At 70.3% G+C, this 55070-nt stretch carries 58 protein-coding genes, 1 tRNA gene and 1 pseudogene (1 of these 60 cut by a window edge); 35 read left to right on the top strand and 25 right to left on the bottom strand.

Annotated elements, in window-relative coordinates:
- Window positions 1-11 (bottom strand): annotated as a pseudogene (locus J2Z30_RS17030) (exodeoxyribonuclease III); its annotated part reaches 133 nt to the left of the window's first position; the annotation flags it as partial.
- A gap of 28 nt (window positions 12-39) precedes the next feature.
- On the opposite strand from J2Z30_RS17030, the gene J2Z30_RS17025 reads away from it, so the two are divergent.
- From J2Z30_RS17025 to J2Z30_RS50960, 10 genes are all read left to right on the top strand, one after another.
- Window positions 40-1626, top strand: coding sequence for a recombinase family protein (locus J2Z30_RS17025; RefSeq protein WP_044571076.1), 1587 nt, complete (start codon window positions 40-42; stop codon window positions 1624-1626).
- 104 nt (window positions 1627-1730) lie between these two features.
- Window positions 1731-1949, top strand: coding sequence for a hypothetical protein (locus J2Z30_RS17020; RefSeq protein WP_044571079.1), 219 nt, complete (start codon window positions 1731-1733; stop codon window positions 1947-1949).
- A gap of 1096 nt (window positions 1950-3045) precedes the next feature.
- Window positions 3046-3426 (top strand): hypothetical protein, encoded by a 381-nt coding sequence (locus tag J2Z30_RS17015; RefSeq protein ID WP_044571081.1) that lies wholly within the window; start codon window positions 3046-3048, stop codon window positions 3424-3426.
- Window positions 3427-3429: 3 nt separating this feature from the next.
- The gene (locus J2Z30_RS17010) at window positions 3430-3918 is read left to right on the top strand and encodes a hypothetical protein (RefSeq protein ID WP_044571085.1); all 489 of its coding nucleotides are present in this window, start codon (window positions 3430-3432) and stop codon (window positions 3916-3918) included.
- Between the two features lie 89 nt (window positions 3919-4007).
- Complete coding sequence (locus J2Z30_RS17005; RefSeq protein WP_209468715.1) at window positions 4008-4244, top strand: hypothetical protein; 237 nt, start codon at window positions 4008-4010, stop codon at window positions 4242-4244.
- 140 nt (window positions 4245-4384) lie between these two features.
- A complete protein-coding gene (locus J2Z30_RS17000; RefSeq protein ID WP_044571089.1) occupies window positions 4385-5182 on the top strand; it encodes a hypothetical protein in 798 nt (265 codons plus the stop codon).
- Window positions 5183-5253: 71 nt separating this feature from the next.
- Window positions 5254-5421: a hypothetical protein gene (locus J2Z30_RS16995; RefSeq protein ID WP_209468714.1), complete on the top strand. Its 168-nt coding sequence runs from the start codon at window positions 5254-5256 to the stop codon at window positions 5419-5421.
- Window positions 5422-5735: 314 nt separating this feature from the next.
- The gene (locus J2Z30_RS16990) at window positions 5736-6110 is read left to right on the top strand and encodes a phage terminase small subunit (RefSeq protein ID WP_245388059.1); all 375 of its coding nucleotides are present in this window, start codon (window positions 5736-5738) and stop codon (window positions 6108-6110) included.
- A gap of 23 nt (window positions 6111-6133) precedes the next feature.
- The gene (locus J2Z30_RS16985; protein ID WP_044571091.1) at window positions 6134-6415 is read left to right on the top strand and encodes a hypothetical protein; all 282 of its coding nucleotides are present in this window, start codon (window positions 6134-6136) and stop codon (window positions 6413-6415) included.
- Window positions 6412-6540, top strand: a complete 129-nt coding sequence (locus tag J2Z30_RS50960) for a hypothetical protein (protein ID WP_281062708.1) — start codon at window positions 6412-6414, stop codon at window positions 6538-6540. Before J2Z30_RS16985 ends, J2Z30_RS50960 begins: the two co-directional genes overlap by 4 nt.
- 251 nt (window positions 6541-6791) lie before the next feature.
- Here the strand turns inward: J2Z30_RS50960 and J2Z30_RS16980 are convergent, their stop codons facing one another.
- Both J2Z30_RS16980 and J2Z30_RS16975 read right to left on the bottom strand, forming a co-directional pair.
- Window positions 6792-6929, bottom strand: a complete 138-nt coding sequence (locus J2Z30_RS16980; RefSeq protein ID WP_209468713.1) for a hypothetical protein — start codon at window positions 6927-6929, stop codon at window positions 6792-6794.
- A gap of 80 nt (window positions 6930-7009) precedes the next feature.
- The gene (locus J2Z30_RS16975) at window positions 7010-7270 is read right to left on the bottom strand and encodes a hypothetical protein (RefSeq protein WP_044571093.1); all 261 of its coding nucleotides are present in this window, start codon (window positions 7268-7270) and stop codon (window positions 7010-7012) included.
- Between the two features lie 241 nt (window positions 7271-7511).
- Here J2Z30_RS16975 and J2Z30_RS16970 point away from each other — a divergent pair, with 241 nt between their 5' ends.
- Entirely contained in the window at window positions 7512-8435 is a 924-nt protein-coding gene (locus J2Z30_RS16970; protein WP_044581525.1) for an NsdA family TPR-like regulatory protein, read from the top strand.
- 170 nt (window positions 8436-8605) lie between these two features.
- On the opposite strand, the gene J2Z30_RS16965 is transcribed toward J2Z30_RS16970, so the two are convergent.
- Window positions 8606-9403 carry an exodeoxyribonuclease III gene (locus tag J2Z30_RS16965; protein WP_044581526.1) on the bottom strand — a complete coding sequence of 266 codons (798 nt, stop codon included), beginning with the start codon at window positions 9401-9403 and terminating at the stop codon, window positions 8606-8608.
- Window positions 9404-9466: 63 nt separating this feature from the next.
- Here J2Z30_RS16965 and J2Z30_RS16960 point away from each other — a divergent pair, with 63 nt between their 5' ends.
- Window positions 9467-10018 (top strand): GNAT family N-acetyltransferase, encoded by a 552-nt coding sequence (locus tag J2Z30_RS16960; protein WP_044571096.1) that lies wholly within the window; start codon window positions 9467-9469, stop codon window positions 10016-10018.
- A 62-nt stretch (window positions 10019-10080) separates the two neighbouring features.
- Here J2Z30_RS16960 and J2Z30_RS16955 read toward each other — a convergent pair whose 3' ends face one another.
- Window positions 10081-11247 carry a trypsin-like serine peptidase gene (locus J2Z30_RS16955; RefSeq protein ID WP_044571098.1) on the bottom strand — a complete coding sequence of 389 codons (1167 nt, stop codon included), beginning with the start codon at window positions 11245-11247 and terminating at the stop codon, window positions 10081-10083.
- 352 nt (window positions 11248-11599) lie between these two features.
- On the opposite strand from J2Z30_RS16955, the gene J2Z30_RS16950 reads away from it, so the two are divergent.
- Both J2Z30_RS16950 and J2Z30_RS16945 read left to right on the top strand, forming a co-directional pair.
- Window positions 11600-12097, top strand: coding sequence for a Dps family protein (locus tag J2Z30_RS16950; protein ID WP_044571100.1), 498 nt, complete (start codon window positions 11600-11602; stop codon window positions 12095-12097).
- A 113-nt stretch (window positions 12098-12210) separates the two neighbouring features.
- The gene (locus tag J2Z30_RS16945) at window positions 12211-13494 is read left to right on the top strand and encodes a serine/threonine-protein kinase (protein ID WP_052701407.1); all 1284 of its coding nucleotides are present in this window, start codon (window positions 12211-12213) and stop codon (window positions 13492-13494) included.
- A gap of 144 nt (window positions 13495-13638) precedes the next feature.
- Here the strand turns inward: J2Z30_RS16945 and J2Z30_RS16940 are convergent, their stop codons facing one another.
- The 9 genes from J2Z30_RS16940 to galU all read right to left on the bottom strand — a co-directional run bounded on the left by J2Z30_RS16940 (window position 13639) and on the right by galU (window position 21846).
- Complete coding sequence (locus J2Z30_RS16940; RefSeq protein WP_209468712.1) at window positions 13639-14946, bottom strand: hypothetical protein; 1308 nt, start codon at window positions 14944-14946, stop codon at window positions 13639-13641.
- Window positions 14947-15058: 112 nt separating this feature from the next.
- Entirely contained in the window at window positions 15059-15424 is a 366-nt protein-coding gene (locus tag J2Z30_RS16935) for a hypothetical protein (RefSeq protein ID WP_044571105.1), read from the bottom strand.
- Window positions 15425-16367: 943 nt separating this feature from the next.
- A tRNA-Ala gene (locus J2Z30_RS16930) sits at window positions 16368-16441 on the bottom strand.
- Window positions 16442-16516: 75 nt separating this feature from the next.
- Complete coding sequence (sepX, locus tag J2Z30_RS16925) at window positions 16517-17752, bottom strand: divisome protein SepX/GlpR (RefSeq protein WP_044581528.1); 1236 nt, start codon at window positions 17750-17752, stop codon at window positions 16517-16519.
- A 142-nt stretch (window positions 17753-17894) separates the two neighbouring features.
- Window positions 17895-18518 carry a GNAT family N-acetyltransferase gene (locus tag J2Z30_RS16920; protein ID WP_044571110.1) on the bottom strand — a complete coding sequence of 208 codons (624 nt, stop codon included), beginning with the start codon at window positions 18516-18518 and terminating at the stop codon, window positions 17895-17897.
- A complete protein-coding gene (locus tag J2Z30_RS16915) occupies window positions 18515-19075 on the bottom strand; it encodes a MogA/MoaB family molybdenum cofactor biosynthesis protein (RefSeq protein WP_044571113.1) in 561 nt (186 codons plus the stop codon). The genes J2Z30_RS16920 and J2Z30_RS16915 overlap by 4 nt, the downstream gene beginning before the upstream one ends.
- A complete protein-coding gene (gene moaC, locus J2Z30_RS16910) occupies window positions 19072-19554 on the bottom strand; it encodes a cyclic pyranopterin monophosphate synthase MoaC (protein ID WP_044571116.1) in 483 nt (160 codons plus the stop codon). The genes J2Z30_RS16915 and moaC overlap by 4 nt, the downstream gene beginning before the upstream one ends.
- A 65-nt stretch (window positions 19555-19619) precedes the next feature.
- Entirely contained in the window at window positions 19620-20939 is a 1320-nt protein-coding gene (gene glp, locus J2Z30_RS16905; protein ID WP_044571119.1) for a molybdotransferase-like divisome protein Glp, read from the bottom strand.
- A gap of 4 nt (window positions 20940-20943) precedes the next feature.
- The gene (gene galU / locus J2Z30_RS16900; protein WP_044571122.1) at window positions 20944-21846 is read right to left on the bottom strand and encodes a UTP--glucose-1-phosphate uridylyltransferase GalU; all 903 of its coding nucleotides are present in this window, start codon (window positions 21844-21846) and stop codon (window positions 20944-20946) included.
- Between the two features lie 85 nt (window positions 21847-21931).
- Here galU and J2Z30_RS16895 point away from each other — a divergent pair, with 85 nt between their 5' ends.
- Window positions 21932-22531: a 5-formyltetrahydrofolate cyclo-ligase gene (locus J2Z30_RS16895; RefSeq protein ID WP_044581529.1), complete on the top strand. Its 600-nt coding sequence runs from the start codon at window positions 21932-21934 to the stop codon at window positions 22529-22531.
- Between the two features lie 135 nt (window positions 22532-22666).
- On the opposite strand, the gene J2Z30_RS16890 is transcribed toward J2Z30_RS16895, so the two are convergent.
- A complete protein-coding gene (locus J2Z30_RS16890; protein ID WP_044571125.1) occupies window positions 22667-25435 on the bottom strand; it encodes a penicillin acylase family protein in 2769 nt (922 codons plus the stop codon).
- Between the two features lie 252 nt (window positions 25436-25687).
- Here J2Z30_RS16890 and J2Z30_RS16885 point away from each other — a divergent pair, with 252 nt between their 5' ends.
- From J2Z30_RS16885 to mscL, 5 genes are all read left to right on the top strand, one after another.
- Window positions 25688-27175, top strand: coding sequence for a potassium/proton antiporter (locus J2Z30_RS16885; protein ID WP_044571127.1), 1488 nt, complete (start codon window positions 25688-25690; stop codon window positions 27173-27175).
- 134 nt (window positions 27176-27309) lie between these two features.
- Window positions 27310-27672 carry an FmdB family zinc ribbon protein gene (locus J2Z30_RS16880; protein WP_044571129.1) on the top strand — a complete coding sequence of 121 codons (363 nt, stop codon included), beginning with the start codon at window positions 27310-27312 and terminating at the stop codon, window positions 27670-27672.
- Window positions 27673-27771: 99 nt separating this feature from the next.
- Window positions 27772-28617 (top strand): S-methyl-5'-thioadenosine phosphorylase, encoded by an 846-nt coding sequence (locus tag J2Z30_RS16875; RefSeq protein ID WP_044571131.1) that lies wholly within the window; start codon window positions 27772-27774, stop codon window positions 28615-28617.
- Window positions 28618-28766: 149 nt separating this feature from the next.
- Entirely contained in the window at window positions 28767-29438 is a 672-nt protein-coding gene (locus J2Z30_RS16870) for an RcpC/CpaB family pilus assembly protein (RefSeq protein WP_044571138.1), read from the top strand.
- A 132-nt stretch (window positions 29439-29570) separates the two neighbouring features.
- Complete coding sequence (gene mscL, locus J2Z30_RS16865) at window positions 29571-30038, top strand: large conductance mechanosensitive channel protein MscL (protein ID WP_107073523.1); 468 nt, start codon at window positions 29571-29573, stop codon at window positions 30036-30038.
- A 7-nt stretch (window positions 30039-30045) separates the two neighbouring features.
- Here mscL and J2Z30_RS16860 read toward each other — a convergent pair whose 3' ends face one another.
- On the bottom strand, window positions 30046-30234 hold the full coding sequence (locus J2Z30_RS16860; RefSeq protein ID WP_044571143.1) for a hypothetical protein: 189 nt from the start codon (window positions 30232-30234) through the stop codon (window positions 30046-30048).
- Between the two features lie 3 nt (window positions 30235-30237).
- Window positions 30238-30780 (bottom strand): AMP-binding protein, encoded by a 543-nt coding sequence (locus J2Z30_RS16855; RefSeq protein ID WP_308279943.1) that lies wholly within the window; start codon window positions 30778-30780, stop codon window positions 30238-30240.
- Window positions 30781-30982: 202 nt separating this feature from the next.
- On the opposite strand from J2Z30_RS16855, the gene J2Z30_RS16850 reads away from it, so the two are divergent.
- Together J2Z30_RS16850 and J2Z30_RS16845 are read left to right on the top strand one after the other, a co-directional pair.
- Window positions 30983-32125, top strand: coding sequence for a P1 family peptidase (locus tag J2Z30_RS16850; protein WP_044571146.1), 1143 nt, complete (start codon window positions 30983-30985; stop codon window positions 32123-32125).
- A 75-nt stretch (window positions 32126-32200) separates the two neighbouring features.
- A complete protein-coding gene (locus J2Z30_RS16845) occupies window positions 32201-33211 on the top strand; it encodes an FAD-dependent oxidoreductase (protein ID WP_209468710.1) in 1011 nt (336 codons plus the stop codon).
- 7 nt (window positions 33212-33218) lie between these two features.
- Here J2Z30_RS16845 and J2Z30_RS16840 read toward each other — a convergent pair whose 3' ends face one another.
- From J2Z30_RS16840 to J2Z30_RS16830, 3 genes are all read right to left on the bottom strand, one after another.
- The gene (locus J2Z30_RS16840) at window positions 33219-35333 is read right to left on the bottom strand and encodes a PTS fructose transporter subunit IIABC (RefSeq protein ID WP_044571148.1); all 2115 of its coding nucleotides are present in this window, start codon (window positions 35331-35333) and stop codon (window positions 33219-33221) included.
- A gap of 85 nt (window positions 35334-35418) precedes the next feature.
- Entirely contained in the window at window positions 35419-36363 is a 945-nt protein-coding gene (pfkB, locus tag J2Z30_RS16835; protein ID WP_044571155.1) for a 1-phosphofructokinase, read from the bottom strand.
- A complete protein-coding gene (locus J2Z30_RS16830) occupies window positions 36360-37121 on the bottom strand; it encodes a DeoR/GlpR family DNA-binding transcription regulator (RefSeq protein WP_044571157.1) in 762 nt (253 codons plus the stop codon). The genes pfkB and J2Z30_RS16830 overlap by 4 nt, the downstream gene beginning before the upstream one ends.
- Before the next feature lie 431 nt (window positions 37122-37552).
- Between J2Z30_RS16830 and J2Z30_RS16825 the strand changes: the two genes are divergently transcribed.
- Window positions 37553-38290, top strand: a complete 738-nt coding sequence (locus J2Z30_RS16825; RefSeq protein ID WP_044571159.1) for an SDR family NAD(P)-dependent oxidoreductase — start codon at window positions 37553-37555, stop codon at window positions 38288-38290.
- Window positions 38291-38459: 169 nt separating this feature from the next.
- Here J2Z30_RS16825 and J2Z30_RS16820 read toward each other — a convergent pair whose 3' ends face one another.
- Window positions 38460-39464 (bottom strand): sigma-70 family RNA polymerase sigma factor, encoded by a 1005-nt coding sequence (locus tag J2Z30_RS16820; RefSeq protein ID WP_044571164.1) that lies wholly within the window; start codon window positions 39462-39464, stop codon window positions 38460-38462.
- A gap of 373 nt (window positions 39465-39837) precedes the next feature.
- Here J2Z30_RS16820 and J2Z30_RS16815 point away from each other — a divergent pair, with 373 nt between their 5' ends.
- Window positions 39838-40266, top strand: a complete 429-nt coding sequence (locus J2Z30_RS16815) for a hypothetical protein (protein ID WP_052701408.1) — start codon at window positions 39838-39840, stop codon at window positions 40264-40266.
- A gap of 123 nt (window positions 40267-40389) precedes the next feature.
- Entirely contained in the window at window positions 40390-41505 is a 1116-nt protein-coding gene (locus J2Z30_RS16810) for a questin oxidase family protein (RefSeq protein ID WP_044571167.1), read from the top strand.
- A gap of 141 nt (window positions 41506-41646) precedes the next feature.
- On the opposite strand, the gene J2Z30_RS16805 is transcribed toward J2Z30_RS16810, so the two are convergent.
- On the bottom strand, window positions 41647-42429 hold the full coding sequence (locus J2Z30_RS16805; protein ID WP_044571170.1) for a dioxygenase family protein: 783 nt from the start codon (window positions 42427-42429) through the stop codon (window positions 41647-41649).
- Between the two features lie 127 nt (window positions 42430-42556).
- Here J2Z30_RS16805 and J2Z30_RS16800 point away from each other — a divergent pair, with 127 nt between their 5' ends.
- Window positions 42557-43057, top strand: coding sequence for a MarR family winged helix-turn-helix transcriptional regulator (locus J2Z30_RS16800; RefSeq protein ID WP_044581532.1), 501 nt, complete (start codon window positions 42557-42559; stop codon window positions 43055-43057).
- Between the two features lie 215 nt (window positions 43058-43272).
- Here J2Z30_RS16800 and J2Z30_RS16795 read toward each other — a convergent pair whose 3' ends face one another.
- Together J2Z30_RS16795 and J2Z30_RS16790 are read right to left on the bottom strand one after the other, a co-directional pair.
- On the bottom strand, window positions 43273-44781 hold the full coding sequence (locus J2Z30_RS16795; RefSeq protein WP_044571175.1) for an MFS transporter: 1509 nt from the start codon (window positions 44779-44781) through the stop codon (window positions 43273-43275).
- A 182-nt stretch (window positions 44782-44963) separates the two neighbouring features.
- Window positions 44964-45614, bottom strand: a complete 651-nt coding sequence (locus J2Z30_RS16790) for a TetR/AcrR family transcriptional regulator (protein WP_044571178.1) — start codon at window positions 45612-45614, stop codon at window positions 44964-44966.
- Window positions 45615-45963: 349 nt separating this feature from the next.
- Between J2Z30_RS16790 and J2Z30_RS16785 the strand changes: the two genes are divergently transcribed.
- Complete coding sequence (locus tag J2Z30_RS16785) at window positions 45964-47295, top strand: M6 family metalloprotease domain-containing protein (RefSeq protein WP_044571181.1); 1332 nt, start codon at window positions 45964-45966, stop codon at window positions 47293-47295.
- Here J2Z30_RS16785 and J2Z30_RS16780 read toward each other — a convergent pair.
- Entirely contained in the window at window positions 47261-47896 is a 636-nt protein-coding gene (locus J2Z30_RS16780) for a TetR family transcriptional regulator (RefSeq protein ID WP_044571184.1), read from the bottom strand. The genes J2Z30_RS16785 and J2Z30_RS16780 overlap by 35 nt on opposite strands.
- A gap of 150 nt (window positions 47897-48046) precedes the next feature.
- Here J2Z30_RS16780 and J2Z30_RS16775 point away from each other — a divergent pair, with 150 nt between their 5' ends.
- The 8 genes from J2Z30_RS16775 (at window position 48047) to J2Z30_RS16740 (ending at window position 55063) form a co-directional block, all read left to right on the top strand.
- Window positions 48047-48202, top strand: coding sequence for a hypothetical protein (locus J2Z30_RS16775; RefSeq protein WP_014054348.1), 156 nt, complete (start codon window positions 48047-48049; stop codon window positions 48200-48202).
- A 5-nt stretch (window positions 48203-48207) separates the two neighbouring features.
- On the top strand, window positions 48208-48486 hold the full coding sequence (locus J2Z30_RS16770) for a DUF4190 domain-containing protein (RefSeq protein ID WP_020868993.1): 279 nt from the start codon (window positions 48208-48210) through the stop codon (window positions 48484-48486).
- 100 nt (window positions 48487-48586) lie between these two features.
- Complete coding sequence (locus J2Z30_RS16765; protein WP_044581533.1) at window positions 48587-49648, top strand: Rieske 2Fe-2S domain-containing protein; 1062 nt, start codon at window positions 48587-48589, stop codon at window positions 49646-49648.
- Window positions 49645-50037, top strand: a complete 393-nt coding sequence (locus J2Z30_RS16760; RefSeq protein WP_209468726.1) for a hypothetical protein — start codon at window positions 49645-49647, stop codon at window positions 50035-50037. The genes J2Z30_RS16765 and J2Z30_RS16760 overlap by 4 nt, the downstream gene beginning before the upstream one ends.
- Window positions 50034-51047: a PDR/VanB family oxidoreductase gene (locus J2Z30_RS16755; protein WP_044571199.1), complete on the top strand. Its 1014-nt coding sequence runs from the start codon at window positions 50034-50036 to the stop codon at window positions 51045-51047. The genes J2Z30_RS16760 and J2Z30_RS16755 overlap by 4 nt, the downstream gene beginning before the upstream one ends.
- Window positions 51048-51198: 151 nt before the next feature.
- Window positions 51199-52224 carry an ABC transporter substrate-binding protein gene (locus J2Z30_RS16750; RefSeq protein ID WP_044571202.1) on the top strand — a complete coding sequence of 342 codons (1026 nt, stop codon included), beginning with the start codon at window positions 51199-51201 and terminating at the stop codon, window positions 52222-52224.
- A gap of 61 nt (window positions 52225-52285) precedes the next feature.
- Complete coding sequence (locus J2Z30_RS16745; RefSeq protein WP_044571205.1) at window positions 52286-53173, top strand: siderophore-interacting protein; 888 nt, start codon at window positions 52286-52288, stop codon at window positions 53171-53173.
- Between the two features lie 303 nt (window positions 53174-53476).
- Window positions 53477-55063 (top strand): pyridoxal phosphate-dependent decarboxylase family protein, encoded by a 1587-nt coding sequence (locus J2Z30_RS16740; RefSeq protein ID WP_044571209.1) that lies wholly within the window; start codon window positions 53477-53479, stop codon window positions 55061-55063.
- The last annotated feature ends 7 nt before the right edge of the window (window positions 55064-55070 follow it).

Raw genomic sequence — 55070 nt, 5'->3', positions numbered from 1 at the left:
CGCCATCCGGTCGAAACAGAGTTCAGTACGATCCCGACCATGACGAACCAACTTCGCGCGTTAAGCGCCATCCGGCTGTCTGTCAGAACTGACGAGACAACGTCACCAAGCCGTCAACGCGCTGCCAACTCCAACGAGGCTGCCCGCCGTGGAGCCGTCATCGTCGGTGAAGCTGAGGACCTGGACGTCTCAGCGACGAAGACGACGCCCTTCAACCGGCCGGAGCTGGGCGCCTGGCTGGCCCGCCCAGACGACTTCGACATGATCATCTGGTGGCGCATGGACCGCGCCGTCCGCTCGATGGCCGACATGGCGGAGCTGGGCCGCTGGGCAAAGGACCACGGGAAGCTCTTGGTCTTCGCTGAAGGTCCCGGCGGCTCCCCGCTCGAACTGGACATGCGCACCGTGTCGCCTGTGTCAGAGCTCATCATGATGATGCTGGCCTTCAGTGCGCAGATGGAGGCCCTGGCCATCAAGGAGCGCGTCACAGGCGCGCAGGCTGCCCTCCGCACGCAGGGCCGATACTCCGGGGGCTTGGCCCCATACGGGTACGAGAAGATCAAGAATCCCGACGGCGAAGGCTTCAAGCTGGCCCCCGACCCGGAGGCAGTGAAGGTTCTGTCCGGCATCATCCGGGACGTCCTGGACGGCCAGTCCCTGACCGCCGTAGCCATGGCGCTGAACGAAGACGGCGTGCCCGTACCCAGGGATTACCAGGCCATCAAGGCGGGCCGTGAGCCAGGCGGGACCAGGCGAGGCCACAAGATCGAGCGCTTCCGCTGGACTGCGGGCACCTTGTCGAAGGTCCTCCGGTCCTCTGCCCTGATGGGGTACCGCATCCACCAGGGAAAGCCTGTCCGGGACCGCGACGGAAACCCGGTCCTGATCGGAGAGCCTGTCTTGACGCGGGAAGAGTTCAGCGTCCTTCAGGACCACCTCTCCACGCTGACTCCTCAGAAGAACCGGACCCGCAAGGACACCCAGGCCGTGCTCCTGGGCGTCGCGAAGTGCCGTGGCTGTGGCGGGAACCTGTACCTGTCGAAGCGGGCCGGAGGCAGCGACTACAACTGCCGAGCGACGGCCCGGGGTGACCGCTGCCCCTCCCCCGCTGGCATCCGCGCTGACTGGCTGGAGAAGTACGTGGAGGAGGAACTTCTGGCCCGCATCGGCGGCATGCAGATGACGAAGGTCATCACGCACAAGGGGTACGACCCTACGCCGGAACTTCGGGAGGTGGAGGAGGAGCTGAGGGCCCTCTACGCGGACAAGGAAAGTCGCAAGTCCCGAACCGGGCGCATGATCTGGCAAGAGGAGGTCGACGCCCTGGAACGGCGCGCGGAGGCCCTGGAGGCAACGCCCCGGACGGAGGTCCGGACTGAGGTCGTGGAGACAGGCGAGACCTACGCCTCCTTCTGGGCCCGGCATGACGCTGCTGGCCGCCGTCAGCTCCTCCTCGACGCTGGCGCACGCGTGACCGTAGCGAAGGGCCGTTCAGGCGGAGGGGCTGAACGGCTGAACGGACCGGACCCGGCGCGACTGGCGTTCACGATCGGTATGCACGCGGACCCATACGCAGCGGCTCTGGAAGCCGTGGAAGAGGAAGAGCGAGCGTCCCGCTTCGCCTGAGCTGACGACAGCACCACGACAACATCCAGTAGGCGCCGGTCCGGACATCAACTTGCCGGAAGAGACCGGACCGGCGTCCGCCCTTGAGCGGAAGGTCCATCGTAATGTCCGAGTCCCGTACCCACCTCCAGGAACTGGCTGCGCTCCAGCGACAGACAAGCCTCCTTTGGGCCCAGATCCTGGGCGGCCAGGACACGCCCCGCCTTCGTGAACGCGTGATGCGCCTGGAGGCGGCCCAGGCCGCGCTCCTGTGGGAGGCGCCCCAGATGCTGGCCGCGTGCGGATCGTGCGGCCGAGTGCCGGAGGCGTTGCCCGCCGCGTGAAGGAGGCGCCGCCGCTGACGGCGGAGGAGTGACTGGGGGTCGGCCCGATGGGGTCCGGCCCCCTTCAGTCGTCTGGGAGCCGTACGGCCCGCTGAGAACCGTTCACGATGCGGCTGGGCCCCCAGCGCGCGACTCCTGGCGTCGGAGCGGGGCGCCTACGGCGGAGAGACCCCTGGCTCCTTTGGCGTGTCAGACCTCCAGACTTTAGAGGGCCCTGACCTGCATAGTTCATATTTTTTTGAATGAATCACCTAACAAATAACTCCTACGTGGCTTCTGTTCTTGGGGCTTAGCCAAGTAGGTGTTTCCACTCCAGCGATTCAAGAACAGCGCCCCGCGTCGGCCGTCTCCGCGGACCTCCGGCCAGCCTCTTCCCCAGACGCCGTACGCGCCTCCCTGACGGCCTCCAGCGCCCTCCTGGCTCTGGGTCTCGGACGCCCCGCCAGGGCCCCGTACGCGCCCGCCTAGGCCACTCCCGGCGGAGCCTGGCCGCCTCCGTCGTGAACGCCAGGCCCTCACCTGGCCCGCGTGACAGCGTCCGTGGCGCATGGCCGTCCGGCGCTGCGCTGACCCGCTGGCCTGGCCGGTCTGCATGCACGACCTGGGGTTACCGGCAGTGGGGGAGGTCCTCACCTGTAAGGGAGTGACGGGTACTCCCCTCCTCCCTTGCGGCTGTCCCTGCCAGGACCTCCCAGCCGCACACCTGACAACCGCTGGCGCGCAGCGGTATACGAAGCAGCGCGCAACTGGCCCCGGTCGCACGGGTCCGCGTCTCCGAACCCTGGCAGGGGGAGACAGCGGGCTGTGCGGCTGGGGCCTTCTTCATGCCCAAACTCCGGGGCGCTGGCCGGTCAACCCAGCGCGACCTCCTTCGGGATGGCAAGGGCCCAGGGCCAGCACATGGCAGCGGAGTAGCTACCGCCGCCGCTGGTCCTGGGGAGCCATCCACGAAGTCCCCAACTGCCGTACCCGTGAACGGAGTTCACCCGTGCGTAACGACCCACACGACGACTTCGATGGGACCTGTCAGGCCCCTGGCTGCATGAACGAGATCCCGACGCCTGAAGGTCGACTCCGCCGACGCCAGCCGCCCGGCATGACTGACGCGAAGGACGGCCGCTCACTCCGCGACCAGCGCCGGACATGCTCCGCACGCTGCCGTACCGCGCTGTCCCGCTCCAGGCGCGAGAAGCCGCGTCCCCTGGTCACATGCAAGCTGTGCGGCCAGCCGTTCCTCCAGCGCGGCAGGGGCCGCCGGACGGTCTGCCCCTACGAGGACGCGGACAGCTTCTGTCAGGAGCTTCAGGACGAAGCGGAGGACGCGGAGTCCATCCGCCTGTCAGAGCTGGGCGAAGTCGTCTGTCAGGGCCCTGGCTGTGAGGAGCCGATTCCGTACGCGGGCCGTGGCCGCCCTCCGAAGTACCACTCCGCAGCGTGCCGGACGCGCTCCTACCGCTCGACCCAGAAAGGGGCCTGATCAGTGAACGACACCCTGACCTCCGCCGTAGTCGAGTCCATCGCAGCGACCGGCATCCGGAAGGCCCGCCAGGGCTGGACCCAGCACGGCCAGCCGATCCACGCCCTGGACATCCAGGACGCGGCAGTCTTCGCGCTGAAGGCGCACAAGGCCCGCGCCACGGTCAGGGCCGTGGAGGACGTGAAGCGCGAACTGGCCAGCGCTTGGCCGGAGTCAGTCCCTACCGATCAGGCTCCCGCGCCTACGTCGGCCACGCTGTCCATGGAGGCCGCACTGATGTGTTGGCGCATGAGCATGTACACGCTGCGGCGCGACGCGTCCGGCTGGCACCTGGGCGGGCGCCCGCTCCAGTTCGAACAGCTCCGGAAGCTGGCCTCCGGCTGGGCCGTGGCTGTCGCGGAGGCGAACGGCCTGGGTGGCGACTACGCGCCCGACGTCCGGAAGGTCCTGGCCGACCTCCGCAAGCTGGTCCGCGACGCTGCGCCGCGCTGACCTCTGGTCCGTCCCCTTCACGGGGCGGGCCTTCCGGGGCGCCAGGCGCCTCAACAGGGGCGTCTCCCGCTCTGCCGAAGGAACGCACCTTGAACACCTCCCCTTCCCCTGCCGACATGCCGCCCCGCACCCCTTCGCCGGACGCCCTCCAGCGCCAGACGATCCGCGACCTGATCACCGGCCTGGCTCTGAAGCTGTCCGACTCCGCCGACATCGACCTGGACGGCCTGGAGGTCCTGGCCAAGTTGCTGGATGCCCAGACACGGGCCCAGGAGGCAACGCTTCGGCGGACGCAGTTCTACGCGGCGAGGGAGGCCCGTACGTGACCCCTGCCCGTCCCCAGGACCTGGAGCACCTCCCCAGCCTGGCCTACGCCCTGCCGTTGGTGGCCGCCGCCCCTGTCCGCCAGGCCGCCCCTGAAGCGCGCCTGGCCCCCTCTCCCCCCTCTTGAAGGAGCTACATCCGCATGCCTGAGCACGTTGACGTCACGATCCTTCCGCCCGCTGACCTTCTCCCGGAGCCCGTCCGCCCTCTCCTGGAGGCCCGGGACGACGCGTACGACCGCTGGGTGGACTTCGAGTCTGAGCATCACGCGTTGCTGTCCGACCAGTGGGAGGACACGTACGAAGCGCGGGACATCCTGGCCGCCGCTGAGGCTGTCACGGCAGGCAAGGACCCGCTGAAGATCAAGTCCGAACTGGCTGAGGCCCGGGACCTGCGCCCGCGCATCGTCGGCGCTGCCCGAGCCCTGGTGAAGGATGTCCGCGCGAAGGACGCGGCCCTGGCCGCCGCCTTCCGGAAGCATGTCGGGGAGTTGGCGCCCGCCGCGGCCCAGCGACTCCAGGAGGCCGCGAAGGCTTACCAGGAGGCATATGGCGCGCTCATGGCCGCCCGCGCTGTCTTCGGCGCTGCCGCGGACTTCCGTCGCTACGTATACGCCTGGCAGGGATCAGGCCGCCCGGACTACTACGAGTCTGCGGGCGTCGTGCGTGCTGACGGCCTGTCCCCCCAGGCTGCGCCCGGCCTCCAGGAGGTCCGGGAGGTCCTGGAGTCCTTCCGCACCGCCGGACTCAGCGATGACGGCCTGACGGACAGGGCCCCGGACCGCCTGGTTCGCGTCCGAAGCAAGGCGAACGGCGCTGTCATGCATCTGGCCGCCGACCAAGCCGCCGCCCTGGGCAACTCGATTGAGTACGTCGACCAGGAGGACACGCCGGACGCGCCCGCTACGGACGACATTGCCGACAGCACCTCTGGCGCCTGACCAATCCACAGCGGGGCCTGGGTAGTTGACGCTGCCTGGTCCCCGCGCCAGACCCTGGAAGGAGGACCTCTGTGAGAGTCCGTGTGGCCCCCTCCCGTCACCTGATCCTGAAGGACCAGGAGTACAGCGAGGGCGACGAATTCAACGTGCCCGACGATGCCGCCGCTACCTGGCTGCGTACAGGTCTGGTCGTCCCCGCTGACGGCATCTGGCCGGACGGCCTGGACGGCGGGACCTGACCGTGGACCCTGGCGCGCGCCTGGCCGACAGCGGACGCGCGCCCCCTCTCGCTGCCTGCCTCCTGCCCTGGTTTTGGTACCAGGCCCCGGGACCGCTGGCCTCTGTGCCTGACCTGAGTGCCTTCACGATGCGCAATGACGCGCATCGTCGCAGTTCAACGGCTTGATCAAGGTAACTGCGCAGGTCAGGGACCCGGGGGGTGACCCCCAAGGGGGTAGGGGGCCCGGAACGCGGGGGAGGTCTCCGCATGGTCCGGCAACCAATCAACCCCAATACGCGGCCCAGCCGCACACACAGAGTGAAGGAGTCCGCCGTGGCCAAGCCGCGTAACCCAGGCGCCCGCCACTCCCGCTACGGCACCCGCCGCCAGCCTGGGAGAGCCCAGCCGACAGCATCGATCACGCTGCCCGTGGAGACGACCCTGGACCCGCCGCCCGCTCCCGACGGGGTCGAATGGACGGACGCCCAGCAGGCCCGCTGGCGAAGCCTTTGGACGTCTCCCCAGTCGTTCATGTGGGACGAGACAGCAGCCGGGACCGTGGCTGTCCTGGTTGTCTACGAGACAGCGCTACTGTCCGGCGCCGCTTCCGCCTGGCAGGCCCAGGAGTACCGCTACGCGTCGGAGGCCCTGGGCCTGACACCGAAGGCGATGCAGACCCTTGGTTGGAAGCTGGAGGGCACGGAGTGAACCGACGTCAGCAGCGTGCCCGCGTGACCGCCGTGCCGACCGTGAACGCCAGCAAGCCGGAGCCACCGCTGGCCAGCGTTCGCGCCCGCCTGGCAGCCCTGGACGGCGGCGGGTATGACTACGAGACCTCACGGCGCCAGAGCCTCCTCCATGAGGCGGGCCTGGACTGGCGGACCTATCTGGCGGACTGGCCGACGCCCAGCGTCGTTTACGACCATGAGGCCCGCAGATTCCGGATCAAGGGTGACTCCGGCTGGCTGGCGCCTCACGAGTGGCTGGCCCTCTGCCAGGAGCGCGCCGCGTGACCGGCCGACCAGCGGACAAGCCCCCGACCCTGGCGGACATCCTGACCGTGATTCGCGAGGTCCGGCGTGACCAGGCCGCCGCCCGCCGCACTCCTGGCCGCCCTGTCGTCCGCGCTGGCCACTGACAGCCCGTTCCCCTGTCCGCTGTCCGTCCTGGCTGCGAGGCTGGCCGCAACGGCTGACCACCCTGTCCACGCTGGCCGCCGATGTGCATTAACGACAGTTCCCCGCAGCGAAGTGCCTGATCAGAGCACACGGACAGCGAAGGACGACGTCCACCTGGTCCAACTTCCTGGCCGCATAATGAAGGGCCCCTGACCGCTCCTGTCCGGAGTGGCTGGGGGCCCTTCTGTCGTTTGCTCCGCCCTGTCCGCGTCTACCGGCTGGCGCTGTCCACCTGGCCGCTAACGGTGGCCGCGCTGTCCGCGTCGCTGTCCGCCTCGTCGTTAACGGTGGGCGTACTGTCCGCGGCCTTGTCCGCGTGGCCGGTCACCCTGGCGAGTATGGCCGCCACTTCCCGGGCCTCCCGTTGACGGGCTGGACGACAACGGGGACAGTCGCAGGCGGGCCACGTCTGGGAGTAGAGAGGGTGCGTCATCGCGTCGCCTCCTTAATGGAAGCCGCGTCCTCCTCGTTGTCCATGTCCGGCAGCCGCTCCGCTCGGAGGCTGGCCACCTTCGCCGCGTCCTCGACAGCGTGTGCCAGATATCGCAGCGCGGTCCGCAGTTCCGCCCCGCTGGCGGCTGGGTCGTCGGCCAGGGCGCGGGCCCGCGCCGCGTCAGCCTTCGCTGACTCGATCAGCTCCGCTTCCATGATGTCGGCCAGACGGTTCACGATGCCGTTGCCGGGGGTCACGAAGGCATCCCTCCCGTCAACAGATGTCCAGGGCAAGCGCCGTAGGCTCTCCATGTCGTTCGCTCCTTCGTAGCGATCGGCCACGCCCCGGGACGCCTGCCAGCGTCGCCGGGGTCCTCGCTCGCCAGCCTCCCCTCCCTCAGCGATGACAGATGGTGACTGGGTGGTGACTGGGTACGCTGTCACCATGACGGGCGGGGATTTTGCACAGACCGTGAGCGCTGCGCTGAAGGCTCGTGGCATGTCGATTCGTGGCGCCGCGCGGGAGCTGGTCTACGACCACGCCTACCTGTGCCGCGTGCTGGCCGGTAAGCAACTCCCTTCGCCGCAACTGGCGGAGGCCCTGGACAGGCTCTTGGACGCTGGCGGGGAGCTAGTGAACCTGGCCGCCAGCCTGGCGGAGGACGAAGGGGGCCGGGTCGCTTACGCCATCGATCACCCGTCCCGTATCGACGGTCGGGCGGTGAAGACTCTGGGGGACATCCTGGCGGCACAGCGGAGGTTGGATGACACCCTGGGCCCCTCCCCGCTCATCGGGCCTGTGGAGGCCCAGACAGCCACGCTCCTGTCCTTGCTGAAGGACGTACGCGGACCCCACCGGGACGCCCTGGCGGAAGTGGCTGCCGAGTCGGTCCAGTTCGCTGGTTGGCTCTACGCCTCCACGCGCCAGGACGCGAAGGCCGTGAAGCGGCTGACCGAAGCGGAGGAGCTGGCCGACGAGGCAGGGTCCGGCACGCTGGCGGCCCAGGCCCTGAACTTCCGGGGATACATCGCGCGACAGCAGGGCAACCCCCGCGGCATGGTCCGCTGGTTCTCCGCCGCGTACTACACGCCTGGCGCCAGCGCGCCTCAGCGCATGGGCGACGCTGCCCAGGTGGCTCAGGGCCTGGGGGAGCTGGGGCAGACGGACGCGGCCCGCAGACTCCTGGACGAAGCCATGGCGCTGTCCGACGCTGCCCAGGACCAGCCGCCGGGTACGGCGTACTGGCTGACCCCGAACTTCCAGCGGCTGAATCTGGGCCTGGCCCACCTTGGGCTGAAGGCGTACGCCGATGCAGCGGACCACATCCGCGCCGGACTGGCGGGCCTGCCCGCCGACCAACAGAGGGCGCCGTGGACGAAGGAGCACCGGGACGCCCTGGCCCAGGCTGAGGCTCACTGCTGAAGGTTCCGACCTGTCTTCGGCGTCCTCCTGGTCCGTCAGTCAGTCCGGCAAACGCCACTGCCCGGTATACGTCGGTAGGAATGCGGAGCCTATCCGCTGGTGAACGACAAGAACTGGGCCCCTGGCTTCAACCAGGGGCCTCATGTATGCCGTAAGTCACATAGGAGCGTCTAGCGGTTGAACACGACTGTCACCGGAGCATGGTCTGACCAGCGCTCTTCGTATGTAGCGGGCCGCTCCACGTACGCCTTCACGGCACGGGCAGCGAGACCCGGCGTTGTGCAAACTAGGTCGATGCGCCAGCCCGCGTCGTTGTCGAAGGCCCGGCCGCGGTAGGACCACCATGAGTAGGGACCCGCGACGTCCGGGTGCAGGGCGCGCACCACGTCCACGTACGCCGCCTCCTCGAAGACGCTGGTCAGCCAGGCGCGCTCCGCCGGCAGGAAGCCGGACTTCTTCTGGTTGGCCTTCCAGTTCTTGAGGTCGGCCTCCTGGTGGGCGATGTTCCAGTCGCCGCACACCAGCGCCTCGCGCCCACCGGCCGCCGCGCGCTCGCGCAGCTCCTTCAGATACGGAAGGAACTCCGCCATGAAGCGCTCCTTCTCGTCCTGGCGGTCCGTGCCGACCTCACCCGAGGGGAGGTACAGGCTGCCGACGGTCACGCCCGGTAGATCGACCTCCACATAGCGGCCGCTGCCGTCGAACTCGGACGACCCGAAGCCGACCCGGACGCCCTCCAGCTCGCGCCGGGCGTACACCGACACCCCGGCCCGCCCCTTGGCCGCCGCTGGGGCGTGCACCACATGCCAGCCGTCGGGTTCGCGGACCGCCTCGGGCAGTTCCTTGGGCTCGGCGCGCACCTCCTGGAGGCACACCACATCGGCCGCGGTACCGTCCAGCCAGGAGACGAAGCCCTTCTTGGCGGCGGCACGCAGCCCGTTCACATTCACGGTCGTCACGGTGAGCACGCCCGGCACGATACGCGACAAAAACAACGGCCCCTCCCCCCGCATAGAAGTACGATCCATCGCATGGACGTTCGAGTCATTCGCTACGATCACCCTGACGCCCGCAAACTCGACGAGGAAGTGCAGGTGGAGTACGCCGAGCGCTACGGCGACGGCGATCTGACGCATATGGACGCGGCCCACTTCGACCCTCCGCACGGCCTTTATCTCATCGTGTACGACACGGACGGCACCCCGGTCGCGAGCGGCGGCTGGCGCAGCCAGGAGCGGAGCGACGAGGGCTACGAGGACGGGGACGCCGAGATCAAGCGGATGTTCGTGGTACGCGCGGCGCGCGGGCGGGGGCTGGCCCGGCGGATCCTGGCGGCGCTGGAGGACAGCGCGCGGGAGGCGGGGCGGGTGCGGATGGTCCTGGAGACCGGCACCGAGCAGCCCGAGGCCATCGCGCTGTACACCTCGTCCGGCTACGCACCGGTGACCAAGTTCGGGTTCTACCGCTTCGAGGAGACCAGCCGCTGCTACGCCAAGCTCCTTACGGACGCCACGGACGCCACGGCCACGACGGCCACGACGGCCACGACGGATGGGCTCACGGGCGCACCCGCAAGCCCATGACGATGGGCCCGCTCCGAACGTGGAGCGGGCCCATTGACGCCTGTCGCACCTCTGTGCCCCGGTCAGCCCTGACCGGCGAACTTCTTGCTGATGGCCTCGAACACGCCCTTGGCCTCGGCCCCCAGATGCGGCCCGGCGAGCCAGGTGTGTCCGTACGAGCCGATCGAACTGTTGGACACCAGCACCGTCTTACCGCCGTGGTTGACGAACCAGCCACCGCCCGAGGTACCGCCCGTCATCGAGCAGCCGATCCGGTACATCGTCGGCGAGGTGGGCGAGAACGACAGCCGGCCCGGCCTGCTGGTGCAGTTGAACATCTTCGCCCCGTCGTACGGCGGGGCCTGCGGATAGCCGTACGCGCCGATCGAGCTCACCCGGTCCGCCGACGGCGCCCCGAACCACACCGGCACCGAGGCCCCGACCGTCTCCTGCAGTGACTTGCCGCCGCCGCCCTCGGGCTTCAGATGCAGCACCGCGAAGTCGTACGCCGACCCCACCCCGCCGGTCTTACCGCCGTTCGCGATCCACTCGGACGAGGTCTGCGACCAGTCCGCCCACCACACGCCGTAGGGGCTGACCTCGTTCTGCGCCGCCGACTGGGTCTGCTCGGCCGGAAGTCCGTTGTCGTTGTACGAGGGCACGAACACGATGTTGCGCATCCAGCCGCCCTGCTTGCCCGAGTGCACACAGTGGCCCGCGGTCCACACCAGGTTGGACTTCCCCGGGTGGGCCGGGTCGTCGATGACCGTCCCGGAGCACACCATCGGCCCCTCGGGGCTGTCGAAGAACACCTTCCCGACCGGCGCCATGTTCTGGTGGTACGGCCGCGAGACCTGCTTGGCCGGCACGGCGGGCGGCTCGGGGTCGGTGGCCGCCTGGTCCTGGCCGGCGCTCTGCGTGGAGACGGTGTGCGACGAGTCCTTCGCCTTGGCCATCCTGGACGGCTGCCAGAAGTTCTTGATGATCGGATTGGCGAATTCCGATGCCTTGCGGGCCCACTTGTCCCAGTCCTTCCAGCCGCCCTCCTTCCACTTCTTCAGGTCGTCCAGACTCGTCGGGACGCCATCGGGCAGCTCGATCCCGTCCTTGGCCTGCTGCCCGGTGGACGCGGCCGAGGAGTCCGACGAGGAAGCCGCCTCGTCGTCACCGGGCCCGCAGGCCGAAGCGGAGACCACCAGCAGCGCGGTCATGGCCGCGGCCGCCACGGTGGAACGGCGTATGAGTGGCATGGAGCCTTATCCCCCTGTTGTGGTGCAGTTGTTGCGCTGTGATGTGCTATGCCGCCCTCTGCCCTACGGCGCTTTCACGCCATGGAGCCACAGGACCGGGCACCTACTATGCCCGCGCCCCTGGCCTGCGCCATCACCCGTCCCCCGGCTCGCACCAAACACCAACGCGGTGAGCACGATTCCATGACATCGCTTCCATGACATCGCTGCCCCGCCCCGGCGACCGGACGTCCACCCGAGCGGATCAAGCCCGGTGGCGACGCGCGAAGACCTGCTTAAGGCTTGACCGCATACGAACACGGGCCTCCTGTGTCAGGGGTCTGCTCCGCGGCGCTTTCGAAGGAGACACGCCATGGCCGCTTCTGGGGGTTCCCGACGTTCGGAGAGCGATGTCGCTGGATTCACGGCCTCACCGCAGCTCGCCCAAGCGTTGCAGCAGATCGTGGTGGACCTCGTCGAACTGCATCTCCAGGGCAAGCAGGCCCACTGGAACGTGGTCGGCCACAACTTCCGGGACCTGCACCTTCAACTGGATCAGATCGTGGACGACGCCCGCGAGTCGGCCGACACCATCGCCGAACGCATGCGCGCCCTGGCCGCCGTCCCTGACGGCCGCTCCGAGACCGTGGCAGCGACCACCACACTCCCCGCGTTCCCGGCGGGCGAGGCGAGCGTAAGCGCCGTCGTCGACCTCATCACCGCCCGCCTGCGCGCCACCGTCGACACCCTCCGCACCCTCCACGACCAGGTCGACGGCGAGGACCCCTCCACGGCCGACCTGCTGCACGCGATCATCGACTCCCTGGAGAAACACGCCTGGATGGTCAGCGCGGAAAACCGCTCCGCCTGATCGCCACCGCACGGGCATCGGACACCAGAAAGCAGCTGTATCGGCGCATGTCCAGGGAAAGATGGATAGATTCGATCCGCACGGCATGATGTACGAGTGTGAGGAACCGTGGGGTGGGCAGCGTCATCGGCGGTCGTTATCTGCTGCGGGACGGGCCGTTCGCCGGAGCACGCGGCGAGGTCTGGTCGGCGTATGACACCCGGCTCGACCGTAAGGTGGCGCTGAAGCAGGTCCGGTCGCGGGTGTGGTACGGGCACGCCGAAAGAGCACGGAACGAGGCAGGCATTCTCGGCAAGGTCAGCCATCCCAACTTGGCTGCCGTGTACGACATCGTGCCGTGCCGTGGCGGGAACGAGTTCTGGTGGGTGTCGGAGCATCTGCCGGAGAGCATGGCCGGGAAACCGCCGATACCCCTCGCGGAGGCGGCTGAAGTCGGTGCGCAGATCGCTGGTGCGCTGGCTGCTCTGCACGTGGAGGGGCATGTCTACGGTGATGTCACGCCGGACAGCATCGGCATCGCCGACGACGGGACGGTCAAGCTCACCGGTCTCGATGTGGTGCGGCAGATCAGTGGACTGAAGGACACGATTGACGCCGACGTGGTGATCTGCCACTCGCGCTTCGCCGCACCGGAGGTACTTCGCGGGTTCCATCCGGAACCGGCTTCCGATGTCTTCTCTCTGGGAGCCACCATCTACGCGCTGGTGGTGGGTCGGTCACCGTGTGACAGTGAGGTGGGCTCGGCGACAGGTGCGGTTCGAGCGGCTGGGACCGCCCAGGGCAGCCGAGGAGATGCCGTCCGCGCGGAGGCTGACGTCGGGCCGCTGCGTGATGTGCTCGTGGCGTTGCTCCAAGCTGACTTCCGCGACCGGCCAGAAGCCGTCGAAGCTCAGAAGTGCCTGCGGGAGGGGGCTGCTGCGCACGGAGGAGCCGAGTCGGGCGTCGCGCTCGAGGAACGAGTCAGAATCTCCCGGGAGACTTTGATCCAGGACCCCTTCTTTCAGGCCTCCTTCCCGGCGCCCACCACGATCCCGGAAACGGCTCCCGAGGGACGGCGGTCCCGGGGGCGGGTTGTGCGGGACGCGGTGTGCCGTCCACACAGGCTCCGGGTCGTGAGCGGCGTGCTGCTGTGCACGGCGCTCCTGTTGATGGCGGTGATTTGCGGAGTTTATGTTCCGCCGTCGGATGAGGAATCCACCGGGGGCGATTCCCAGGCTTTCGGATCGAATGACGCGGCGACCTTGATCACGGCTCTGGGCACGTTGTTCAGCGGCGTGGGAGCGCTGCTTGCCGGCGGCGCGGCCTGGTATCTCGCACGCCGCGAACATCGCCCACCCGAGCCACGGGCCGATCCCAATCCACCCGCCGACCCGCCGGGCGGCGACGGCTATTTGTAGAGGCCCGCGCCACAGCGAGATCGCGGCAACCGTGGAGGTAAGCAAGACCGTCGAATGAGGCTCTCAGAGATCACTTCCCGAAGGCTGAGTGATCGTTTCCCGGGTCGGATGCGGTTGCTGTGACCGAGCGGAGAGACGTGAAGTTCAGCGGTGGGGGTAGGCGATGAGCCCGAGGGCGAGTTTCCCGCTGCCTGTCGGAGCGGTGAAGAAGCCGTACCCCGCGGCATCTGCGGCTGGGATGATGGCGCCGGAAGCGACAGTCTTGGGTGTCCCCGTGCTCAGTGGCACCTGCACTTGGGGGCTCGGGTCGCTGGGGTCCGCGGGGACGGATGCCCCGTAGGCGATGCCGTTGTCATCGACTGTGGTCAGCTCGATGGGATTGCGCTCGTCTGTGCCCTCGAAGCAGTACCCCTTCTTGCGTTTGAGATCGAATGCGCCCGTGCCGGCGACGAGGTAACGGCCGCTTGCGGAGACGGATGGGGTGTAGAGCTTGGGGTTGGCGTTCCCCGTGCCTTCGGGGGGATAGCACTGCATGGTGACGAGCACTTTGCCCGAGCGGGCATCGTGGAGGACCCATCGTGAGTCGTCATCGTCGTTGAGGTTCCGCCAGGTGCCGATGACGTAGTTTTCGGTGACAGCGATCGCGTTGGCGTTCCAGTCCCGGTACTCGGCCGGGACGGTGTCAGCCCCCTTCCACGCGCCGAGGACTTGGTAGCCGGTGGCAGGAGAGCTGGTGACTATGCCCTGGTCAACGGTTGCGAAGGCGTCGCCCTCGTCTTCACACAGATCGCAGGACTCGTAGGTTCTGATCCGTCCGGTGACGATGTTGACGGTTTCAACGCTGGTGGTCTCATCAATCACTACGCCGGATCCGTCGGCGTTGATGTGTTCCGGCTCCCCTACGACCGGGACATCGGCGGTCTTCAGCGGGGCTACGTTCTGGCCCGAGGCATTGGCGCGGTAGGAGACGACCTCGACGACCTCGCGCTTGGGGCTCAGCTCGTCCTTCTGCTTCTCCCCGTAGGCGTAGGCCACCACGTACTCAGCACCTTCACTGGTGATCACGGCGAGTTTCGGCGGCTCGGCCTCCCCGGTCTCCGTATCACCTTCCTCCGGCACCGGTGGCTTCCACGGCCTGCTGCGCCAGCGGAGCTTGCCGGTCTCCGCCTCCCGGGCCTTGAGTACATATCCCGTGCCAGTGCTGTCGAGGTAGGTCACAAGGCCGCTGCGGGGGGCGGAGGCCAGCGGCACTGCGCCATCCAGGCCACCAGCGGCGACTGGTTCCTGCCAGCCTCTGGCGTTGTCGTACGCCGAGGGCACATTGATCCGTACGACTTTCTTGCCCGGCTGGTCATCGCCAGTGCCGTGCTTGGAGTTCTTCGCCTCCTCGCCGGAGCCGCTGCTACACGCTGTGAGAGCACAAGCCAGCAGAACAGCGGACGCGACCTTCACGGACCTCAAGGTGTACTGCCCCCTACAAGACCGGGAGGGGCACCGTTCATGCCGTCCCCCTGCGACGTTGATCGGATCCGGGGCAGGCTATCAACTGAGCGTAACGGCCGCATCACTGCGGTTGCAGGAGATCAGCGACCGTCTGGTGCTGGTCATCGTGCGTCTCGCCCATCGCCGTGACCTGTTCAAAGGCTGGCGAGGCGATATCGGCGTTGATACCACCCCGGTCCCCGCCCGGCACCATCCGCCCAGCGGACGACGTCAACTCGCCTCCGTGGAACTCACCGCCGGCTGGCACTACTGCAGGGGCGCGGAAGAAGGCATTTTCGGGCACAGCGCCACCTCGCTCGTCGCCGCCAGCCGCCGACACCCCACCGGGCACCCGCAAACGGGTGAGCGCGTCAGCCGACATCCGCAACTCGCTCTCGGCCTCGTCCTGGACACTCCCGGCAAGCGGATCGGTCCCAACGCCATCCATGCCCCCTCACCGCCCTCACCCCTTTCGGCTTCCCGACCGGGATCCTGGCCTCCGATCGCGCCTACACCGACCAGACCAGCCCGCACTTCGCCCAGCCCGCCCGCCGCCTGGGCTACCAACTCGTTCTCGACTACAAACAAGAACACCGCGGCGTCCAGGGCACCCATCAAGGCGCCCTCCTCATCGACGGCTCTCCGGCCTGCCCTGCAATGCCCACAGCTCTCGCACACGCCACCACCGGCCTCGACGACAAAGCCGTGCGCGAGATCGACGACGACCAGCAGCTCACGAAGCTCATCGCCGCCCGCGAGCCGTACTTCCTCCGCCTCAAGCAGTCCGCAGACGCACAGGCCATGATCCGGCTGCAATGCCCAGCCGCAGGCCCCTCGCCATCGGTGGTCTGCCCCCGCTTCAGCCAAGCCCACCACATTCCCCCACCGCGGCCCACGGTGGTGGACCTCACCAACCGAAGGGCCACCGCCGCACACACCGCGGCCAAACCCACCATCCCCGTCCCTCAGGCAGAACGTCTGCGGTCCTGCCCAAGAACGAACTGCCAAGGATCTGCCAGAAGCCCACCATCACCGTCCGCCCAGGCGACCTCGGCAAGATCGACAAATTCCGCCAGGACCGGCACTACCTCCACCCCGCCTGGCAGGACGCCTACCGGCCCGGCCGCCCCAACCACAGCCGTCGCACACACCTGACCCCCCGGCACCACAACGCCGGCCCTCGCACGCCCAACAGCAGCCCCAGCGCGTATTCTGCACCGAAACCACCCCCGAACCCCACACCAACGTCGGCCGAGCTTCCACCCCAGCACCCGCCCACGTTCGGACAGCACCTCGAAAAGACCCCGGAAACGCCAAGATCCCGTCCGATCAATCAGATCAGACGGGACCTCGTGAACCATTCCAGAACTAACTCAAGAACAGTCGTGCGGTGGACCTGAGGGGATTTGAACCCCTGACCCCCTCGATGCGAACGAGGTGCGCTACCAGTCTGCGCCACAGGCCCTTGCAACGAGTGAAACTCTAGCATCCCCTCCGGGGTGCTTGGTAATCCGTTCCTCGCTGGTCAGTGAAGGGGCCGTCACTCGTTGGCAGCACGCGGCCGGTCCTCGTCGGCGTACTGGTCGAAGAGGGGGGTGCGGCCGCGGTCGCGGGTGCCGCGGGGTGGGGCGGCGACCGGGTCCGGGGCCGGGGCCGGGTCATGGGCGGAGGCGGGGTCGACGGTGCTGGAGCGGGCCGAGCTCCAGGCGTCGGGGGCGGCCAGGTCGACGTTGCCGGTGGCGCGCGGGGCGACCGGGGCGGTGACGTAGGTGGGCAGCGGGACGGGCACCGGCTCCCAGCCCTCACCGGCGGCTGGGCCCCGCTCGCGCTCGCGCTCCTGGTCCACCCACTCGGCGTGATCGGTCTGCTCGACCAGCGCGCGGCGCCCGGCCGCGTGCGGCGAGGGCGCCTTTGCGGGGGCGGGCTCGGCCTCGGCGGGAGGGTCGGCGGGGCGGTCCTCGGCGGAGGGCCCCTCGGCGGGCGGATGGGCCCGCGGACGGCGCTCACGCAGCCGCTGCGCGGCCTGCTCGGCGTGGCGCTGGTCCATGGTGAAGGCGAAGCGCCGGCGCTCCTGGGCGCGGAGGTAGGCGATATAGGCGCTGAGCAGTATGGCCGGGATGCCCGGGACCCACAGGAAGGCGAGGCCCCCGACGGCCGCGACGATCGCGCCGAGGGTGAAGGCGACGAAGAGGATCACGGTGGTGCGGCGGCGGCGCGCGAGCACTCGGGCGCGCCGTCCACGGTCCAGCGCGCTCCAGCCTCCGCCGCCTGCCCCGCGTGCACCGCTCGCGCCCCCAGCGCCCGCGCCCCGCGCACCGCTCGCACCTCCGGCGCCCCCGCCCCGCGCACCGCTCGCGCCCCCGGCCGGCGGCGCCGACGCGCCCTCGACGGGGGCGTCGGCGCCCATGGGGGCGGGGGCACGCAGGGTTACGGGATCGGCGAAGGCCCGGACGTCGACCGCGTCGGTCACCGCTTCCGGGTCGGCCGCGTAGCGCCCCGGCTCGGCGGGGGCGCCACCCGTGGCGGGGGCGTCCGCGTCCTCGGCGGTGCGCTCGGCGGGGTCGTCGGCCGGGTCCCCTGGGCGCTCGAGGTCCACACGGCTCTTGGCGTAACGACGCTCCATGCCCGCCCGTCCGGACAGCAGCCGGATGGCGGTGCTGAAGCGTTCCGTCGGACGGGCCTCATTGAGCTCGTCCTGCCTACGAAGCCACATCGGCACCAAATAGGCGGCCCAGGCCCCGACGATGACTGCGTAGATGAGGCCACTGCTGCTCACGCTCACACGGTAGAGGGGTCCGCATGAGGCCATCTGCCAATTGGCGCGGTGTGTCGCACGATCTGGCTGATATCTCGAAAGTTTTTTGTGATTGTTGGGATGACCAGGTTGGAAATGTTCTCCCATTATTCGAACAGGTATTTCATTTCTGCGATGCTCCTGGTCGGGTCCGGTGCCACCGGTTCAGCAGCCCCTCGGACAGTTCCTCCGCCGTGAGCGCGTAGACCAGGTGGTCGCGCCATGCCCCGTCGATGTGCAGATAGCGCGGCCGCAGCCCTTCCTGGCGGAATCCGAGTTTCTCCACCACCCGGCGGCTGGGCAGGTTCTCGGGCCGGATACACACCTCGACGCGGTGCAGTCCGACGGCGCGGAAGCAGTGGTCGACGGCGAGCGCGACCGACGTCGGCATCACTCCGCGCCCGGCCACCGCCTGGTCGACCCAATAGCCGACATGGCCCGAGCACATCGATCCCCAGGTGATCCCGGCGACCGTCAACTGCCCGGCCAGCCGCCCCTGGTACTCGATGATGAACGGCAGCATCCGCCCCGCGTGCGCCTCCGCCCGCAGATGGCGGACCATCTGCCGGTAGGTGGGCCGGTGGGTGACGGGGCCGCCCGGCGGGGGCGGCGGGATGGTCGCCTCCCAGCGCCGCAGCCACTCCCGGTTGCGCTGGTTGACCTCGCGCCAGGCGCGCTGGTCGCGCAGCTTTATGGGGCGGAGGACGGTGTCGCCGTCCGCCAGCACGACCGGCCAGGGGGCGTTCAGCGCGCGCTCCCGGCCTGCCCCGCGGGATCGGCGGGATCATCGGTGGGGGCGGCGGAATCGGCGGGTCTGCGATGGTCGCCGCCGTGGATCTGGTCGACCGCGTGGACCAGGAGACGGCCGAGCACCTTAAGGCCGTCACGCACCCCTCCGGTGGAGCCGGGCAGGTTGACGACCAGGGTCGTGCCGGCGACCCCGGCCAGCCCCCTGGAGAGCGCGGCGGTGGGCACCTTGGCGAGCCCCTCCGCGCGGATGGCCTCCGCGATCCCCGGGATCTCGTAGTCCAGAACCCGGCGGGTGGCCTCCGGGGTGCGGTCGGTGGGGGTGAGGCCGGTGCCGCCGGTGGTCACCACGACGTCGTACGAGGCCGTCACGGCGTCCCGCAGGGCGGCCTCCACCGGATCGCCGTCGGGCACCACGCGCGGACCGTCCACGGCGAAGCCGAGCCCGGCCAGCCCCTCGGCGATCAGCGGGCCCCCGGTGTCGGCGTAGACCCCGGCGGCGGCGCGGTTGGAGGCGGTGACGACCAGGGCGCGGCGCGACGCCGCTGAGCCGCTCATGCCCGGTTCCAGTCGCCGGACTTGCCGCCGGTCTTCTCCTCCACCCGGACGTCGGTGATGACGGCTCCCTTGTCGACGGCCTTGACCATGTCGATCACCGTCAGGGCGGCGACCGAGACCGCCGTCAGGGCCTCCATCTCCACGCCCGTACGGTCCGTGGTCTTCACGGTGGCGGTGATCTCGACGGCGTCGTCGGCGACCGCGAGGTCCACCGTGACGCCCGACACCGCGAGCGGATGGCACAGCGGGATCAGATCCGGGGTCCGCTTGGCGCCCATGATGCCCGCGATCCGGGCCGTGGCGAGGGCGTCGCCCTTGGGGAGGCCCTCGCCGCGCAGCAGTTCCACGACGCGCGGCGCGACGCGCACGCGGCCGCTCGCCCGAGCGGTGCGCGCGGTGACGTCCTTGGCCGAGACGTCGACCATGCGGGCGGCGCCCGACGGGTCAAGGTGGGTGAGATGGTCCTGGGCGCTGCTCATCGTTCTCCCGGTCCGGGCCAGGTGGCTCCTGTGTGGGACGACACCGTACCCGCCGCGGTCCGCGGCTAGGCCAGCAGGACGACGTCCACCTCGGCGCCGGGGGCGACCTGGGTGACGTCCTCGGGGACGACGATCAGCGCGTTGGCGTGCGCCATGGCCTTGATCAGGTGCGATCCCGCGCCGCCCACCGGGCTGACGGTGGCCGGGCCGTCGAGCGTGGCCGGTTCGTACCAGCCGCGCAGGAACTGGCGCCTGTCTTTCGGCGAGGAGGCGACGCCCTCGGGGCAGACCGCCTGGACGGTGGTGCGGTGGACGTCGGCGCTGCCCAGCATGGTGCGGATGACGGGGCGCACGAAGAGCTCGAAGGAGACGTACGAGCTCACCGGGTTGCCGGGCAGGGCCATCAGCGGGGTGTTCTCCGGGCCGACGCGGCCGAAGCCCTGGGGCTTGCCGGGCTGCATGGCCAGCTTGCGGAAGTGCACCTCGTGCATCGCCTCCTTGACCACGTCGTAGGCGCCGACGCTGACGCCGCCGCTGGTGACGACGATGTCGGCGCGGACCAGCTGGTCCTCGACGGCGGCGCGCAGCGTGGCGGCGTCGTCGGCCACCGCGCCCACCCGGTAGGCGATCGCGCCGGCCTCCCGGGCGGCGGCCGTGAGCTGGAAGCTGTTGGAGTCGTGGATCCGGCCGGGGCCCGCCTCCTCACCGGGCTGGACCAGCTCGCTGCCGGTGGAGAGCACCACCACCCGCGGCCGGGGCCGCACCATCACGGTGGCGCGGCCGAGCGCGGCCAGCAGCCCGAGCTGCGAGGCGCCCAGGACCGTGCCGGCGCGCAGCGCGAGCTCGCCCGCGTCCGCGTCGCTGCCCCGGGTGCGCACGTGCTGGCCCTCCCGTGCCGGGCGGAAGACGCGCACCCTGCCGCTGCCGCCGTGGGGGTCCGAGCCCCGCGCGGGCATATGGGTGACCGGTCCGCTGTCGAGGCCGCCGTCGGTCCACTCGACGGGGACGATGGCCTGGCCGCCGGGCGGGACCGGGGCACCGGTCATGATCCGGGCCGCCTCGCCCGGACCCACGGCGGGCAGGTCACCGCTGCCCGCCGCGATGTCGCCGATGACGGTCAGCACCGCGGGATGGTCCTCGGTCGCGGCCGCGACGTCAGCCGTACGGACGGCGTAGCCGTCCATGGAGCTGTTGTCGAACGGCGGAAGCGCGCCGGGGACGGTGACGTCCTCCACCAGGACACAGCCCTGCGCCTCGAGCAACTGCAGCTCGATCGGCTCCAGCGGATGGACGTGCCCGAGGATGTCGTCGAGGTGCTCGGCCACCGTCCAGACCCGGTCCTGGTCCGGGCCGCGGTCGGCGGCCCGTTCTGCGGTGCTGCTCAAGGTGCTACATCTCCTCGGTGACGTAACTGCGAAGCCATTCCCGGAACTCCGGGCCCAGGTCTTCACGTTCGCACGCGAGTCTGACAATGGCACGCAGATAGTCGCCACGGTCGCCTGTGTCGTAGCGGCGTCCCTTGAATACGACGCCGTGCACCGGGCCGCCGAGGTCCGGACTGGAGGCTAGCGCCTGCAGGGCGTCGGTGAGCTGGATCTCGCCACCGCGGCCCGGCTCGGTCTCGCGCAGCACCCCGAAGACGGCCGGGTCGAGCACATAGCGGCCGATGACGGCGTAGTTGCTGGGCGCGTCCGCCGGGTCGGGCTTCTCAATCAGGCCGGTGACCTGGACGACGTCGTCCTCCACGGTCGGCTTGACGGCCGCGCAGCCATAGAGGTGGATCTGTGCCGGGTCCACCTCCATCAGGGCGATGACGCTGCCGCCATGCCGCTCCTGGATGTCGACCATGCGGGCCAGTAGCGGGTCACGGGCATCAATGAGGTCGTCGCCGAGGAGGACGGCAAAGGGCTGGTCACCAACGTGCGGGGCGGCACAGAGCACGGCGTGGCCGAGGCCCCTGGGGTCTCCCTGGCGGACGTAGTGCATGGTCGCCAGGTCGCTGGACTCCTGGACGCGGGCGAGTCGGGTCTCGTCGCCCTTACGGGTCAGGGCCTCTTCGAGCTCGTAATTGCGGTCGAAGTGGTCTTCCAGGGGTCGCTTGTTACGACCGGTGACCATGAGAACGTCGGACAGCCCGGCGGTGACTGCTTCCTCGACGACGTACTGGATCGCCGGCTTGTCGACGACCGGCAGCATCTCCTTGGGGGTGGCCTTGGTGGCCGGAAGAAAGCGGGTTCCGAGTCCCGCGGCAGGGATGACAGCCTTGCTGATCCGAGTACGCGATTGAGTCATGTACCGAACCCTATCCGGTGCCTTTGGGGCAGATGATGAGTATTCGGTGAATATGGCATGAGACAGGGAGATTGCGCACCCAGTGATCAACACCGACGCTAGTAAGCGCGCATTGCGGAGGCGTCACCTGACGATGAGGTCCAGGTTGACGGCGGATGACATCGAGACGGCCGGCGCCGCTCTGGCGTGTCGCGCCCTGGAGCTTCCCGAGCTCGCCGGGGCTGCCACGGTGGCGGCCTATGTGTCCGTGGGCGGCGAGCCCGCCACGCACGCCCTGAGGGAGGCCCTGCGCGCCCGCGGGGTCCGGGTGCTGCTTCCGGTGCTGCTCGAGGACGACGATCTCGACTGGGGCGAGGACGAGGGGCCCGGACGGCTGGCGCCCGCCCGGCGCGGCCTGCTGGAGCCCGAGGGGCCGCGGCTCGGCCCCGATTCGGTGACCGGGGCGGACGTGGTGCTGCTGCCCGGACTCGCGGTGGACCGCCGCGGCATGCGGCTGGGCCGCGGCGGCGGCTCGTACGACCGGGTGCTGGCCCGGCTGGCGGCGGCGGGGGCCGATCCGGCGCTGGTGGTGCTGCTGTACGACGGCGAACTGCTGGACGAGGTGCCCGAGGAGGCCCACGACCGTCCGGTGCACGCGGCGGTGACGCCGTCGGACCTCCACCGCTTCACGCCGCGGCCCCGCTGAAGGCGCCCGGAGGCGCCTGTCGGCGGGGCCGCGAGGATCGAACGGGCCCGGGACCGACCGGGGGCGGAAACGCCCCTCAGACGGCCACCGGGCCCTTCGGGGCCCTGTGCGGGGCCCTGGGTGCTCCATGGGGCGCTACGGGGTGAGCGCCAGCTCGTCCTCCGTCGACTTGTCCACGGCGCTCTTGTTGAACGCCCAGGGCAGCAGCTCGCCCTTCGCCCACTTCTCGGTCTGGTCCGTGTAGTGCGCGTTGTAGGCGTGGCCGGAGGCGCCGGTGAGGTTGATCCAGCGCGACTTGTCGAGGTTGTCGAGGTTGACGACCATCCGCATCGAGGGCACCCAGGTGACGTCGTAGCCGCCCGCGGCGTTCCAGCCGGTGGCGTTGACCGCCGCCTCGCCGCCGGAGAGGTTCCACGGGCCCCGGTTGAGGAGCCACTGCACCACGCCGGGGCCGTCGGTGCCCAGGGTCTGGTTCTTCAGCGTCAGCCGGTGCAGCCGGCCCCAGCTCCAGCTGTTGATGTCCTTGCCCAGCTTGGCGGTGAGCTCCGAGCGCGCGGCCCGCATGGCCTGTCCCAGCAGCTCGTCACGGTTGGTGGCGCCGGGCTTGTTGCGGGTGCCGGCCGTCTTCCACCAGTCGTTCTTCGGGTCCTTGATGATCTTGCGCACGACCTCGTACCAGCGGTCACCGCCGTCGGGCTGGGCCATGTCGGGGTCGCGCTTACCGCATTCGCGCACCAGCCGGGCGTTGCCGTTCAGGTCCTCCAGCGGGCCCGAGTCGTCGGCCGGGCGCACCCGCAGGCACTCCCCCTTGACCCGCAGCTCCTTGGGGAGCTTGTCGCCGAAGGCCAGCTTGAGGGTGTTGCGCCAGACGGCGTTGAAGTACGCGGCGGCCGCCGAGTCCGAGTCCTGGGTGTAGTCCCAGCTCTCCAGCAGCTTCTGGGCCTCGCGTACGTAGTCGTCCTTGACGTCGATCTTCAGCAGATAGGGCGTCAGCAGCTTGGCGATCTCGCTGCTGTTGTCCATCTGCAGGGACTGCATGTCGTCCGTGGAGATCTTCCCGCCGTCCTTGACCTTCGACTCGATGAGGTCGGTGATGCGCTGGCTCCGCGCGCCGTAGCCCCAGTCGTCGGTCAGCAGATACGGGTAGTTCTTCTTGTCTATGACGGCCTGGTTGGCGGTGACGATATAGCCGCGATCCGGGTTGAACTCCCAGGGCAGCGCCGACTGCGGGATGTACTTGCTCCACTTGTAGCGCGAGTCCCAGCCGGGCGCCGGGTAGCGGCCGTCACCCTTGGAGCGCACCGGGATCTGGCCGGGCGCCTGATAGCCGATGTTGCCCTTGGTGTCGGCGTAGATGAGGTTCTGGGAGGGGACCGCGAAGTCGCGGGCCGCCTTGCGGAAGTCGCTGAAGTTCTTGGCGGTGTTGAGCTTGAAGACCGAGTCCATGGTGTTGGACGGGGTCAGCGCGGTCCACTTCAGCGCCACCGCGTAGCCGTCGCCGCGGTCGGGGGCCACGTCATCGGCGCCGGTGCCCACCGGGGCGCTCTTACCGACGCCGGCGAGCTCGTCGTCGCGGTCGGAGACGATCGGGCCGTTGTTGGTGGTGCGGACGGTGATCTTACGGCTCGCGCCGCCCGCGACCTTGATGGTCTCCTCGCGGGTGGTGAACGGAACCTGCTTGCCGTCGTAGAGATAGCCGTCGGAGGTGACCTTCTCCAGGTACAGGTCGCTGACGTCGGCGCCGAGGTTGGTCATGCCCCAGCTGATGTCCTGATTGTGACCTATGACCACACCGGGCAGACCCGCGAAGGTGAAGCCCGCGGTGTCGTACGGACACGCGCTGCTGACCTGCTTGCAGTGCAGCCCCATCTGGTACCAGACGGACGGCAGCTGAGGCGCCAGGTGCGGGTCGTTGGCGAGCAGCGGCTTGCCGGTGGTCGTGTACTTGCCGGAGACCACCCACGAGTTGGAGCCGATACCGGTCCCGTTCGGGCCCAGCAGCGCCGGGACGTCGTCCAGGGTCTTGGAGAGCGAGGACAGCTGCGTCTGCAGCCCCTGAGCGGCTCCGGTGGCCCCTCCGTCCACCGAGCCGGTGCCGCCCGTGCCGCCCGTGGAGCCGGCCGGGGTGCCCTTGGGGTCGAACTCGTCCGTGACCTCGTCGACGGCGCCGCCCTGGACGATCGGCTTGTTCCGGCCGTACGGGTAGGACGGGTAGAGCTCGTCTATCTGCTTGGCGCTGAGCCGGTTGGAGGCCAGGGCGCGGTCCACCTCGTCCTGCATGTTGCCGCGCAGGTCCCAGGCCATCGCCTTCAGCCATGCCAACGAGTCGACCGGGGTCCACTTCTCGGGCTTGTAGCCGTCGTTCTTGAAGTCCAGGGCCGCGTACTCGACGGAGAGCGCGTCCCCCTGGTGGTCCTTGAGGTAGGCGTTGACGCCGTCGGAGTAGGCCCGCAGATTCTTCTTGGTGGCGGCCGACACCTTGGTGTCGTACTCCTGCTTGGCCACCCGGTGCCAGCCCATGGTGCGCAGGAACGCGTCGGTCTCCACCTGGCCGGAACCGAACATCTCCGAGAGCCGGCCCGCGGTCATATGGCGGCGGACGTCCATCTCCCAGAAGCGGTCCTGGGCCTGGACGAACCCCTGGGCGCGGAAGAGGTCCTCGGGGGTGCCGGCGTAGATCTGAGGTATCCCGTAGCCGTCACGTTTGACTTGCACGGGGCCCGACAGCCCCTTCAGTTGCAGCGACCCCGTGGTCTCCGGGAATGAGGCTCGAACTGTACTGATGCTCCAGTACGCGCCGTAGCCGACGCCCCCGACGAGCAGCAGCACGACTGCGATCACGATCAGGCGGAGACGTCGGCTCTTCTTCTTTTTGGGAGAAGAGCCGGTTGTGTTGGCGGGCATCGCTGTCCTTCGAGGGGCAGGGTGAACCTGGAGTGCTGGAGCAACCATAGGCGCAGCGCTGTCGCCGCCCCTACGCGGAGTCATGACTGACGCCCTGCACCGGCCACCGACCGGGCTCGTACACCTCGGTGAAGCCTTCTCATGGGAGGCTCGCGTCAAGATCCCGTAAAATGTTAGGTAAGGCAATGAAGTTCCGGTCGGCGGGGACCCCTTCGCAGCGTTCCCTCCGCTCCCGCGAGAAAGGGTCGGCCCCTGACTGTTCACCACCTCAATGAGCTGCTGTTGATCTGCTCCCTCGTCCTGCTCTTCGCGGTGGCGGCCGTAAGGGTGTCATCGCGCAGTGGACTGCCCACGCTGCTGATCTATCTCGGCATCGGCGTCGCCATCGGCACGGACGGGATCGGCGTCACCTTCAACGACGCCGAGCTGACGCAGATCCTCGGCTACGCCGCGCTGGTCGTCATCCTGGCCGAGGGCGGTCTGGGCACGAAGTGGGGCGAGATCAAACCCGCCCTGCCGGCGGCCGCCGTCCTGTCTACCGTGGGCGTCGCGGTGAGCGTGGGGATCACCGCGGCGGCAGGGCACTACGTGGTGGGACTGGACTGGCGGCAGGCGCTGATCATCGGCGCGGTGGTGTCGTCCACGGACGCGGCGGCGGTCTTCTCGGTGCTGCGCACGGTGCCGCTGCCCAAGCGGCTGACGGGCGTCCTGGAGGCCGAGTCGGGCTTCAACGACGCCCCTGTGGTGATCCTGGTGGTCGCCTTCTCCAGCCAGGGCCCCATGGAGTCCTGGTACTCACTGATCGGCACGATCGCCCTGGAGCTGGCGATCGGCGCGGTGATCGGCATCGCGGTCGGCTGGCTGGGCGCCTACGGCCTGCGGCATGTGGCGCTGCCCGCCTCGGGTCTGTACCCGATCGCGGTGATCGCCATCGCGGTGACCGCCTATGCGGAGGGTTCGCTGGCGCACGGGTCCGGCTTCCTCGCCGTCTACCTCGCCTCGCTCATCATGGGCAACGCACGGCTGCCGCACTGGCCGGCGACGCGCGGTTTCGCCGAGGGGCTGGGCTGGCTCGCCCAGATCGGGATGTTCGTCCTGCTGGGGCTGCTGGTCACCCCGCATGAACTGGGCGATGACATCCTGCCCGCCCTCGCGGTGGGGCTGGTGCTGACCGTGGTGGCCCGTCCGGTGTCGGTCCTGGTCAGTACGGCGCCGTTCCGGCTGCCCTGGCGGGAGAAAGCGCTGCTGTCCTGGGCCGGGCTGCGCGGGGCGGTGCCGATCGTGCTGGCGACCATCCCGGTCGTCAGCGATGTGCCCGACAGCCGCCGGATCTTCAACATCGTCTTCGTGCTGGTGATCGTCTACACCCTGGTCCAGGGGCCGACGCTGCCCTGGCTCGCACCCCGGCTGCGGCTGGAGGAACCCGAACCGGCCGACCTGGGCATCGAGTCGGCGCCACTGGAGCGGCTGCGCGGCCATCTGCTGTCGGTGTCGATCCCCCAGTCGTCCAAGATGCACGGTGTCGAGGTCGGCGAGCTGCGGCTGCCCCCAGGGGCCGCGGTCACCCTGGTGGTCCGGGACGAGACCAGCTTCGTACCGCTGCCCTCCACGATGCTGCGGCGCGGCGACGAGCTGCTGGTGGTGGCCACGGACCCGGTGCGCGACGCGGCGGAGCGGCGGCTGCGGGCGGTGGGCCGGGGCGGGAAACTGGCGGGGTGGCTGGGCACGGGAGCGGGTTGAGGGGGCCTGCCGGATGCCGCCTCAGGCGGTGTGTTCGATCACCGTATGTCTCGTCCCAGTGGACTGACGGGCGGGAATACTGCACTATGGAGCGTCGTTAGCACTCATTGAGTGAGAGTGCCAGGAGGAAGAACGTGCCGACCTACCAGTACCAGTGCACCGAGTGCGGCGAGGGCCTCGAGGCGGTGCAGAAGTTCAGCGACGACGCGCTCACCGAGTGCCCCAACTGCAAGGGACGCCTGAAGAAGGTGTTCTCGGCGGTCGGCATCGTGTTCAAGGGCTCCGGCTTCTACCGGAACGACAGCCGCTCCTCCTCCAGCAGCTCGAGCGGCAGCTCCAGCAAGCCGGCGGCGAAGAGCGACAGCTCCGACTCGTCGTCCTCGTCGTCTTCTTCCTCGTCCTCGGACTCCTCTTCCTCGTCCCCCTCCTCGACGTCTTCGTCGTCGACGACATCCTCGTCGTCTTCGTCGTCCTCGACGTCGAGTTCGGCCGCCTGATCCGGCCGCCTGATCCTTCGGCTTCATCGGCACCCCGCCGCCTCCTCCGGGAAGCGGCGGGGTGTCGTTCGCGTGGGCGCGGATGGCTAGGGTGATCACATGGTCGAGACCAGCAGGCAAGCAGACATAGGGGTCATCGGGGGATCGGGGTTCTACACGTTCCTCGACGACGTGACCGAGATCACCGTGGAAACTCCCTATGGAGCGCCGAGCGACTCGCTCGTCCTCGGCGACATCGAGGGGCGACGGGTCGCCTTCCTCCCGCGGCACGGCCGCAAGCATCATCTGCCGCCGCACCGCATCAACTACCGCGCCAACCTCTGGGCCCTGCGCTCGCTCGGGGTACGGCAGGTCTTCGGCCCGTGCGCGGTCGGCGGGCTGCAGCCGGAGTACGGACCTGGGACGCTGCTCGTCCCGGACCAACTGGTGGACCGCACGAAGGGGCGCACACAGACCTACTTCGACGGCGAGCAACTGCCGGACGGCCGGATCCCGAATGTGGTGCACACCACATTCGCCGACCCATACTGCCCGGTGGGCCGGAAGGCGGCCGTGGACGCGGCGCGCGGACGCGGCTGGGAGCCGGTGGACGGCGGGACGATGTGCGTGATCGAGGGACCACGCTTCTCCACCCGCGCCGAATCGCGCTGGCATGCGGCGCAGGGCTGGTCGGTGGTCGGCATGACGGGCCACCCGGAGGCGGTGCTCGCCCGTGAACTGGGTCTCTGCTACACGTCGTTGACGCTGGTCACCGACCTGGACGCGGGAGTCGAGACCGGCGAGGGCGTCACCCACACCGAGGTACTGAAGGTCTTCGGGGAGAACGTGGGCCGACTGCGCGAGGTGCTCTTCGACGCGGTGGGCAGGCTCCCGGAGACCTCCGCCCGGGACTGCCTGTGCACCCATGCCCACGACGGCTGGGACCTGGGGATCGAGCTTCCATAGGCGCGGCGCGGGGGCGGGTGTCGCTCGCGCGGGTGGCCGAGTTTTCCACAGCCCGGTGGCCGTCCACAGGCCCGAGCGGGATCGGGCGGGGGCGGGCATGGTGAGGGGGCCAGAAGCACCCGGACCCTCACGGCAGGCGGTGATGTGCCATGTCCCATCCGTCCCCCACCCTCGCGTTACCCCGCTCCGCTCCCCCGGCCCGCGCAGTGCCCCGCTTCGATCCGGTGCGCACCGGAAGCACCGGCGGATTCGGGCTGCGGCGGACCGTGCGGCGACGCCGCCGCGCGATGGCGGCCGGGCTGGCGCTGACGGCCGCCGCACTCGCGGCCGCCGCACCGTCCGGCCGGGGGCACACGGACGCGGTCTCCTCCCGGGCGCCCGCGCCCGCGGGTGAGGAACGGCGGGGCGGCCCGCGCCCCGCGATGGTCTCGGCGCCGGTCCGGATCGCCGACGCGGCGGCGGTACGGCTGCTGCACCCCGGCGACCGGGTGGATGTGCTGGCCACACCGCTTCCGGACGCCGCACGGGCCCGGTCGTCCGGCACTACGGCCCGGGTGGTCGCGCGTGGGGTCCGGGTGGCCGAGGTGCCGGGGGCGCCGAGCGCCCGCGCGACGGACGGCCGAGCCGACGGCGGCGCACCGGAGCCCGATCCGGACGCGGACGCGAGCGGCGACGGGGCGCCGGACGGCGGCGGCGCGTTCGACGGCGCGGCGATCGGCGGCGGGGCGCTGGTGGTGCTGACAGTGCCGCGAGCGGACGCCACCGCGCTGGCCGGGGCCGCTGCCGACTCCCGACTGGCGGTGACGCTATGCCGCTGCTGACTCCCCCGACTCCCCTGATGCCCCTCTCACCTGCGGGTGTAGGTTGCGGAACCGTCCGCTCAAGCACCGAAGCGGCGAAAGAGAGGCAGTGGGTTGAGCCAGGAGAAGGTGACCGAGGAGAAGCAGAGCGTCATGGAAGGGTTCAAAGCCTTCCTGATGCGCGGCAATGTGATCGATCTGGCCGTCGCGGTCGTCATCGGAGCCGCCTTCACCGCCGTCGTGAACTCGATAGTGAAGGGCCTCATCAACCCCATAGTCGGAGCCTTCGGCACGAAGGACCTGGAGAAGTACCGCTCCTGTCTCAAGGCGCCCTGCGAGACCAACGCCACGGGCGATATCGTCCACGGCATCCCGATCCTCTGGGGAAGCGTGCTCTCCGCCGTGCTGACCTTCCTGATCACCGCGGCGGTGGTGTACTTCCTGATGGTGCTGCCGATGTCACGCTATCTGGCGCGGAAGGCCGCCAAGGAGGCGAAGGCGGAGGAGGAGCAGGCCGTCGCGGACGCCGAGGAGATCATTCTGCTGCGCGAGATCCGCGACGAGCTGGTGGCACAGCGCGCCACCGCCCGCGACGGTGGCGGCAGCGGCTCCAGCGCCTAGGAATCCGTCAGAGGTGGTGGGGCGGCTTCTCGTCGAGGAACCGGGCCAGATCAGCGGCATCGTCGGCACTGTCGCCGCCGGGAACCCGCTCGCCCCACCCGTGGTCCGTATCGTCCGATGACCGCTGCACGAAGGGATCGTCGAAGATCAGCGCGGCGGCCGGATCGCGCGGTCCAGGGGCAGGGGCGGTGCTCATACCTCAAGAGTACGGCCCGGGTAGCGGCTCGGTGTATCGGCCGAGCTCGTCGTGCCACCACAGGTCACGGCCGGGCCTCCAGGACACCGGGCAGGCCAGCCGGTGGACCACCAGTACGGACCGCACCTCGGGGCAGCCGGCCAGCGCCCGATCGACATGGCGCTTGAGCGGCTGTATCTCCCCGCCGTGCTGCCCGGCGTCCGCGGTGATGACGACCTTGGCGCCAACCTCCCTGATCCGGTCGCGCAACTCATGGGGGCGCAGCCCCACGGGGAGGCTGGCCCGGACGACGTCGAGCCGGCCGCAGGCGAGCGTGGCGATCACGGACTCGGGCACCAGCGGCAGATGGACCGCCACCCGGTCCCCGGCGCGGACGCCGAGCCGGGTGAGCGCGGCGGCGGTCCGGGCCGCCTGGTCGAGCAGCTCGGCATGGGTGAGCTCCTCGGTGCAGTCCGGCTCGCTGATCCAGCGGAGGGCCACCCGGGCGGCCCGCCGAGGGTCGGCGGCCGGTGTCGGGAGCTCCTCCGTCCGAGACGTACGGGGCACGGCGGTCTTCTTTCGGACGGGGGCGAACGGCATACAGCTCAGATTGCTGCCAAGCCATCAACGTCTGATGAACGCCCTCTATATGAGAGGTCCTCATCCCGTCCGGCGCGCTTCGGCGGCGATCGCGGAAGGGCGGATACGGGGGTGGTTCGCGCCTCGCTACTCGACCATGCCACGGCTTCCCGTGCTACGCATAGCTTCCATGGATGCCGAGCGGACAAACCCCGAATCAGTTCCCACCGGTCCGGCCGACGGCCTGACGGATATCCGCGGACTGCGGGTGGGCCATGCCCAGCGGTCCGGCGGCGGCCGGCTCACCGGGACAACCGTGGTGCTGGCCCCCGAGGGCGGTGCGGTCGCCGCCGTCGATGTGCGCGGCGGTGGGCCGGGCACCCGGGAGACCGATGCCCTCGATCCGCGCAATCTGGTCCAGCGCGTCGATGCCGTCGTACTGACCGGCGGCAGCGCCTTCGGACTCGACAGCGCCTCGGGGGTGGCTTCCTGGCTGGAGGACCATGGCCGGGGCTTCCGGGTCGGCCCCGATCCGGCGCAGGTCGTTCCGGTGGTCCCGGCCGCCGCCCTCTTCGACCTGGGCCGGGGCGGCGACTGGCGGGCCCGCCCGGACGCCGCGCTGGGGCGCGAGGCGATCGAGGCGGCGGCCGGTTCGGAGACGGGGGCCCCGGTCGCGCGGGGCAATGTGGGGGCGGGCACAGGCGCGGTGGCCGGTGGGCTCAAGGGCGGCACCGGTTCGGCCTCCATGGTGCTGCCATCCGGCGTCACGGTGGCCGCGCTCGTGGTGGTCAACGCCGCGGGATCGGTCGTCGATCCCGGTACGGGTGCGCTGTACGGGGAGCACTACGGGTCGTCGGAGGCGGGCGGGCCGCACCGGCCCGGTGCGGCCGTGCACGTGGAGGCGATGCGTCGGCTCGCCGCCGCGCGGGCCGAGTCGGAGCGGCGGCAGGCCGCTTCGGTGCGGCCTCCGCTGAACACCACGCTGGCCGTGGTCGCCACCGACGCCGTACTCACCCGGGCCCAGGCGCAGAAGCTCGCGGGGACGGCACACGACGGTCTGGCGCGGGCCATCCGGCCGGTGCATCTGCTCTCCGACGGCGACTCGGTCTTCGCCCTGGCCACCTGCGGGCGCCCGCTGATACCGGAGGGCGACCCCGAGGACGCCGGCGATCCGGCGTTCGGGGTGCACCGGGAGAGCGGTGCGCTGAACGAGGTGCTGACCGCCGGGGCGGATGTGCTGACCCGGGCGGTGGTCAAGGCGGTGCTCGCGGCGGAGACCGTGGACGGTCCGGGCGGTGTCTTCCCCGCGTACCGGGATCTTTACGGCCTCTGATCCTCGAGGGCCGGAGAAAGGAAGCATCCGGCCGGGAGAAGCGGGCCGGGGCGATGAAGAGAAGGGGGGCTTCGGATGGATACGGATCTGCTGATCGTCGGCGGTGGCCCGGCGGGCTGCGCCGCCGCCGTGATGGCGGCGAGCGTGGGGCTGCGCTCCGTGCTGATCGAGTCGGGCGGCGCCCTGTGCGGGGCGCTGCGGCGCATCCCAGTGGTGCGCAATGTCCTCACCGCCACCAACGGCCCGGATCTGGCGGCGGCGATCGAGGCCGACCTGGCGCAGTGTGATCTGTGCCGGGTGGAGCTGGGCCGCCGCGCCACGCTGATCGATGCCTTCGACGATCGCGTCGAGGTCACGATCGAGCCGGTGGAGTCCGTGGAGCCTGTGGAAACCGTGGAGGCCGCGGGGCCCGATCGGGCTCCTGGCTCGCGGCTGACCGCTCCGTATGTGGTCGTCGCCACGGGGGTCGGGCCGCTGGGCCCCGAGGGAGCGGGATGGCTCGGGCGCGTGGACGGCCGGGCGCTGCCTCAGCTGTGGGAGGCGGATCCGGCGGCGATCGACGACCGGACGGTGCTGGTCCTGGGGGCGGACCGGCCCCTGGGTACCGTGGCGCGGGCCCATCCGGAGCTCAAGGCCCGCTTTGTGGTGGTGTATCCGCCCGAGGACACCTACAAGACCGAGGAGATCCGGCGGGACCCCCGGGTGGAGCTGGTGGCCGTGCGGCGGCTGGAGTTGGGACCCGGGTCCGCGTCGGCACCGGTCATCGCCGAGGCCGAGACGGTGGGAGGCGAGCGGCGGACGCTCACGGCCGATCTCGCCGTCCTCAACCTGGGCAGCGCCCCGGCGCCCCCGGCCGGGGCCGTGGCCACCGACCGGTCCGGGTACTGCCCTCCCGGGAGCCAGCATCCCCGGGTCTTCACCGCCGGTGATCTGCGGTCGGCCCGCTTCCAGCGGATCGCGACCGCCATGGGGTCGGGTGGCGAGGCCGCACTCGGCGCCTACTACGCCTCACGCGGTCTGCCCACGGAGACCGGCGGCCCGCCCACAGAGGTGGGCGGGCCGCCGGGCCCGACAGGGGGTGGCTGAGATGCGGTCAGACCGCCACCGCCACCTTCGACTCGTCCTCGGTGGTGCCGCCCGTGGCAGCACCGCCGCCCGCCTGGCCGGTGGCCCCCGGCTCCGCCGTCTTCCGCAGCCCCTTGAGGAAGACCACCAGACCAGTCGAGACCGCCGTGCCCGCCACGATGGCCAGCAGGTAGAGGAACGGCTGGCCGATCAGCGGGACCACGAAGATACCGCCGTGCGGGGCGCGCAGCGTGCAGTCGAACGCCATCGACAGCGCGCCGGTGACGGCACCGCCCACCATCGAGGAGGGGATCACCCGCAGCGGATCCGCCGCGGCGAACGGAATGGCGCCCTCACTGATGAAGGAGGCACCCAGCACCCAGGCGGCCTTGCCGTTCTCCCGCTCGGTCTTGGTGAACAGCCGTCCGCGCACGGTGGTGGCGAGGGCCATCGCCAGCGGCGGGACCATACCGGCGGCCATCACCGCGGCCATGATCTTGAGGCTTCCGGTAGACGGGTCCGACACCGCGATACCGCCGGTCGCGAAGGCATAGGCCACCTTGTTGACCGGGCCGCCCAGGTCGAAGCACATCATCAGGCCGAGGAGGACGCCGAGGCCGATGGCATTGGCGCCGGAGAGTCCGTTGAGCCAGTCGGTCATCGCCTCCTGTGCGGAGGCGATGGGCTTGCCAATCACCACGAACATCAGGACACCGACGATCGCGGAGGAGATCAGCGGGATCACCACCACCGGCATGATGCCGCGCAGCGACGCCGGGACCTTGAACCGCTGGATGGCCATGACGACCGCGCCCGCGATCAGGCCCGCCACCAGACCGCCGAGGAATCCGGCCTTGATGGTGGTCGCGATGTAGCCGCCCACGAAGCCGGGGACCAGACCGGGCCGGTCGGCCATGCCGTAGGCGATATAGCCGGCAAGGACCGGCACCAGGAAGGTGAACGCCGCACTGCCGATCTGGAAGAGCAGCGCCGCCCAGCTGCTGGTCTCGGTCCAGACGAAGTGGTCCGCCACGGACTTGGCGCTCGCGATCTCGTAGCCGCCGATCGCGAAGGCGAGCGCGATCAGCAGACCACCCGCCGCGACGAACGGAACCATGTAACTGACGCCCGTCATCAGCCACTTGCGCAGCCGGGTGCCGAAGCCGTCACCGGCGGCGCCGTCCGCGTCCATCGGCGCCGAGCCCTCCGCCGCGCCGTCGGCCGGTGCGGCGATCTCGCCCCGTGCGGCCTTCCCACGCGCCTCGGCGATGAGCTCGGCGGGGCGGTTGATGGCCGCCTTCACCCCGACGTCCACCGTCGGCTTGCCCGCGAAGCGGGCCTTCTCCCGCACCTCCACATCGTGCGCGAAGACCACCGCGTCGGCGGCGGCGATGGTGGCGGCGGGGAGCTTGTCGAATCCGGCCGAGCCCTGGGTCTCGACCACCAGCTCGACGCCGGCTTCACGAGCGGCGTTCTCCAGCGACTCGGCGGCCATATAGGTATGGGCGATACCGGTGGGGCAGGACGTGACGGCCACCATCCGGAAGGGGGCCACCGGCTCCGACGCGGGCTGGGAGGCGTCGGAGGCCGCAGCCGAGTCGGAGGCGGCAGGCTCGGCCGGAGCAGGCTCCTCAGCGGCGGGCTCAGCCGCGGCGGGCTCAACCGCAGCAGGCTCCTCAGCGGCGAGCTCAGCTGCGGCGGGCTCCTCGCCGCGGATCAGGGCGGCCACCTGTTCGGGCTGGTCGGCCGAGCGCAGGGCAGCGGTGAAGTCGGCGTTCATCAGCTGCCGCGCAAGGCTCGACAGGATCGTCAGATGGTCGCTGTCCGCGCCCGCCGGGGCGGCGATCAGGAAGATCAGATCGGCCGGTCCGTCCGCCGCGCCGAAGTCGATCCGGGCCGCGCTGCGCCCGAAGGCCAGGGTCGGCTCGGTGACATGGGCGCTGCGGCAGTGGGGTATGCCGATGCCGCCGTCCAGGCCGGTCGGCATCTGCTCCTCGCGCGCCGCCACATCGGCGAGAAAGCCGTCGAGGTCGGTGACCCGGCCGGCCTCGACCATGCGTTCGGCGAGCGACCGGGCGGCGGCTTCCTTGGTGTCGGCGGACAGGTCAAGGTCGACCAGATCCGCGGTGATCAGCTCACTCATCTCGCGGCTCCCTTGTGTGCGGTGCCGCCCTGGGGGAGGCGGGCGGACGGAGTGGGGATTGAGGGGTGGGAGTGGGGTCGGCCGGTCACGCGGGCTCCTTGAGCACACGGTCCAGCGGGATGTCGGCCGTGGTGACCACGGCGGACGGGTCGAGGTCGGCCGGGGTCGGCATGGCGCTGCCCGGCAGCTGCACCGCGGCCGCTCCATGGGCCACGGCCGAGGCGAGTGCGGCGGGCCCGGAGCCGCCCGCCGCGAGGAATCCGGCGAGCGAGGCGTCGCCCGCGCCGACGTTGCTGCGCACGGCGGTGACCTGGGCGGTGCCGAAGTACGCGCCGGTCTCGTCGACCAGCAGCTGGCCGTCGGCGCCCAGGCTGGCGAGTACGGCGCGGGCACCCAGCCCGCGCAGTTCCTCGGCCGCCTTGACCGCCTCGCCCACGGTGGCCAGCGGACGGCCCACGGCCTGGGCCAGTTCCTCGGCGTTGGGCTTCACCACATCCGGGCGCTCGCGCAGGGCGGCGGTCAGCGAGGGGCCGGAGGTGTCCAGGGCGATCCGGGCGCCCGCCCGGTGGGCCCGCGCCACCAGCTCGGCGTACCACTCGGGCGCGAGCCCTCGGGGCAGGCTGCCGCAGCAGGCGATCCAGTCGGCGCTCTCGACCCTCGTCCGGACGGCCTCCAGCACCGCCTCGGCCTCGGCGTCGGTCAGTTCGGGCCCGCTCGCGTTGAGCTTGGTGAGGGTGCCGTCCGGTTCGGCCACGGAGATGTTGACCCGGGTCGAGCCCGCCACGGGCACGCCCGCCGCCTCGATGCCCAGCTCCTCCAGCAGCCGGGCGAGCAACGCGCCCTCCGGTCCGCCGAGCGGCAGCACGGCCACCGTGCGCTGCCCCGCGGCGGCCACGGCGCGCGAGACATTGACGCCCTTCCCGCCGGGGTCGACCCGGTCGGCCGTGGCCCGCAGCACGGCGCCGCGCTCCAGCACGGGGATCTCGTACGTACGGTCCAGGCTGGGGTTGGGGGTGACGGTGAGAATCATGCGCGTGCCACTTCCGTGCCCTGGCGCTCGATGGCCAGGGCGTCCTGGGGGCTGAGCCCGGTGTCCGTGATGAGCAGATCGACATCGTCCAGGCCGCCGAACCGGGCGAAGTGCTCCCGGCCGAACTTGGCGGAGTCCGCGAGCAGCACCACCCGCCGGGCCGCCGCGATCATGGCGCTCTTGACGGCGCCCTCCGCGAGGTCGGGTGTGGTGAGCCCGCCGTCCAGCGAAAAGCCGTTGGTGGCGAGGAAGACCACATCGGCCTTGATCTCCCCGTAGCCGCGCAGCGCCCATGCGTCCACGGCGGCCCGGGTGCGATGGCGGACCCGCCCGCCGACGAGGTGCAGCGCGATACCGGGGTGATCGGCGAGGCGGGCGGCGACCGGCAGGGCGTGGGTGACGACGGTGAGCTTGGCCTCCAGCGGGAGGGCGGCGGCGAACCGGGCCGCCGTCGAACCGGCGTCGATGATCACGCTGCCGTCGGACGGCAGCTCGGCGACGGCGGCCCGCGCGATCCGGTCCTTCTCATCGGCGGCGGTGGACTCGCGCTCGGCGAGATCGGGCTCGAAGTCCAGCCGTCCCGCCGGGATGGCGCCCCCGTGCACACGGCGGACGAGCCCGGCCCGGTCGAGGGCGCGCAGATCACGCCGTACGGTCTCGGCGGTGACCTGGAACTCCTCGGCGAGGGACAGGACATCCACCCGCCCGCTCTCGCGGGCGAGCCGGAGAATCTCCTGCTGACGCTCCGGTGCGTACATGTGGGTTTACGTCCCTTCCATGCCCGAACCTGTGATTTCGCGGTCAGATTACGTGGGCGATGCAGGAAAGTAAACAGACTCGGGCACGAAACAAACTCGACCGGGCATATTTCGTGGCTCGCGGTCGCTCAGCGGCCCCGGCCCGCCTCACGCCCTGGCTCAGCGGCTCCCAGCCTCCTCACGCCCTGACTGGTCCCGCCCCGGGGCCCCGGGCCGCTGCCTCTGACCGCGGCCCCCGCGGCCCCCGTCCCCGGTCCCCGGCCCCGGCCCCGGCCCTCGAACGCCGAACGCCGCTCATCGCCCTAGCGCACCGTCCGAATCCCGCCGGACTTCCGCGGCCCGCCCGGCCAGGATCGAGTCATGTCCTCTGGGACCACCGCAAAGCGGAATCTTTACCGCATACCAGGAACACAAGGAATAGAGGAGAAGGCATGACACTCGACGGCAAGGCGGCCCTGGTCACCGGCGGCAGCCGGGGCATCGGCGAGGCCGTGGCGATCCGGCTCGCCGAGGAGGGTGCCGATGTCGCCCTGACCTACCACAGCCAGGCCGAACGCGCGGCTGATGTCGTCGACCGGATCAAGGCGCTCGGCCGCCGCGCCTGGGCCGTGCAGGCCGACGGCGTCGACGCGCAGGCGGTGCGGGCCGCCGTGGAGGGGGCCGCCGCCGAGTTCGGCCGCCTGGACATCCTGGTCAACAACGCGGGCGTCGGCGTCCTCGGCCCCATCGCCGAGCTGTCGCTGGACGATGTGGACCGGGTGTTCGCCGTGAACGTCCGGGCGCCGTTCCTCCTGGCGCAGGCGGCCACCGCGCATATGGCCGACGGCGGGCGGATCATCAACATCGGCAGCTGCATGGCCGAGCGCGTCGCCTTCCCCGGCGGCAGCCTCTACGCGACCAGCAAGACCGCGCTCACCGGTCTCACCAAGGCCCTGGCTCGTGAGCTCGGCCCGCGCGGAATCACCGCCAACCTGATACACCCCGGCCCCGTGGACACCGATATGAACCCGGCCGACGGCGAGAACGCCGCCTTCCAGAGCGGCTTCACCGCGCTCGGGCGCTACGGCCGCACCACGGAGATCGCGGCGACCGTGGCCCATCTCGCGGGCGACAGCGGCCGCTACATCACCGGGGCATCGATCGCCGTGGACGGCGGCTTCGCCGTCTGACCACCGTGGACGGCGGCTTCGCCGTCTCACCAATCGCTCCTCCATCCCCAGACCCAGAAGACCCCGACAGACAGACACAAGCGAGCCCCGACGCCAGGGGGGGGAGGCGCCGGGGCTCGGTCTAGGGGTTGGAGGGGATCTGGTGGCTGGGGTCTGCTGGCCCGAGAACTCAAGCCGCTGCGTCGAAACCGGTCTGGCGGGCCATCTTCTTCAGCTCAAGCAATGCGTGCTTCTCGATCTGGCGGATCCGCTCACGCGTGAGGCCATGCTGCTTGCCGACCTCGGTCAGGGTGCGCTCCCGGCCGTCGTCGATGCCGTACCGCGCCTTGATGATGGAGGCGGTGCGGTCGTCGAGGCGGCCGATCAGGTCCTCCAGCTCCTCGCTGCGCAGCAGCGTCATCACCGACTGCTCGGGCGAGACGGCCGATGTGTCCTCCAGCAGATCGCCGAACTGGGTCTCCCCTTCGTCGTCGACCGACATGTTCAGACTGACCGGGTCACGGGCCCAGTCGAGCACATCCGAGACCCGCTCCATCGTGGAGCCGAGCTCCTCGGCGATCTCGGCGTGCTCCGGCTCGCGGCCGTGCTCACGGTTGAACTCCCGCTGCACCCGGCGGATCCGGCCGAGCTCCTCGACCAGGTGGACGGGCAGCCGGATCGTACGGGACTGATCCGCGATCGAGCGCGTGATGGCCTGACGGATCCACCACGTGGCATAGGTCGAGAACTTGAAACCCTTCGTGTAGTCGAACTTCTCCACCGCGCGCACCAGGCCCGCGTTGCCCTCCTGGATCAGGTCGAGCAAGGGCAGCCCACTGCGCGGATAGCGGCGCGCCACAGCCACGACGAGGCGCAGATTGGAGCGGATGAAGACGTCCTTGGCGCGGGCGCCTTCGGCGGCTATCGCCTCCAGCTCCTCGCGGCTCGCACCTGCGGCAGGGGTATCCTCAACCTCCCCGTCCAGGATCTGCTGGGCGTACACCCCCGCTTCGATGGACTGAGAAAGCTCGACCTCCTTCGCCGCGTCCAGCAACGGGGTGCGAGCGATCTCGTCGAGATACATGCCGACCAGGTCGCGATCGGCGATCTCCCCGCCTGAGGCGCGAACACTGTTGGCCCCATCAGCGCCACCACCGGCGGCGGACTGATTACGGGCGACGGCACGGGTTGCCATGCGTGCTCCCTTACAGATGGATCGGGCGCGGACTATGGACGGACTCTCCGGTGTCGGGTGCCCCGTCCGAAGGAAACAACGACTGGAATCAGGACAGAATTCCCATCAGGCCCCCACGTTTTTACGATCATGCAGTATCCTGTCCAGCCACACGCGGGCCAGCGCACTGCCGAGACACCGGGAAGCGCAGGTCAGACCCCCTGTGCGGTCGCCCGCCACGGCTCCCCCGCCCTTCTCTCATCTGTCAAGACGAATCTCGCGGGCCGCCGGTTGCCCGTACGGCCCATCGCGCCCGGTTGCCCGGTCCTCCGCATGGGTGTGCGCTGGAAAGTGACAGACCGGGGCGGGGACGCGGCGACGAGGAGGTTCCGCCATGAATGCCCCCACAGCCCCCACCGCCCCCGTGCGCCACCACCGCCATCCACGGCGGCTCCCTCTCCAGCTGCATCCCTCCGCCTCCTGGGGTGTCCCAGCCGTTCTGGCGGTGCTCTACGGCGGCTGGGTGATGTTCGTGACCCACAACCAGGGCTCCACCATCCCCACGGCCGCCATCTTCGGCGTGGTGTCGGCGGCGGTGGTCGGGGCGCTCTGCTACGCCCTCGGCAGGATGACGCCAGGCCTGATGCCGGAGATCCGAGCCGTGCTCTACGGGACGGTCCTCGGCTGTGCGCTCGGCTTTCTGCACTCCGTGAGCGGAGGGTCGGTGTACCGGTCCTCGGGGATCGGGCTGGCAGCGGGGCTCGTAATGCTGGGCATGTCGTTCTACGTCTTCCACGTACGGGCGGAGCACCCTCGGGAGTAGCCCCCAGCCCCCAGCCCCCAATCCCAGCCCTCAGCCCTCAGCCCCCGGCTTAGGTCGTTGGTCCCCGCACGCTTCCGTCCCCGGTCCGTTCCGGGGCCGTCCCGCCCTCCCTAGCGTGAGGTCATGACAGACGACACGAGTGGAACTCTCGACGAAGCCCTCGAGCGACTGCATGCCTCCGGCCCCGAGCGTCACGGATGGCTCAGCAATCACGCGCCGATGGCCGTGGAGGCACTGGTGCGCCACGGACAGGGGCGCACCGTGCACCGCTGGCTGGACCGCTATCGCGAAAAGCTGGAGGAGATGCCGCGCTCGTACGCCGCGATCACCGAGGGGAACTGGCACGAGGCGCTCGGCGATCCACGCCGGCTCGCCGACTGGCCCGCCTACTTCGACCGGGAACTCGCCGACCACCCCTGGCAGGACGTGCTCGCCGTGTGGTGGCCGCGGCTGCTGCCGGGCATCGCCGGCGGCGCGACGCATCCGGTGATCCGCGTCGGCCACGCCGTACGGACCCTGCTGGACGACCCGGGCACGACGGCCGCTCCCCGCACCGCCGAGCTGGCCCACGCCCTCGGCTACTGGGCCGCCCGCCACGCCCCGCTGCCGCCGCTCCGACAGCAGCCGGGCCCCGCCTCCGGATCGGCGGCCGACGCGCTGGCCGCCGTGGAGCCGATCGCCGACCAGAGCGGTGGCATACGGGAACGGCTGGCCCGGCTCACCGCCTTCCCCACCTGGCCGCCCACCGCCCCGCAGCCCAGCCAAACGACCGACACCGGCCCCGACACCGGCCCCGGCCTCGGCAGCCTCGCCGACCAGCCCGAGGAGGCGCGCCGACGGCTGACCGAGCTCGTACGGGCCGCGACACACCGCTACGCCACCCACGGCCACGGCGAACCGATCATGCTGGTCCACGCCGCGACCGCGCCCAACGCCGTCCTGCGCGCCCTGCCCGCGCTGCCGCGCGAGCTGTGGGCGCCGAGCCTGGACGCGGCATGGGCGGCGAGCGCCGCGGTCACGGCGGTGTACGCGCCACGAGAGCCGCTCCCGGCCGACCGGCTGCCTTCCGTGGACGCGGACGGCGTCACCCCCGAGGAGGTCTTCGCCCACGCCGCCGCGCACGGTGATGAGCACGCCATCAAGCTGACCGACACCGCCCTCGACGTCGCCCGAGGTACGGACCCGACAGCCCTGGCCGCCGCACTGCACGCCTGCGCGATGATCGACCCGGTGCTCTGACAAGAGCCCCAGCCGGGCCGTACCCGCTCAGCCACACCCACTGAGCCACACCCCACTGAGCCACAGCCCACTGAGCCGCCCCCGCCCCGCTCCCCCTCGCCCCTCACCCTCACTCACCCCTCACCCCTCACCCCTCACCCCTCACCCGAACTGCAACGACCGCTTCGCCAGCCCCATCCAGAACCCGTCGATCACACTCCGCTGGCCGCGCAGCTCCGCCTCCGCCGCGCCCAGCGTGACGAACAGCGGCGCGAAGTGTTCGGTACGCGGATGGGCGAGCCCCGCCGCCGGGGCCGTGTGCTCGAAGTCCAGCAGCGCGTCGATGTCCTGGGCGTCCAGCGCCCGCTGCCCCCAGTCGTCGAACTCGGCCGACCAACTGGGCGGCATCGGGCCTATCTGCCGTAGCGCGGCCAGGTTGTGAGTGAAGAAGCCGCTGCCGACGATCAGGACGCCCTCGTCCCGCAGCGGCGCCAGCTTCCGGCCTATCTCCATCAGCTTCCGCGGGTCGAGGGTCGGCATCGAGACCTGGAGAACCGGGATGTCGGCCTCCGGATACATCTCGACCAGGGGCACATACGCCCCGTGGTCCAGCCCCCGGTCGGGGATGTCCTGCACCGGAGTACCCGCCGTGCGCAGCGTCTTGCGGATCCGCTCGGCGAGCTCGGGGGCGCCCGGCGCGGCGTACCGCACCTGGTAATAGTGCTGAGGGAAGCCCCAGAAGTCATAGACCAGAGGCACCTGTTGGGTGGCGCCGATCGCCAGGGGCGCCTCTTCCCAGTGAGCGGAGATCATGAGAATGGCGGTGGGCCGGGGCAGACCGGCGGCCCAGACGGCGAGCTGTCCCGGCCAGACCGGATCGTCGGCGAGCGGCGGAGCACCATGGCTGAGGTAGAGCGCGGGCATGCGCCCGTCGAGCGCGGACATGAGGACTCCTCGTCAGTCGACAGAGCTCGCCAAGATGCTTGAAGTCTCAAGCATACAGTTATCACTGTAGCGCACAGTTATTTAAGATTCAAAGAGAATTCCCTAGAATGGACGCGTGGACGACGCCATGAAAACCCCCCCAGACGCCGACGAGCCGCGTTGGCTGACCGAAGACGAACAGCGCAGCTGGCAGGCGTATGTCCAGGCGAACATGCTCCTGGAGGACCATCTCGACCGCCAGTTGCAGCGCGACGCGGGCATGCCCCACGTCTACTACGGCCTGCTGGTGAAGCTCTCCTGGGCACCGCGCCACCGGATGCGGATGACCGAACTGGCCGAGGCCGCAAAGATCACCCGCTCCCGGCTGTCCCATGCCGTCGCGCGCATGGAGAAGGACGGCTGGGTTCGGCGCGAGGACTGCCCCGACGACAAGCGCGGACAGAACGCGGTCCTGACCGACAAGGGGCTCAAGGTGCTGCAGGACACCGCCCCCGGCCATGTCACCGCCGTACGGACTGCCATCTTCGACCGGCTCACCCCCGAGCAGGTCGAGCAGTTCGGCGCCGTATGCCAGATCATCGCGGACGGCCTCCAGCCGGCGGGCGCCGACCTCCCCTGGCTGCGCTGACCCAAGCCCTGAAGCCCCGGAACCCTGAAGCCCTGAGGCCTGGAACCCTGAAGCCTTGGAACCCTGAAGTCCTAAAGTCCTGAACCCCTGAAGCCCCGAACCCCTCAAACGACGCGCGAAGGCCCCGCTCCTCCTCGAATCTTGAGGAGGAGCGGGGCCTTCGCCTGACACAGGTCCGCCCAGGAACGACAGCCCAACGGGCAGGTCTCAGCGCATCAGTGCGCCATCACCGGAACAGCGTCCTCCGCCGCACCGTCACCGGAGCCGGCGACCGCGCCGCCGCCCTCCGGCTGTCCGGCGTTGATGAACGTGATGGCGATGACCGCGGCCAGCACCAGGATGCCGACCGCCCACCAGATGGCGGCGGAGTAGCCGTGCACCATCGACTGCAGCTGCAGTGCCGTGCGGGAAGGGGCCCCCGCCGCATGCGACTTCGCGTACTCGGTGGTGGCGCTCGCCGCGATCGTGTTCAGCAGCGCGGTGCCGATGGCGCCGCCGACCTGCTGCGAGGTGTTGACCATCGCCGAGGCGACACCCGCGTCACGCGGCTCGACACCATGCGTGGCCAGGCTCATCGCCGGCATGAAGGCGGTACCCATGCCGAGGCCGAGCAGCAGGAACCCGGGCAGGATCAGCGCCGGGTACGAGGTGTCCAGATCGATCTGGGTCAGCAGCAGCATGCCGACCGAGGCGACCAGGAAGCCCGGCCCCATCAGCAGCCGCGCCGGGACGCGGGTCATCAGCCGGGCGCCGATCTGCGTCGAGCCGGTGATCATGCCCGCGACCATCGGCAGGAAGGCGAAGCCGGTCTTGACCGGGCTGTACCCCTTCACGACCTGCATGTAGTAGGTGAGGAAGAGGAACAGGCCGAACATGCCGATGATGGCGAGAGCCAGCGAGGCGTAGACACCGCCGCGGTTGCGGTCGGCGACCACGCGCAGCGGCAGCAGCGGCGCCTTCACCCGCGACTCGACGATCACGAAGGCCAGCAGCAGCACGGCCGCGGCGACGAACAGGCCGATGGTCGGGCCCGCGGACCAGCCGTCGGACTCGGCGCGGGTGAAGCCGTAGACCAGCGAGACCAGACCGGTGGTGGCCAGGATCACGCCGGGGATGTCCAGCCGGGACGAGTTGTGGCTCTCCACCGGCTCGCGGATCACGGCGACCGCGCCGATCGCGGCGACGATGGCGAACGGGATGTTCACGAAGAAGGTCCAGCGCCAGTCCATGTACTCGGTGAGCACACCACCGAGGATCAGACCGACGGCGCCACCACCACCGGCGATGGCACCGAAGACACCGAACGCCTTGGCGCGCTCCTTGGGGTCGGTGAACATCACCGCGAGCAGCGAGAGCGCGGAGGGGGCGAGCAGCGCGCCGAACACACCCTGCAGGGCACGGGCGCCCAGCAGCATGCCGGTGTTCAGCGCGGCACCGCCGACGGCCGAGGCGGCGGCGAAGCCGATCAGACCGACGATGAAGGTCTGCTTGCGTCCCCACAGGTCGGCGATCCGGCCGCCGAACAGCAGCAGTCCGCCGAAGGCGAGGGCGTAGGCGGTGATGACCCACTGCCGGTTGCCGTCGGAGATGCCGAGATCGGCCTGGGCGCTGGGCAGCGCGATGTTCACGATGGTCGCGTCGAGCACGACCATCAGCTGGGCGAGGGCGATGAATATCAGCGCTTTCCAGCGCCGGGGATCGACGAATTGAGCCGTTTCGGGCATGGGTGGTCCTACCTAGCGGTGCGGAGAGTGAGAAATGGGACGTAAGGGGCCGGTCGAGGTCAGACCGGCACAGGCCGTTGGGTAAGAGGTAGCGAGAGGCGACGACGCACGTAAGGAAGACGTGTGAACGTGCGCGGAATAAGCGGTGCTCCGGGATCGGCCGGGTGCGATTTAGGTCACTGTCACGGCCGGTGCTGCAGATCCTCCAAGGTCACGGACTTTCCGGGTAGTTCCGAGCGCGCCGGGGTGTGCAGCCCGTCCAGGAACAGCTGCAGATGCCGGTGCACAAAGGGCTCGAAGTCCACACAGTCGCTGCCGGGCAGCGGCCGGGTGAGCTGATTGAGCGCGACCATCAGGTCACCGACGCCGATGTCGGTGCGCAGTTTGCCGTCGGCTTTCGCGGCCCCCATCAGGGCTTCGACACCGTCCGCCAGACGGTCGCGGGTGGCGATGAGATCAGGGTGCTCCTTGTCGAGGCCGTCGGAGAGCAGCAGGCACAGCGCGCCGATGTGCTCGTCCGCCGCGGCGTGAACGAAGCGCCGCAGCGCCGAGAAGGTGTCGGTCTCCTCGGCCAGGGCGGATTCGGCCTGGTCGGCGACACGGGACATCACCGAGAGCGCCACATGGTGGATCAGCTCACGGCGGTCCGTGAAGTGCCGGTAGATCGTGGCATTGCCGACCCCCGCCCGTCGAGCGATTTCATCGAGGGGGATATGCGCCCCGCACTCGACGATCACCTCTCGGGCGGCCGCGACAATGCGCTCCCGGTTACGCAGGGCGTCCGCGCGCAGCCGGGGCTGTGCGGACTTCGCGGTCATCGTGTCGGCGGCCATGACAGCACTCCCTTCTGCGTACGGCTTCCACGCGTACGGTTCTCCGGTGGCCGGTGCTCCGGTGCTCCGGTGCTCCGGTGGCCGGTGCCCCGGCGGCCGGTGCTCCGGCGGCTTGACGGCGGCGCCGCGCCCCGGCCTTGACGTTCGAGCTTCAACTTTTCCGGGGAGTGAGTCCCCGTTTCTGCGTTCACTCGGTTAAACGGGGAAAGAGTCCCCGGAATTTCTGCGTCCGCAGGTGACCTGCCTCACACCCGCCCGGCGCCCCCGCCGCCCGGACGGAGCAGGCCATTCCACCGTTCGGCTCCACCCCACGGGCGTCCCGGTCCGCGCCGCCACACCGTGGTCGGCAATGGACCAGACGCATGGGACCACCCGCCCCCGCATACGAATACGCCGACCTCGCAGAGGCAGCGCGTTCGCCGCCGCCGCCGTGCTCACGGTGGCGGTGGTCGCCCCGGCGGCGGCCCCGCGTCCCGAGCCCCCCGCACCCCCCGAGCTGGCCCCGGCGCCCTCCGCGCGCCCGGCCTTCGGCTCGCTCGCACCCTGCGCCCTCGCCTCAGGACCCGGGCTCCAGATGGCCGAGGGCATACCCACCGGCCGCGGCTACAGCCGCAGCACCGGCACCGTCCACGCCCTCAACCTCATGATCGACTTCCCCGATGTCCGCGGCCAGGGCACCGCCCGCCAGCGCTTCGAGGAGTTCTTCCCCCAGACCTCCCGGTGGTTCGCGCAGAGCTCGTACGGGCGGCTGGACTACCGCCCCGAGATGCCGATCACCCACTGGCTGCGGATGCCGCGCCCGTTCCGCGCGTACGGCATCAAGCGCGGCAGCCCCTTCGACCCGGGCTATCGCAAACTCGTCGCCGACATCGCCAAGTCCGCCGACCCCAAGGTCGACTTCCGCCGCTACGACCTGGTGAACGTCCTGGTCACCCCGAACGCCGGGCCGCCGGCCGCGCATGCCGTGCTGTCCGTCACCTACGCCGACAACCAGCACGCCCCGACCGCCGACGGCGTCCCGCTGGCCAATGTCTCCTTCGTCTACAGCCGCCAGGACGACGGCTCCGGCTCGCTGCGCCGCACCGGCTTCCGCGTTCTGCCCCATGAGAACGGCCATGTCTTCGGGCTGCCCGACCTCTATACCCACGGCGGCGGCGACAAGGCGGGCCACTGGGATGTGATGTCCGAGGACTGGGGGCCCGGCAACGACCTGCTGGCCTGGCACAAGTGGAAGCTGGGCTGGCTCGGCCCCCGGCAGATCGCGTGCGCCGCCCGCTCCGGGGTCTTCGCCCACACCCTGTCCCCACTGAGCCGCACGGAGGGGACCAAGCTGGTCTTCGTCCCCGTCTCGCCGTCCACCGGCTACGCGATCGAGGCGCGGGCGACCGGCGGCAACGACGAGGCCATATGCAAGCCCGGGGTACTGATCTCCTGGGTGGACACCGGTGTCGACTCCGGCGGCGGCCCCGTCACCATCGTGGACTCCACCCCCCACGGCCGCGGCTGTACCCGGGAGCGCAATGTCCACCCCGCACTCAGCGACGCGGCCTACGCGCCCGGCGAGACCTTCGACACCGCGGCGAACGGCGTTCGGATACGCGTCCGGGTCACCGGCCGGGACGCGGCCGGCGACTACGGCGTAGAGATCACGCGTCGTGCCAGTGGCGGCGCCCGAGGCTGATCAGCAGCAGCTGTTTGCGCGCCGTGGCGGCCACCCGCCGCTCGTCCGCGGCCTCGGGGTGATCGGCCTGCGCCTCCAGGAACGCCGTCGCCGTCATCACCATGTGGTCCACATACATCTCCGCAAGCATCCGGACATCTTCCGGTGGCCAGGATTCCGCCGGGAGCTGCGGGCGGAAGGCGATGGCCACCTCGTCCGCGAATCGGTCCAGCTCGGCGGCTATGGCCTGGCGCACCGGGCGCACCCCGCCATGCCGCTCACGTGCGATGAAGCGGATGTGCGCGGGGTAGCGGCGGACATGCTCGGCGACCGCGTCGACGGTGGCCTCGATCCGCTCCTCGTCGCCCTCCTGACCGGCGAGGATGGCGCCGATCATGTGGTGCAGGCTGCCCAGGCACTCCTCGACCAGCGCGACTCCGAGATCGCTCAGATCCCGGAAGTGCCGGTAGAACGCGGCCGGCGCCACCCCCACCGCCCGTGTGACCTCGCGCAGCCCCAAGCTGCTCAGGCTCTGGTCCTCCAGCAGCCCCAACGCGGCGTCCATCAGGGCGCGCCGGGTCTTCTCCTTTTGGGCCTGCCGGACCCCGGACGTGTGACTCATATCATTCAGTAAACAGCCGTTCGCTGAATTTTTCCAGGGTTCGGCGGGGTACTCTAGATCTCAGTGAACAGTTGTGATCCCAACTGTTCACCGAACAACTACCACCCGCACGCCAACCGCATCCGGATCGTCACTTCGAGAGAGGCACACATGCTCTTCATCGTCGCGGCACTCGCCCTGATGGGAGTTCTTCTGGGGGCGGCGGCGCACACTCCGCTCCCCCTGTTCCTCGCCGCCGCGGGCGCCATCGGCGCCTGGCTGCTGATCTTCTTCATCCGCGAACGCACCGGGCACAAGGGGAGCTGAGACCCATGGCACTCACCGCACCGTCCCGCACCTCCCCGGTCCGGGCGCGCCGGGACGCCGACGGCATGGCCGTCGCCTCCTTCGTGCTCGGTCTGATCGGTCTGCTGCTGTTCAACGCGGTCTTCGGGCCCTGCGCGATCGTCCTCGGGACGCTCGCCATCGCCCGGGACACCCGCCGCAGGGGCCGGGCGCTGCTCGGACTCACCCTCGGCATCGCCGATGTGGTCCTGCTGATCGTCCTGCTGACGCTGAACCACTCCGTCTTCTGGCAGTTCGGCGGCTGACCCGCCCGGCGGCCCACCGCAGCACACCTCCCCGCGCGGCCCTTCCACCCAGTGGAAGGGCCGTTGCCCGTACGTGACGGGCGTCACCACGCTGGCACGCATGACCGCCTTCGTGAAGAACCAGTGGTACGTCGCCGCCTACGGCCGCGAAATCGGCCGCGAGCTGCTGGGGCGCACCATCCTCGACGAGCCCATCGCCTTCTACCGCACCGAGTCCGACGACAAGGTCATCGCGCTCGCCGACCGCTGTGTGCACCGCCGCTATCCGCTCACCGCCGGCCGTCTCGACGGCGACACGGTCGTCTGCGGCTACCACGGCTTCACCTACGACACCGGCGGCACCTGCGTGTTCGTACCGGGCCAGAAGCGCGTCCCGCGCACCGCCCGGGTCCGCTCCTACCCCGTCGTCGAGCAGGACTCGCTGGTGTGGGTGTGGATCGGGGACCCGGCGCTCGCCGACCCCGGCGCAGTGCCGCGCGCCCCCTGGCTGGCCGGTCCGCGCTGGACGACGGTGGGCGGCATGGAGCCGATCGACGCCGACTACGGCCTGCTCGTGGACAATCTGCTGGACCTCTCCCACGAGACGTATCTGCACGGCGGTTACATCGGCACCCCCGAGGTCGCCGAGACCCCGATCACCACGGAGGTCGACGAGGGCGCGGGCGTCGTCCGGGTCAGCCGGCACATGGACGACGCCGAATGCCCGCCCTTCTACGCCCGCTCCACCGGCATCGAGGGCCGCATCACCCGCTGGCAGGACATCGAGTACCACGCGCCCTGTCTGTATCTGCTGCACAGCCGGATCGCCCCGGTCGGGGTACTGCCGGAGCCGGACGGCTCCGATCCGAACGCCTTCCATGTGGAGATCACCTACGCCATCACCCCGTCCACCGACCGCCATGTGTACGACTTCTGGGCCGTCTCACGGGACTTCGCGCAGGACGACGAGGAGGTGTCCACCTTCCTCCACGACCTCAACCGGACCGTGGTGCTCCAGGACGTGGCGGCGCTGAACGTGCTCCAGAAGGCGCTGGACACCGAGCGCGAGGGCTACCAGGAGCTCAGCATCAACATCGACACCGGCGGACTGGCCGCGCGCCGCATCCTCGCCCGCCTCGCCGCCGAAGGGGAGAAGACCGCGCCCGTGGTGGCTGCGAAATGAGGCGCGAGCAGCGCGCAGCGCCTCCATTGAGGGTGGCGGCGGGCGACGAGTGGGCGGCGGGCGACGGGTGGGCGGCAGGCGACGGGTGGGCGAGCGGCACGCCCACGGCCGAGGTGTACCGGATCGACTGGCTGCCCGGCACCGATGTGCTGCACGGGGTCTGCCACTGCGGCGCCGAGCGCACCGCGGAGGACCCGGTCAAGCTGTGGCAGTGGATGCTCGCCCATCCCAGCGGCCACCGTCCCGGCGGAGACCATCCCGCCGGAGACCACCCCGCCGGAGACCACCCCGCCGGAAACCACCCGGCCGGAAGCCACTCCACCGGAAACCACCTCGCCGGTCCCGCCGAGTACCGGCCCACCGGCCACCGTGAGGAGCCCCGTTCATGAACCCCGGCGGCGAGTACGAGGACACCCTGCTCGTGGCCCGCAGGGAGGAGGTGGCCCCGGACGTGGTGGCGCTGACGCTGCGCCACCCGGCGGGCCGCGACCTCCCCGCCTGGGAGCCCGGCGCCCATCTCGACCTCCTCCTCGACACGGGCCCGACCCGGCAGTACTCGCTGTGCGGCGACCCCGCCGACCGCGCCTCCTGGCGGATCGCGGTACTCCGCGCCCCCGCCGGACGCGGCGGCTCCGCCCATGTGCACGACACCCTCACCGAGGGCAGCACGGTGCGGGTGCGCGGGCCGCGCAACCACTTCGCGCTGCGCCCGGCGGCCCGCTATCTGTTCATCGCGGGCGGCATCGGCATCACGCCTCTCCTCCCCATGACGGCCGCCGCCGAGGCCGCGGGCGCCGACTGGCGGCTGCTCTACGGCGGACGCACCCGTGCCTCGATGGCCTTCGCGGACGAGCTCGCCGACCGTCACGGCGACAAGGTGCGCCTGGTGCCGCAGGACGAGGAGGGCCTGCTCGACCTCGCGCCATATCTGACCGCGCCGCATCTCACCGCCCCGTATCTCACCGCGCCGCACCTCACCGCCCCGGCCGGTCCCGGCACCCTGGTCTACTGCTGCGGCCCCGAGCCGCTGCTCCAGGCCGCCGAGGAGGCGTGCCGCGACTGGCCGGAGGGGTCCCTGCGCACCGAGCGGTTCCAGCCCCGTACGGACGGCGCGGACACCGAATCGGAAAGCCGGGCCTTCGAGTTGGTGCTCACCCGCTCCGGACTGACCCTCACCGTGGAGCCGGAGCGCAGCGTGCTGCGCACGGTCGAGGCGGCGGGGGTACCGGTTTTGTACTCATGCGAAGAGGGCACCTGTGGGACGTGTGAGACGGACGTCCTCGAGGGGGAGGTGGACCACCACGACTCCGTGCTCACCGACGAGGAGCGGGCCTCGGGCGAGACGATGATGATCTGCGTCTCACGCTGCAGTGGCCCGCGATTGGTGCTGGACCTGTGAATCCGCCCTGAACGGCCGTATGAGCCCCTCGATGTGAGGTTCGGAACGACCCCACCCACTGGACAAACAGGTTGGTTAGGCTAACCTAACTACGTCCTCGGGTCGCCGTCCCGTGACCACGTACCCCGTATGCATCGAGAGAGAGCACCACATGCGCCAGGCCAGAGCACTCCCCCTCTCCCGCCGCGGTCTGCTCACCGCGGGCGGCGCCCTCGGACTCGGAGCCCTGGTCACCGCCTGCGGGGACAACGGCGGTTCGGGCTCCGGCGGCGACGACGGCGGCGGCTCCTGGTCGTTCACCGATGACCGCAAGAAGAAGATCAGCCTCGACAGCCGGCCACAGCACATCGTCGCCTATATCGCCGCGGCGGCCGCGCTCTACGACTTCGGCATCGAGAAGCAGATCACGGGCGTCTTCGGCCCGACCACGCTGAAGAACGGCAAGCGGGACGTCCAGGCGGGCGACTTCCCCGTCGACCAGGCCACGTCCCTGGGCAACACCTGGGGGCAGTTCAACGTCGAGAAGTACGCCTCGCTCAACCCCGATCTGCTGATCACCAACATGTACGACCCGGGCGCGCTCTTCTACATCCCGGACGACAGCAAGCAGAAGATCCTGCAGCTGGCCCCCAGCGCCGCCATCACCACCGGCCGGATCTCCATGCTCGAGCCCATCAAGCGCTACGCCGCACTGGCCGAGGCGCTCGGCGCCGATCTGAAGGCCAAGAAGGTCACCGACGCCAAGGCGCGGTTCGAGAAGGCCGCCGAGACTCTGCGTAAAACCGTCAAATCGCACAAGATCAAGGTCATGGCCTGCTCCGCCAGCGCCGATCTCTTCTATGTCTCCAACCCGAGGATCAGTGCCGACCTGATCTACTTCAGCGAGCTCGGCGTCGACTTCGTCGTCCCCGAAAAGCCCGACAAGGGCGGCTACTTCGAGAGCCTCAGCTGGGAGAACGCCGACAAGTACGACGCCGATGTGCTCTTCCTCGACAACCGCACCGCGACCCTCCAGCCCAAGGACCTGACCTCCAAGCCGACCTGGTCCAAGCTGGCCGCGGTCAAGGCCGGTCAGCTCACCCCCTGGAGCAGCGAGCCGCGCTTCTCGTACGCCGGCGCCGCCCCGCTCGTCGAATCCCTCACCAAGGCCATCCAGGACGCGAAGAAGGTCAGCTGACGGTCAGTCGACCGGCTGGCCCCGGCCTCCCCACGGCAAGCGAAGGGAAGACCCCCCTCCCATGACCACCGCAGCCATCAAAACCGCCACCACCACCGCCGTCCCGTTCCGGTTCTTCGACGCGCGGGTCGTACGGACCCGCTCGCTCGGACCGTCCATGGCGCGGATCACCTTCGGCGGCACCTGTCTGAAGGACTTCATCAGCGGAGGCCGCGACCAGCGCTTCAAACTCTTCCTGCCGCACCCCGGCCAGACCGCCCCGGTGGTGCCGGTCGAGGCCGGGGAGGGCTGGTTCACCACCTGGCGGGCGATGGACCCGGCCGAACGCGGCATCATGCGCTCGTACACGGTGCGCCAACAGCGCCGCGACCCCGACGAGATCGACGTGGACTTCGCGCTCCACCACGACAGCGGCCCCGCCGCCCGCTGGGCCGCACGCGCCGAGGCCGGCGACCGCGTCACCCTGCTGGGCCCGGTCCTGGAGGACAACGGCGGGGTGGACTTCCGGCCGCCGTCCAGGACCGACTGGGTGCTGATCACCGGCGACGAGACCGCCCTGCCCGCCATCGCGGGCATCCTCGAATGGCTGCCCGCCGACTTCCCCGTCAAGGTGTGGCTCGAGGTCCAGCACGCCGAGGACATCCAGGAGCTGCGCACCGAGGCGAAAGCCGAGATCACCTGGCTGGTCCGGGACGCCGTGGCCCCCGGCACCCCGCGCTCCGCCCTGCTGCTGGACGCGGTGGGCGCCACCGAGCTGCCCCACGGCACGCCGTACGCCTGGATCGCGGGCGAGGCGGGAACGGTCAAGGCGCTGCGCCGCCACCTGGTGCGCGAGCGCGGCTTCGACCGTAAGGCCGTCACCTTCACCGGCTACTGGCGCCTGGGCGCCTGTGAGGAGCAGCTCGTCGAGGAGGCCGTGTCGGGCACCGGCCCCGCGACCGACGACTGACCCCGTCGCCGTACCCGCTCTCCATCCCCACAGCCCCGGCCCACAGCTGCCCCCCACACACGCACACACAACCGCGTCGCACAACTGAATCCATCCGAAGGACCGCAGAGGACCGACCGCTGGACACCGGCCGGCCGACCGCTCGGCGCGCCCCCACGCGCCCCGCCGCCACGTCCAGCGCTCCCGCACGCCCATCAGGCCGTCAGGCCATCAGGCCATCAGGCCGTGGGCCGCCCTCCCCCACCCAGCCGCATGCCCGCGCCGTCCGCACGCCCGCATGCTCGTTTCCAGAAGGGACAGAACGTGAGTTTCCTCGCGCAGACCGCTGAGGACCCGTCGCCGGAGCCGATACCCGGGGCGGCGGATGGCAGGGCCCACCTCTTCAACGGCCGTACGGCGGAACGCTATCGGCGCTCCGTGACCGACGGCGTCGGACTGGTGGCCGCCACCGTCGCCCGCGCCGAGCGCCCCTTCACCGGCGTCACCCCCGCCGAACTCGCCCCCGAGATCTCCGGAATCGACCTGGAGCGCCCGCTCGGCGATCCGGACGCCGCGCTCAAGGAGCTGGAGAGCGTCTACCTCAAGGACGCCGTCTACTTCCACCACCCGCGCTACCTGGCCCATCTCAACTGCCCCGTCGTGATCCCCGCACTGCTGGGCGAGGCCGTCCTCTCCGCCGTCAACTCCTCGCTCGACACCTGGGACCAGAGCGCCGGCGGCACCCTGATCGAGCGCCGGCTGATCGACTGGACCGCCGAGCGCATCGGCCTCGGCGAGGCCGCGGACGGCATCTTCACCAGCGGCGGCACCCAGTCCAATCTCCAGGCGATGCTGCTGGCCCGCGACGAGGCGTGCACCCTGGTCGAGAAGGAGGCCACCGCCGCCGGCGAGCCGATCGCCAAATCCGCGATCCTGCCCCGGCTGCGCATCCTCACCTCCCAGGTCAGCCACTTCTCCATCCAGAAGGCCGCCGCCATCCTGGGGCTCGGCTACGAGGCCGTCATCCCGGTCCCCTGCGACCAGGACCGCCGGATGCGGACCGTCTCCCTCGCCCATGAGCTGAACCGCTGCCGCCGTGAGGGCCTGATCGTCATGGCCGTCGTGGCCACCGCGGGCACCACCGACTTCGGCTCCATCGACCCGCTGCCCGAGATCGCCGAGCTGTGCGACCGGCACGGCACCTGGCTGCACGTGGACGCCGCGTACGGCTGCGGACTGCTGGCCTCCCCGACCCGCCGCCACCTGCTGGACGGCATCGAGCGCGCCGACTCGGTGACCGTGGACTACCACAAGTCCTTCTTCCAGCCGGTCAGCTCCAGCGCCGTCCTGGTCCGCGACCGCGCCACGCTGAGCCACGCCACGTACCACGCGGACTATCTCAACCCCGAGCGCAGCGCCCGGAAGCTGATCCCCAACCAGGTGGACAAGTCCATCCAGACCACCCGCCGCTTCGACGCGCTCAAGCTCTGGCTGACGCTGCGGATCATGGGCGCGGACGCCGTCGGGACGCTCTTCGACGAGGTGGTGGAGCGGGCCGCCGAGGCATGGGCCCTGCTGGACACCGACCCGCGCTACGAGGTGGTCACCGAGCCCCAGCTGTCCACGCTGGTCTTCCGCTACGTACCGCCGTCCGACGGGCCGTGCGACCCCGACCTCGTCGACCGCGCCAATCTGCACGCCCGGGAGGCGCTGGCCGCCTCCGGCGCGGCGGTCGTCGCCGGGACCGTCGTCGACGGCCGTCACCACCTCAAGTTCACCCTGCTCAACCCGGAGACCTCGCTGAGCGACATCGCGTATGTCCTGGACCTGCTGGCCGAACACGCCGGTCAGTACCTGGCCCTCCACATCGAGCCCGAGTTCAGCGGCCCCCGCCACTCGCGCGCCAGCTGAGTCCCTT

Origin of the sequence: Streptomyces iranensis (assembly GCF_017874715.1) — a bacterium.
Classification (GTDB): domain Bacteria; phylum Actinomycetota; class Actinomycetes; order Streptomycetales; family Streptomycetaceae; genus Streptomyces; species Streptomyces iranensis.
The sequence above is the reverse complement of the archived record's forward strand: the minus strand, read 5'-3'. Positions and strand labels throughout refer to the sequence as shown.

Bases quoted from the DNA above. Each gene is read 5' to 3' on its own strand.
- J2Z30_RS16840 (WP_044571148.1), bottom strand. From the start codon at position 35,333: ATGAGTGAGCTGATCACCGCGGATCTGGTCGACCTTGACCTGTCCGCC.
- J2Z30_RS16760 (WP_209468726.1), top strand. From the start codon at position 49,645: ATGAGGCGCGAGCAGCGCGCAGCGCCTCCATTGAGGGTGGCGGCGGGC.
- J2Z30_RS16950 (WP_044571100.1), top strand. From the start codon at position 11,600: ATGGCCGCTTCTGGGGGTTCCCGACGTTCGGAGAGCGATGTCGCTGGA.
- J2Z30_RS16955 (WP_044571098.1), bottom strand. From the start codon at position 11,247: ATGCCACTCATACGCCGTTCCACCGTGGCGGCCGCGGCCATGACCGCG.
- J2Z30_RS17020 (WP_044571079.1), top strand. From the start codon at position 1,731: ATGTCCGAGTCCCGTACCCACCTCCAGGAACTGGCTGCGCTCCAGCGA.
- J2Z30_RS16825 (WP_044571159.1), top strand. From the start codon at position 37,553: ATGACACTCGACGGCAAGGCGGCCCTGGTCACCGGCGGCAGCCGGGGC.
- J2Z30_RS16820 (WP_044571164.1), bottom strand. From the start codon at position 39,464: ATGGCAACCCGTGCCGTCGCCCGTAATCAGTCCGCCGCCGGTGGTGGC.
- J2Z30_RS16815 (WP_052701408.1), top strand. From the start codon at position 39,838: ATGAATGCCCCCACAGCCCCCACCGCCCCCGTGCGCCACCACCGCCAT.
- J2Z30_RS16805 (WP_044571170.1), bottom strand. From the start codon at position 42,429: ATGTCCGCGCTCGACGGGCGCATGCCCGCGCTCTACCTCAGCCATGGT.
- J2Z30_RS16810 (WP_044571167.1), top strand. From the start codon at position 40,390: ATGACAGACGACACGAGTGGAACTCTCGACGAAGCCCTCGAGCGACTG.
- J2Z30_RS16960 (WP_044571096.1), top strand. From the start codon at position 9,467: ATGGACGTTCGAGTCATTCGCTACGATCACCCTGACGCCCGCAAACTC.
- J2Z30_RS16830 (WP_044571157.1), bottom strand. From the start codon at position 37,121: ATGTACGCACCGGAGCGTCAGCAGGAGATTCTCCGGCTCGCCCGCGAG.
- J2Z30_RS17000 (WP_044571089.1), top strand. From the start codon at position 4,385: ATGCCTGAGCACGTTGACGTCACGATCCTTCCGCCCGCTGACCTTCTC.
- J2Z30_RS16850 (WP_044571146.1), top strand. From the start codon at position 30,983: ATGGATGCCGAGCGGACAAACCCCGAATCAGTTCCCACCGGTCCGGCC.
- J2Z30_RS16845 (WP_209468710.1), top strand. From the start codon at position 32,201: ATGGATACGGATCTGCTGATCGTCGGCGGTGGCCCGGCGGGCTGCGCC.
- J2Z30_RS16750 (WP_044571202.1), top strand. From the start codon at position 51,199: ATGCGCCAGGCCAGAGCACTCCCCCTCTCCCGCCGCGGTCTGCTCACC.
- J2Z30_RS16755 (WP_044571199.1), top strand. From the start codon at position 50,034: ATGAACCCCGGCGGCGAGTACGAGGACACCCTGCTCGTGGCCCGCAGG.
- J2Z30_RS16890 (WP_044571125.1), bottom strand. From the start codon at position 25,435: ATGCCCGCCAACACAACCGGCTCTTCTCCCAAAAAGAAGAAGAGCCGA.
- J2Z30_RS16765 (WP_044581533.1), top strand. From the start codon at position 48,587: ATGACCGCCTTCGTGAAGAACCAGTGGTACGTCGCCGCCTACGGCCGC.
- J2Z30_RS16915 (WP_044571113.1), bottom strand. From the start codon at position 19,075: ATGAGCGGCTCAGCGGCGTCGCGCCGCGCCCTGGTCGTCACCGCCTCC.
- pfkB (WP_044571155.1), bottom strand. From the start codon at position 36,363: ATGATTCTCACCGTCACCCCCAACCCCAGCCTGGACCGTACGTACGAG.
- J2Z30_RS16870 (WP_044571138.1), top strand. From the start codon at position 28,767: ATGTCCCATCCGTCCCCCACCCTCGCGTTACCCCGCTCCGCTCCCCCG.
- J2Z30_RS16775 (WP_014054348.1), top strand. From the start codon at position 48,047: ATGCTCTTCATCGTCGCGGCACTCGCCCTGATGGGAGTTCTTCTGGGG.
- J2Z30_RS16970 (WP_044581525.1), top strand. From the start codon at position 7,512: ATGTCGATTCGTGGCGCCGCGCGGGAGCTGGTCTACGACCACGCCTAC.
- J2Z30_RS16935 (WP_044571105.1), bottom strand. From the start codon at position 15,424: ATGGATGGCGTTGGGACCGATCCGCTTGCCGGGAGTGTCCAGGACGAG.
- J2Z30_RS16795 (WP_044571175.1), bottom strand. From the start codon at position 44,781: ATGCCCGAAACGGCTCAATTCGTCGATCCCCGGCGCTGGAAAGCGCTG.
- J2Z30_RS16785 (WP_044571181.1), top strand. From the start codon at position 45,964: ATGGACCAGACGCATGGGACCACCCGCCCCCGCATACGAATACGCCGA.
- J2Z30_RS16860 (WP_044571143.1), bottom strand. From the start codon at position 30,234: ATGAGCACCGCCCCTGCCCCTGGACCGCGCGATCCGGCCGCCGCGCTG.
- J2Z30_RS16745 (WP_044571205.1), top strand. From the start codon at position 52,286: ATGACCACCGCAGCCATCAAAACCGCCACCACCACCGCCGTCCCGTTC.
- J2Z30_RS17015 (WP_044571081.1), top strand. From the start codon at position 3,046: ATGACTGACGCGAAGGACGGCCGCTCACTCCGCGACCAGCGCCGGACA.
- mscL (WP_107073523.1), top strand. From the start codon at position 29,571: ATGGAAGGGTTCAAAGCCTTCCTGATGCGCGGCAATGTGATCGATCTG.
- J2Z30_RS16875 (WP_044571131.1), top strand. From the start codon at position 27,772: ATGGTCGAGACCAGCAGGCAAGCAGACATAGGGGTCATCGGGGGATCG.
- J2Z30_RS17025 (WP_044571076.1), top strand. From the start codon at position 40: ATGACGAACCAACTTCGCGCGTTAAGCGCCATCCGGCTGTCTGTCAGA.
- moaC (WP_044571116.1), bottom strand. From the start codon at position 19,554: ATGAGCAGCGCCCAGGACCATCTCACCCACCTTGACCCGTCGGGCGCC.
- J2Z30_RS16790 (WP_044571178.1), bottom strand. From the start codon at position 45,614: ATGGCCGCCGACACGATGACCGCGAAGTCCGCACAGCCCCGGCTGCGC.
- J2Z30_RS16800 (WP_044581532.1), top strand. From the start codon at position 42,557: ATGAAAACCCCCCCAGACGCCGACGAGCCGCGTTGGCTGACCGAAGAC.
- galU (WP_044571122.1), bottom strand. From the start codon at position 21,846: ATGACTCAATCGCGTACTCGGATCAGCAAGGCTGTCATCCCTGCCGCG.
- J2Z30_RS16770 (WP_020868993.1), top strand. From the start codon at position 48,208: ATGGCACTCACCGCACCGTCCCGCACCTCCCCGGTCCGGGCGCGCCGG.
- J2Z30_RS16780 (WP_044571184.1), bottom strand. From the start codon at position 47,896: ATGAGTCACACGTCCGGGGTCCGGCAGGCCCAAAAGGAGAAGACCCGG.